The organism is [Limnothrix rosea] IAM M-220, from assembly GCF_001904615.1.
In the GTDB taxonomy this organism is placed as follows: domain Bacteria; phylum Cyanobacteriota; class Cyanobacteriia; order Cyanobacteriales; family MRBY01; genus MRBY01.
On the sequence record NZ_MRBY01000012.1, the window covers coordinates 1 to 57,671 of the forward strand.

At 45.3% G+C, this 57,671-nt stretch carries 48 protein-coding genes (1 of these 48 running past the window's edge); 25 read left to right on the forward strand and 23 right to left on the reverse strand.

From position 1 onward, the window contains the following. Positions 1-14 precede the first annotated feature (14 nt). Complete coding sequence (locus NIES208_RS06945; RefSeq protein WP_075891115.1) at positions 15-302, reverse strand: hypothetical protein; 288 nt, start codon at positions 300-302, stop codon at positions 15-17. A 353-nt stretch (positions 303-655) separates the two neighbouring features. Between NIES208_RS06945 and NIES208_RS06950 the strand changes: the two genes are divergently transcribed. From NIES208_RS06950 to NIES208_RS06960, 3 genes are all read left to right on the forward strand, one after another. Continuing rightward, on the forward strand, positions 656-1,855 hold the full coding sequence (locus NIES208_RS06950) for a homocysteine biosynthesis protein (RefSeq protein ID WP_075891117.1): 1,200 nt from the start codon (positions 656-658) through the stop codon (positions 1,853-1,855). 181 nt (positions 1,856-2,036) lie between these two features. Beyond that, positions 2,037-3,308 (forward strand): glutamate-5-semialdehyde dehydrogenase, encoded by a 1,272-nt coding sequence (locus tag NIES208_RS06955; RefSeq protein WP_075891119.1) that lies wholly within the window; start codon positions 2,037-2,039, stop codon positions 3,306-3,308. Positions 3,309-3,340: 32 nt separating this feature from the next. Further along, entirely contained in the window at positions 3,341-5,107 is a 1,767-nt protein-coding gene (locus NIES208_RS06960; protein ID WP_075891121.1) for an N-acetylmuramoyl-L-alanine amidase, read from the forward strand. 465 nt (positions 5,108-5,572) lie between these two features. Here the strand turns inward: NIES208_RS06960 and NIES208_RS06965 are convergent, their stop codons facing one another. From NIES208_RS06965 to smc, 3 genes are all read right to left on the reverse strand, one after another. Next, positions 5,573-7,903 carry a TolC family protein gene (locus NIES208_RS06965; RefSeq protein ID WP_225875267.1) on the reverse strand — a complete coding sequence of 777 codons (2,331 nt, stop codon included), beginning with the start codon at positions 7,901-7,903 and terminating at the stop codon, positions 5,573-5,575. A gap of 244 nt (positions 7,904-8,147) precedes the next feature. Beyond that, a complete protein-coding gene (locus NIES208_RS06970; protein ID WP_075891125.1) occupies positions 8,148-8,540 on the reverse strand; it encodes a BamJ family beta-barrel-assembly machinery protein in 393 nt (130 codons plus the stop codon). 537 nt (positions 8,541-9,077) lie between these two features. Beyond that, positions 9,078-12,707, reverse strand: coding sequence for a chromosome segregation protein SMC (smc, locus tag NIES208_RS06980; RefSeq protein ID WP_075891129.1), 3,630 nt, complete (start codon positions 12,705-12,707; stop codon positions 9,078-9,080). A gap of 113 nt (positions 12,708-12,820) precedes the next feature. On the opposite strand from smc, the gene NIES208_RS06985 reads away from it, so the two are divergent. Together NIES208_RS06985 and NIES208_RS06990 are read left to right on the forward strand one after the other, a co-directional pair. Continuing rightward, a complete protein-coding gene (locus NIES208_RS06985) occupies positions 12,821-13,555 on the forward strand; it encodes a hypothetical protein (RefSeq protein ID WP_075891131.1) in 735 nt (244 codons plus the stop codon). Further along, positions 13,555-13,965 (forward strand): type II toxin-antitoxin system VapC family toxin, encoded by a 411-nt coding sequence (locus NIES208_RS06990; RefSeq protein ID WP_075891133.1) that lies wholly within the window; start codon positions 13,555-13,557, stop codon positions 13,963-13,965. The genes NIES208_RS06985 and NIES208_RS06990 overlap by 1 nt, the downstream gene beginning before the upstream one ends. Positions 13,966-14,348: 383 nt before the next feature. Here NIES208_RS06990 and NIES208_RS06995 read toward each other — a convergent pair whose 3' ends face one another. Then, positions 14,349-15,644, reverse strand: coding sequence for a hypothetical protein (locus tag NIES208_RS06995; protein WP_075891135.1), 1,296 nt, complete (start codon positions 15,642-15,644; stop codon positions 14,349-14,351). A 468-nt stretch (positions 15,645-16,112) separates the two neighbouring features. Here NIES208_RS06995 and NIES208_RS07000 point away from each other — a divergent pair, with 468 nt between their 5' ends. Continuing rightward, complete coding sequence (locus NIES208_RS07000; RefSeq protein WP_075891137.1) at positions 16,113-17,456, forward strand: UDP-N-acetylmuramoyl-tripeptide--D-alanyl-D-alanine ligase; 1,344 nt, start codon at positions 16,113-16,115, stop codon at positions 17,454-17,456. On the opposite strand, the gene NIES208_RS07005 is transcribed toward NIES208_RS07000, so the two are convergent. Both NIES208_RS07005 and NIES208_RS18910 read right to left on the reverse strand, forming a co-directional pair. Beyond that, complete coding sequence (locus NIES208_RS07005) at positions 17,453-18,376, reverse strand: type II secretion system F family protein (RefSeq protein ID WP_075891139.1); 924 nt, start codon at positions 18,374-18,376, stop codon at positions 17,453-17,455. The two genes, NIES208_RS07000 and NIES208_RS07005, sit on opposite strands and share 4 nt — an antisense overlap. After that, positions 18,369-18,542: a hypothetical protein gene (locus tag NIES208_RS18910; protein ID WP_171971734.1), complete on the reverse strand. Its 174-nt coding sequence runs from the start codon at positions 18,540-18,542 to the stop codon at positions 18,369-18,371. The genes NIES208_RS07005 and NIES208_RS18910 overlap by 8 nt, the downstream gene beginning before the upstream one ends. On the opposite strand from NIES208_RS18910, the gene NIES208_RS07010 reads away from it, so the two are divergent. Next, positions 18,541-19,113, forward strand: a complete 573-nt coding sequence (locus NIES208_RS07010; protein WP_216349375.1) for a thylakoid membrane photosystem I accumulation factor — start codon at positions 18,541-18,543, stop codon at positions 19,111-19,113. The genes NIES208_RS18910 and NIES208_RS07010 overlap by 2 nt on opposite strands. Positions 19,114-19,799: 686 nt before the next feature. Here NIES208_RS07010 and NIES208_RS07020 read toward each other — a convergent pair. Then, on the reverse strand, positions 19,800-20,555 hold the full coding sequence (locus tag NIES208_RS07020; RefSeq protein WP_075891145.1) for a phycobilisome rod-core linker polypeptide: 756 nt from the start codon (positions 20,553-20,555) through the stop codon (positions 19,800-19,802). 273 nt (positions 20,556-20,828) lie between these two features. Then, complete coding sequence (locus NIES208_RS07025; RefSeq protein WP_075891147.1) at positions 20,829-22,577, reverse strand: EAL domain-containing response regulator; 1,749 nt, start codon at positions 22,575-22,577, stop codon at positions 20,829-20,831. A gap of 300 nt (positions 22,578-22,877) precedes the next feature. Here NIES208_RS07025 and NIES208_RS07030 point away from each other — a divergent pair, with 300 nt between their 5' ends. Both NIES208_RS07030 and NIES208_RS07035 read left to right on the forward strand, forming a co-directional pair. Beyond that, positions 22,878-24,062, forward strand: a complete 1,185-nt coding sequence (locus NIES208_RS07030) for a hypothetical protein (RefSeq protein ID WP_075891149.1) — start codon at positions 22,878-22,880, stop codon at positions 24,060-24,062. A 57-nt stretch (positions 24,063-24,119) separates the two neighbouring features. Next, positions 24,120-24,719, forward strand: coding sequence for a PspA/IM30 family protein (locus tag NIES208_RS07035; RefSeq protein WP_075891151.1), 600 nt, complete (start codon positions 24,120-24,122; stop codon positions 24,717-24,719). Positions 24,720-25,115: 396 nt separating this feature from the next. On the opposite strand, the gene NIES208_RS07040 is transcribed toward NIES208_RS07035, so the two are convergent. From NIES208_RS07040 to NIES208_RS07050, 3 genes are all read right to left on the reverse strand, one after another. Beyond that, complete coding sequence (locus tag NIES208_RS07040; protein ID WP_075891153.1) at positions 25,116-25,727, reverse strand: hypothetical protein; 612 nt, start codon at positions 25,725-25,727, stop codon at positions 25,116-25,118. Positions 25,728-25,854: 127 nt separating this feature from the next. Continuing rightward, positions 25,855-26,145 carry a hypothetical protein gene (locus NIES208_RS07045; RefSeq protein WP_216349376.1) on the reverse strand — a complete coding sequence of 97 codons (291 nt, stop codon included), beginning with the start codon at positions 26,143-26,145 and terminating at the stop codon, positions 25,855-25,857. Between the two features lie 152 nt (positions 26,146-26,297). Continuing rightward, positions 26,298-27,149 carry a hypothetical protein gene (locus NIES208_RS07050; protein WP_075891155.1) on the reverse strand — a complete coding sequence of 284 codons (852 nt, stop codon included), beginning with the start codon at positions 27,147-27,149 and terminating at the stop codon, positions 26,298-26,300. A 261-nt stretch (positions 27,150-27,410) separates the two neighbouring features. On the opposite strand from NIES208_RS07050, the gene NIES208_RS07055 reads away from it, so the two are divergent. Both NIES208_RS07055 and psb34 read left to right on the forward strand, forming a co-directional pair. After that, positions 27,411-28,202 (forward strand): ABC transporter permease, encoded by a 792-nt coding sequence (locus NIES208_RS07055; RefSeq protein ID WP_075891157.1) that lies wholly within the window; start codon positions 27,411-27,413, stop codon positions 28,200-28,202. Between the two features lie 109 nt (positions 28,203-28,311). Beyond that, positions 28,312-28,488 (forward strand): photosystem II assembly protein Psb34, encoded by a 177-nt coding sequence (gene psb34 / locus NIES208_RS18545; protein WP_139325007.1) that lies wholly within the window; start codon positions 28,312-28,314, stop codon positions 28,486-28,488. A gap of 431 nt (positions 28,489-28,919) precedes the next feature. On the opposite strand, the gene NIES208_RS18915 is transcribed toward psb34, so the two are convergent. Further along, positions 28,920-29,081 carry a hypothetical protein gene (locus NIES208_RS18915; protein WP_171971735.1) on the reverse strand — a complete coding sequence of 54 codons (162 nt, stop codon included), beginning with the start codon at positions 29,079-29,081 and terminating at the stop codon, positions 28,920-28,922. A gap of 411 nt (positions 29,082-29,492) precedes the next feature. Here NIES208_RS18915 and hemF point away from each other — a divergent pair, with 411 nt between their 5' ends. Together hemF and NIES208_RS07065 are read left to right on the forward strand one after the other, a co-directional pair. Then, a complete protein-coding gene (gene hemF / locus NIES208_RS07060) occupies positions 29,493-30,527 on the forward strand; it encodes an oxygen-dependent coproporphyrinogen oxidase (protein WP_075891159.1) in 1,035 nt (344 codons plus the stop codon). 208 nt (positions 30,528-30,735) lie between these two features. Continuing rightward, a complete protein-coding gene (locus tag NIES208_RS07065) occupies positions 30,736-31,140 on the forward strand; it encodes an STAS domain-containing protein (RefSeq protein ID WP_075891161.1) in 405 nt (134 codons plus the stop codon). 95 nt (positions 31,141-31,235) lie between these two features. Here NIES208_RS07065 and NIES208_RS07070 read toward each other — a convergent pair whose 3' ends face one another. Continuing rightward, positions 31,236-32,693, reverse strand: coding sequence for a diguanylate cyclase domain-containing protein (locus tag NIES208_RS07070; protein ID WP_075891163.1), 1,458 nt, complete (start codon positions 32,691-32,693; stop codon positions 31,236-31,238). Between the two features lie 275 nt (positions 32,694-32,968). Between NIES208_RS07070 and NIES208_RS07075 the strand changes: the two genes are divergently transcribed. From NIES208_RS07075 to NIES208_RS07095, 5 genes are all read left to right on the forward strand, one after another. Next, the gene (locus NIES208_RS07075) at positions 32,969-33,232 is read left to right on the forward strand and encodes a hypothetical protein (protein ID WP_075891165.1); all 264 of its coding nucleotides are present in this window, start codon (positions 32,969-32,971) and stop codon (positions 33,230-33,232) included. A gap of 544 nt (positions 33,233-33,776) precedes the next feature. Continuing rightward, entirely contained in the window at positions 33,777-35,930 is a 2,154-nt protein-coding gene (locus tag NIES208_RS07080) for an HAD-IIB family hydrolase (RefSeq protein WP_075891167.1), read from the forward strand. Positions 35,931-35,935: 5 nt separating this feature from the next. Then, positions 35,936-36,775, forward strand: a complete 840-nt coding sequence (locus tag NIES208_RS07085; protein WP_075891169.1) for an HAD-IIB family hydrolase — start codon at positions 35,936-35,938, stop codon at positions 36,773-36,775. A 45-nt stretch (positions 36,776-36,820) separates the two neighbouring features. Next, entirely contained in the window at positions 36,821-37,702 is an 882-nt protein-coding gene (locus NIES208_RS07090; RefSeq protein ID WP_075891171.1) for a carbohydrate kinase family protein, read from the forward strand. 173 nt (positions 37,703-37,875) lie between these two features. Further along, entirely contained in the window at positions 37,876-39,867 is a 1,992-nt protein-coding gene (locus NIES208_RS07095; protein WP_075891173.1) for an alpha-amylase family glycosyl hydrolase, read from the forward strand. A 48-nt stretch (positions 39,868-39,915) separates the two neighbouring features. Here the strand turns inward: NIES208_RS07095 and NIES208_RS07100 are convergent, their stop codons facing one another. Further along, positions 39,916-40,662 (reverse strand): TIGR01548 family HAD-type hydrolase, encoded by a 747-nt coding sequence (locus NIES208_RS07100; protein WP_075891175.1) that lies wholly within the window; start codon positions 40,660-40,662, stop codon positions 39,916-39,918. Between the two features lie 454 nt (positions 40,663-41,116). Between NIES208_RS07100 and NIES208_RS19635 the strand changes: the two genes are divergently transcribed. After that, positions 41,117-42,532 carry a ShlB/FhaC/HecB family hemolysin secretion/activation protein gene (locus NIES208_RS19635; RefSeq protein ID WP_075891177.1) on the forward strand — a complete coding sequence of 472 codons (1,416 nt, stop codon included), beginning with the start codon at positions 41,117-41,119 and terminating at the stop codon, positions 42,530-42,532. Positions 42,533-42,569: 37 nt separating this feature from the next. Continuing rightward, complete coding sequence (locus NIES208_RS19640; protein WP_282956348.1) at positions 42,570-43,343, forward strand: ShlB/FhaC/HecB family hemolysin secretion/activation protein; 774 nt, start codon at positions 42,570-42,572, stop codon at positions 43,341-43,343. 139 nt (positions 43,344-43,482) lie between these two features. Here the strand turns inward: NIES208_RS19640 and hisIE are convergent, their stop codons facing one another. The 4 genes from hisIE to NIES208_RS07130 form a co-directional block, all read right to left on the reverse strand. Next, on the reverse strand, positions 43,483-44,115 hold the full coding sequence (gene hisIE / locus NIES208_RS07115; RefSeq protein WP_075891181.1) for a bifunctional phosphoribosyl-AMP cyclohydrolase/phosphoribosyl-ATP diphosphatase HisIE: 633 nt from the start codon (positions 44,113-44,115) through the stop codon (positions 43,483-43,485). A gap of 154 nt (positions 44,116-44,269) precedes the next feature. After that, entirely contained in the window at positions 44,270-44,536 is a 267-nt protein-coding gene (rpmA, locus tag NIES208_RS07120) for a 50S ribosomal protein L27 (protein ID WP_075891183.1), read from the reverse strand. Between the two features lie 73 nt (positions 44,537-44,609). Next, positions 44,610-44,960: a 50S ribosomal protein L21 gene (rplU, locus tag NIES208_RS07125; protein WP_075891185.1), complete on the reverse strand. Its 351-nt coding sequence runs from the start codon at positions 44,958-44,960 to the stop codon at positions 44,610-44,612. A 175-nt stretch (positions 44,961-45,135) separates the two neighbouring features. Then, positions 45,136-46,065 carry an L-lactate dehydrogenase gene (locus NIES208_RS07130; RefSeq protein WP_075891187.1) on the reverse strand — a complete coding sequence of 310 codons (930 nt, stop codon included), beginning with the start codon at positions 46,063-46,065 and terminating at the stop codon, positions 45,136-45,138. Positions 46,066-46,298: 233 nt separating this feature from the next. Between NIES208_RS07130 and NIES208_RS07135 the strand changes: the two genes are divergently transcribed. Further along, positions 46,299-48,698, forward strand: coding sequence for a DUF3769 domain-containing protein (locus NIES208_RS07135; protein WP_225875268.1), 2,400 nt, complete (start codon positions 46,299-46,301; stop codon positions 48,696-48,698). Positions 48,699-48,779: 81 nt separating this feature from the next. On the opposite strand, the gene gcvH is transcribed toward NIES208_RS07135, so the two are convergent. After that, complete coding sequence (gene gcvH / locus NIES208_RS07140; RefSeq protein ID WP_075891189.1) at positions 48,780-49,178, reverse strand: glycine cleavage system protein GcvH; 399 nt, start codon at positions 49,176-49,178, stop codon at positions 48,780-48,782. 186 nt (positions 49,179-49,364) lie between these two features. Here gcvH and NIES208_RS07145 point away from each other — a divergent pair, with 186 nt between their 5' ends. Next, complete coding sequence (locus tag NIES208_RS07145) at positions 49,365-49,574, forward strand: hypothetical protein (protein ID WP_075891191.1); 210 nt, start codon at positions 49,365-49,367, stop codon at positions 49,572-49,574. A 173-nt stretch (positions 49,575-49,747) separates the two neighbouring features. After that, positions 49,748-52,807 carry an efflux RND transporter permease subunit gene (locus NIES208_RS07150; RefSeq protein WP_075891193.1) on the forward strand — a complete coding sequence of 1,020 codons (3,060 nt, stop codon included), beginning with the start codon at positions 49,748-49,750 and terminating at the stop codon, positions 52,805-52,807. Between the two features lie 300 nt (positions 52,808-53,107). Here NIES208_RS07150 and psbH read toward each other — a convergent pair whose 3' ends face one another. Next, a complete protein-coding gene (gene psbH / locus NIES208_RS07155; RefSeq protein ID WP_075891195.1) occupies positions 53,108-53,311 on the reverse strand; it encodes a photosystem II reaction center phosphoprotein PsbH in 204 nt (67 codons plus the stop codon). 80 nt (positions 53,312-53,391) lie between these two features. On the opposite strand from psbH, the gene psbN reads away from it, so the two are divergent. Next, a complete protein-coding gene (gene psbN, locus NIES208_RS07160) occupies positions 53,392-53,523 on the forward strand; it encodes a photosystem II reaction center protein PsbN (RefSeq protein WP_075891197.1) in 132 nt (43 codons plus the stop codon). A gap of 179 nt (positions 53,524-53,702) precedes the next feature. On the opposite strand, the gene NIES208_RS07165 is transcribed toward psbN, so the two are convergent. Both NIES208_RS07165 and guaA read right to left on the reverse strand, forming a co-directional pair. Beyond that, positions 53,703-54,848 (reverse strand): cupin-like domain-containing protein, encoded by a 1,146-nt coding sequence (locus NIES208_RS07165; RefSeq protein ID WP_075891199.1) that lies wholly within the window; start codon positions 54,846-54,848, stop codon positions 53,703-53,705. Positions 54,849-55,365: 517 nt separating this feature from the next. Then, a complete protein-coding gene (gene guaA / locus NIES208_RS07170; RefSeq protein WP_459382886.1) occupies positions 55,366-56,979 on the reverse strand; it encodes a glutamine-hydrolyzing GMP synthase in 1,614 nt (537 codons plus the stop codon). 286 nt (positions 56,980-57,265) lie between these two features. Here guaA and moaA point away from each other — a divergent pair, with 286 nt between their 5' ends. Beyond that, on the forward strand, positions 57,266-57,671 hold the start of the coding sequence (gene moaA, locus NIES208_RS07175) for a GTP 3',8-cyclase MoaA (protein ID WP_075891201.1). 584 nt of this gene lie beyond the right edge of the window; 406 of the gene's 990 nt are visible here — the first part of the coding sequence; its start codon is at positions 57,266-57,268; its stop codon lies off the right edge, out of view.

Sequence of the window (57,671 nt, forward strand, 5' to 3'; positions counted from 1 at the left end):
AAGATGAAACGATATCAAGCTGGCTTAGACAATAATTTTTTGCTGAAGATCCTTGCTGATTCGGGCATATTTTGACCTCTTTTTTTGATGCGATTACCCTGCTTTCGCAATTTTTTATTATCTTCCTGAAAACGAAAGCGGGTGATGTACCCATAGACCGCAATGAATGTTAATGGGATAAAGGCAAATAAAGCTGTTTCCTTAGCCTCTGCAGTACACTCCGAAGCAAAATCAGTGAGAGAACTTCCCACTGCCAAAAAACAAAATATTAATAATCCCTCTAACCATTTATTTAATTTCATAACTAATTTTTAGTGGCTTGATTTGATCATTATTTATCAGTCCAATTGTTCCCGCAATCTTTGTGATGACTGTTTTTCCTGTTATGACTTCTTTGAGTTCGAGTATTTCTAGACCCGCATTTTGGGCATTTTGGAGTAATGATTTCATTAGATGATGCATTGGCGCACTCTTCTTTCTCACCATCAAATCCTGACCACGGGACTGAAACAGTAACACCCCGCTTCAATGTCAACAAGATGGCGTTCTTTCCAACCAACAAATCCCGATCGCCGGACTGAAATACGATCGCCGTTGTATTGAGTGATAGCTGAACTTTCCTCTAGGATAAAAAGTAGATATCTTTAGGATTGCCATGCGAACCATTGCTGCTATTAACGAAAAAATCCTCGCGAAACAAGCTGTGGTTTGGACAGTCGAAGAAGTAAAGGCAAAGGTCGCGGAGTGGGGGATCAAAAAAATTGCGGCGACGGTGGATGTCGTGACCACAGGCACCTTTGAGCCGATGGAATCCTCTGGGGCAATGCTCAATCTTGGTCATACTGATCCGCCGATCAAAATTCGTAAATGCTGGCTGGATGGTGTGCCTGCCTATCCGGGTTTGGGGGCGGTGGATATCTATCTTGGGGCAACGATGCCAGAAGATTTAAGTGAACAGGAAATGAGCGTTAGCGAACTGGGCGATCGCCCCACACCCCAGCGCGGTGGCGGCCATGTGATTGAAAATTTAATCGCGGGCAAATCTGTCCATTTACATGCCATCGGTCAGGTAACAGACTGCTATCCCCGCAGCAGCTGGGACAACAACATTACTAAAGATCAAATTAATCAGTTTTATTTGTTTAATCCCCGTAACCTTTATCAAAATTTTATTGTGGGCGTAAATGGTGGCGATCGCCCGTTACATACCTACCTCGGTCCTTTGCAGCCGCGCCTAGGAAATGCCGTCTATGCCTGCTCCGGCGCAATGTCTCCACTATTAAATGACCCCGATTTAAACCTGATTGGTATTGGCACTAAAATTTTTTTAGGAGGAGGAATCGGTTATGTCGCTTGGGAGGGAACGCAGCATTTTCCGCTCCAAAAACGATTACCGAACGGTACGCCCCTCGGCCCTGCGGCAACCTTAGCCCTCATCGGCGATGCGAAACAAATGGATACCCGCTGGATTCGTGGTTGTTATTTCACAAAATATGGCCCTTCGTTAATGTTGGGAGTGGGTGTACCATTACCTGTCCTAGACGAAGCCGTGATTGCCCGCTGTGCTGTACAGGATAAGGAAATTGTGGCACCTGTGATGGATTTCTCGATTCCCCGCCGGGTGCGCCCAACCTTTGGGTTAGTCAGCTATGGACAATTAAAAACAGGGCGCTTAACCATTGATGGTCGTACAGTAAAAGTTGCCCCGGTCACAAGTTTGTATTTATCGGGTCAGGTTGCCCAAACCCTGAAACAGTGGATTGAGGCGGGAGATTTCACGCTTACTGAGGCTGTAGCTCCAATTACTGGCGATCGCCCCTTCTTGGCTCAGGAACAATGGCAACAAAAAATCTAATACTAATTTTGTTGCAAAATCGGTCATCCGGTACAGCATCACTACAATAGTAGAAACGAACTAGACACTAGAGGGCTATTTGTGACCTCATCCCTTGCGATTCCTAGATTCAATCAGTATGATTTGATGAGATTTTTTGTCAAACCCTGGGCAAGGCGGGGAAATTGGGTCACGAAATATTATGACTGACACAGCACCAGACGCGGGTAGTGATCCGATTATTGCGGCATTGCAACGTGCTTATGCCGCATCTTTTGAGTTGGAATTGTCAAAGGGTAGTGAACGCAACCGGGGCATTGTGGCGATCGCCGATGCCATTGAAGCACAAATTCCAGCGATTTTAGAAGCAAATACCCTTGACCTTGAAGCAAGTCGAGAAATGGCTGTTTCGGAGCTTATTCTTGATTGGTTAAAGCTGACACCAGAACGTTTAACAGAAACCGTTGAACTATTACGCCAGCTCGTAGATCTGACCGATCCGCTGCAACGGGTGAGTAATGCACCTTATCAACTGAGTGCCTACCAGAGTTATTACCAGAGGATGCCCCTCGGTGTCATTAGTTTGATCCATGAGGCTTTTCCAGAACTGGGGGCGATCGCCGCTGGACTATGCCTGAAAACCGGTAATAGTCTGATGATTCGTGGGTGTGGCGACGGGAGCAACTCCAATCAGCTGATTTCTCAGATTATGCAAATTGCTCTAGCCGATGCTGGCTTCCCCGCCGGTTGTGTCGAATCCGTGTCCTCTGAGCAGGGTTGCACCGTCCAGAAACTCGTGACCCAAGACCGTTACCTAAATTTGGTCATTCCCTATGGTCGCCCAAGCCTGATCCAACAGGTGGTACAACAGGCCACAGCGCCCGTTCTGCGCACCACCATGGGCAACTGCTATATGTATTTATCTCCCACGGGAGACCATGACCTCGCCCACTGGATTATCACCGATAGTCATCGCTACGAGCCGGATGCGGTTAATGCCGTCGAAAAAGTTTTGATTAGTCCCGACCAAAAGCCCTCCAGCCTTATTGGTTTATTTAAGTCTCTGCAAGATGGAGGGTTTCGCCTCAAGGGGGATACCGAACTTGTTAAGGAATTTCCGGAGCACCTCGACCCCACGCGCGGCACAGAATGGCGGTCTTCCTATCTTGATCGTGTTGTCGCTTTCCGGATAGTGGATGACCTCTCGGCGGCGATCGCCCTCATTAACCGTTCCTCTGGCGGTCATGCAGACTGCATTGTGACAGAATCCTATCAAGAGAGTCGGCAATTTGCGACGGAGATTGATAGCGCTTTAGTCTATGTAAATTCTTCGCCCCGTTTTTCCCGCCATCCCCAAGGCAGTGATTCGGTATTTCTGGGAATGTCCAATCAAAAAGGAAACCATCGCGGTTTAATCGGTTTAGAAAGCTTTACGACAGTGAAGCAAGTTGTCCAAGGAGATGGCAGAATTTAAGGCGATCGCCATTCGTCTTTGGAGCCAATCTTTTGCTTAAGTCTGCTGCTGTTGGTCTGTTTACTAGCCTTTCTCTCGCTACGCCTGTTCTTGCCCAAAATATCCGTACCAGCGATCGCCTCCACCTGAGCTATCCCCCGACTAACCACCAAACCACCGCAGAACAAATCTTTTTCATTGGCTCCGCCCCAAATAACGGCACAGTCACAGTGAACGGACAAAACATTAACCGCAGCCCCCTCGGACATTTTGCCCCTAGTGTGCCCCTCCAAGTCGGCAGCAACGAGTTTACCCTAGAGTTTCGCAACGCCAATGGTCAAACCTCTCAGATCCGCCGTACCATCACCCGCTTAGCGAATACCCCAACCGTTTCCAATAGCCTCGAAAACCTCTATCCTGCCGTCGATATTGCCCGCCAACCGGGAGAATTAATTTGCTTCCAAGCCCAAGCCCCTGAAGCCGCCCAAGTGTCAGTGCGCCTTGCCAACCAAAGCATTCCCCTACAGCCCCAAGCCTCCATTAGTCTCCCGCCCAATTCTGCGGTGCTGACCCTAACGAATGATGCCTTGGTAACGGGCTTTTCTGGTCAACATCAAGGGTGTCATTCCTTTGGGCAAATCGGCAATCTAGGCAAACCGACTTACACCATGACCCTCAATGGCGCAACCAGTACCACCACCAGTGTCGGAACCCTCGAAATACTTGATGCCCAAAATCCTGAGGCGATCGCCGTCACCTCCTTCGCTGGCGTTGCCCGTACCGGCGCGAGCACCAACTTTTCGCGTCTAACGCCCTTGCCCCAAGGAACCCAAGCTAGCGTCACCGGCAAAGAAGGGGAATGGTTGCGTTTAGACTACGGTGCATGGCTTAAAGCCGCCGAAACAACGACTCTCAATACCACTGTGCCGCCTCGCTCAATCATTAGAAGTGTGCGCTCCCAAACCTTTGTCGATAGAACAGACGTGATTTTTCCGCTACAAACCCCTGTTCCCGTCACCGTCCAACAAAGCGACGACACCTTTACCCTCATTTTGCATAACACCACCGCCCAAACGGATACCATTTATCTGTCCCAAAGTCCCGTCATTCGTCGCCTCGACTGGTATCAACCGGAGCCTGATCTGATTCGTTATGATTTTCGTCTCAAGCAAGGGCAGCAATGGGGCTACGAGCTGAATTATGCAGGCACAAATTTAGTTTTATCTTTGCGTCACCCACCGCAACTATCGGCAAATTCTTTGGCTGGTTCCACCATTTGGCTGGATCCCGGACATGGCGGCACAGAGTTCGGCGCAGCAGGCTCTACTGGCTATCCTGAAAAAGCAATTAATCTGGTTATTTCCAACAAAATCAAACAGGCTCTCGAAGCAAAAGGGGCGATGGTTTCCATGAGCCGCACTGAGGATGTCAATGTCTCGTTAGGCGATCGCCAAAAAATGATTCGTGAACAAAAACCCACTGTCGCTCTTTCGATTCATTACAATGCCCTACCTGATGCTGGTGATGCGGAAAATACGGCTGGAATTGGCATGTTTTGGTATAACGCCCATGCCCATGATTTGGCGCAGTTTCTCCATGACGAGCTAGTGCAAAATTTAAACCGTCCATCCTATGGGGTTTTCTGGAATAATCTTGCTTTGACCCGTCCCCATGAGGCTCCCAGCGTTTTGCTCGAACTGGGTTTTATGATTAATCCCACCGAATTTGAATGGATTACCGACCCGGCGGCACAGGATCAACTGGCCGGGGCGATCGCCGACGCTGTAGAAAATTGGCTCATGATAAAGACAAAAAGATAAGAGTGAAGACACGGGGACGCTGGGACAAGGTGAGAGGAAGACGAAAAGAGCATTTGTTTATGAACAAGGCTAGAAAAATTTTCAGCACATTCACCCTTTCTCCCAATCTGATTTCATTGCAAGTGTCCCGTGGCGTAAGCAAAACACTCACCCCTTCCCCGAGTCACCCGCTCTCCGTCTCTATCTAATTTGCGGGTATAACCTCAATTTCCTCACCGACACTGACCTCACGCTTAAGCTGAGCAGTAGAAGATTGGCTCGTGATGAAGACAAAAAGATAAGAGTGAAGACACGGGGATGCTGGGACAAGGTGAGAGGAAGACGAAAAGAGCATTTGTTTATGAACAAGGCTAGAAAAATTTTCAGCACATTCACCCTTTCTCCCAATCTGATTTCATTGCACGTGTCCCGTGGCGTAAGCAAAACACTCACCCCTTCCCCGAGTCACCCGCTCTCCGTCTCTATCTAATTTGCGGGTATAACCTCAATTTCTTCACCGACACTGACCTCACGCTTAAGCTGGGCATAGGAGCGGTTGTAGTCCGTAATTGCTTGCTCCAGATTATTTTGAGCCGTTGTTAATTCAGTTTGAGCAGAAATGACATCGGTTTGAGTGCCGACTCCTGCCCTAAAACGAAGTCTCGCTAGGCGTAAACTTTCATCTGCGAGATCGACAGCAACGGAAGCCGTTTGGATGTTGCGCTCGCTCGCCTCTAGATTAAAATACGCCGTTTCTACCGCAAGGCGAATCTGATCACTGCGATTTAAAAAACGGTTCTCGGCGATCGCCTGATCCACCTCCTCTTGGTCAGCACGGGCATTGGCTGCACCACCATCAAACAAATTCCAACGCACCCTTGCACCAACGGAGAAACCATCAGCAGTATCAAGGTCATCATCGTAAATTTCGAGGAGGTCATAGTTGGCAAAGACACTAACCTGAGGGCGAATATTTGCCAGGGCAATTTCCTTTTGGTAACCATCAATTTCCCGCTGTAGGAGTTGTTGGCGTAGCTCTTCCCGTTGTTGCAGCGCTAATAAAATGCTCTCCTCTAGGGACAGTTCCCAACGTCCTGCAAGGTCGATCTCATCGGCAGCGCGAGGGTCAGCATTACTCGGTAAATTTAACAGTTGTGCCAGTTGGCGGCGGACAGTGTTTTGGCTGGCATAGGCGCGGGTCAGTCTTTGCTGGGCATTGGCCACTTCTACCTGGGCACGCAACACATCAAATTTTGTGCCGAGACCTGCTTCCTCTAATTGTTCAGCATCACGCAAACTCCGTGACGCTTCAACCACTGCACTTTCTTCAATGGCAGTTTGGGCACTGGCACTTTGTAGGTCGTAGTAGGTTGTGGTCGCGATTAAACGGGTTTCTTTGGCAATGCGCTCGACATCTAGCTCGGTAATTTTTAATTGGGTACTGGCGGCATCAATTTGCCCGGAGCGCCTGCCCCCTGTGTAAATGTCATAGCTGAGTTCTAAACGGCTATTGAGGGATGTGCTTGCCTCAGACTCGTCATTGCCAATGCGTTCGGCCTGTAGCTCTGCGCCAGCTGTTTCGGAGCGGACTAAATCAGTCTGACTCGTTAAGGTGGGGTATTCGGCGGCGATCGCCTCCCGGAGAGAAAATTTTGCCCGCTCGTAGGTGAGCTGTGCTTCACGCAAATCTTGGTTAGCCGCTAAAGCTCGTTCGACTGTTTCCGCTAATGTCAAATTTAAGATTTCGCTAGCAAGAACCTGTCCTGCTTCCGTTGGTGGGATGAGTAAGTCATCATCAATGGGTGACAGTAGCCGTTGTAATTCTTCGTTGATGCGAAATTCTTCGGGGATTTCACTGACGCTGGGAATGCGACGGGGGGTCTCAGCCATTTGCTCCGGCTCTTCGGGGGCAGCAACCGTTTCGGCTGGTGCTATTTCGCGAGGTAACGTGGGGACTGTGTCCTCTGTTCCTTGGGCAATGAAAGTCACTTCAGTTTCCGGCTGGGGCTGCGCTACGGCAACGGTTTTAGACTCGGCTGTCATTACCTTCTGGGGGGCGATCGCCGGAGAAAATTCACCGAGATGTTTAAAGGTTTCAGGTTGAGTTGTCCGCTCAGGAAGGACTGCAACCTTCGTCATAACGTTAGCGGGCATCAAACTCCCCTCGTTGGGTAACGGTTTTAAGAGGGAAATTCTTTGGGTAACAGGCTGGGATTTGAGGGCAAGGGTGGCAGAGACTAAACTATTTGGCTCCAATACTTCTACTTGTATGGCTGAATCTTGCGCTGTTGCTTGGGCTGGTACTGGATTGGCGATCGCCTCAGATGTGTCTACTGGCACCCGGGTGAGGAGAGTTTTTGAAGTAATGGCGGGGGGCTGTTGCTGGATACTCCCTTGGGGGAATGCCGCTGCTAATTCAATTTGAGGTGCGCTCAAACTACCAATATTTGCGAGGAGTTCTGGAGCGATAACCACAGACTGGTCGGATTTTATGGGGCGAAAATCATTGAGATTTAGGGCGACAAGGTTTTTCTCTGTATCTTTCGCGTTATGGCTGACAGCCGGCTCGCCGATTTCTAAAAGATCTATTGGCTGCTGCGTAAATTCTGCGGCGGACACTGGCATAACAACAGTTGCCGGTGTTTCTTGGGCGATCGCCAAACCGCCTGATCCAAAAATAACAACGCTGCTAGTACTAATGGTAAGAAAATGACGGTAGGCAAGCATGTATTTCTGCAGGGGGTCAGGGAACTGGGGTGAAGCGATTTCACTAGGTAACAGATGCCGAGAAATGTTAAACAGAGAAACTAATGTCATAGTGTAGGCTAAAAACTCAAAACTTTAACTAGCATCAGAAAACACTACCAAGGAAATCTTAGTCAGAGTGTAACGAGATTTTTTAGGAATTAGGTTAAAGTTTTAGTCAAGTTTTGCGCAATTAGTGGGAAATAAATGCAAAGTTCGCGAAATCTTCTACTGTGCATAGCACCATGGCGATCGCCACGGATATCACCGATCTCCAATACTTTTTGACTTCTGCCAAAGCTTAAATTAGCCAAAATTATTTCACTTTAATGAGCTCCACCTCAAAAATGAGCAGAGCATTAGAGGGAATCACACCCGGGTAGCCATACTCTCCATAGCCTAATTCTGGGGCAATATAGAGTTCCCATTTTGAACCTTCTTCCATGAGCTGGAGCGCCTCAGTCCAGCCTTTAATAACGCCATTAACCGGAAATTCCGCCGGAGCGCCTCGCTTGTAGCTAGAGTCAAATTCGCTGCCGTCGAGTAAACGCCCAGCATAGTGAACGCAGACAACATCCGTAGCGGCGGGAGATGCGCCTGTGCCCTCAATAAGGACTTTGTATTGGAGGCCAGAATCCGTTGTAACGACACCTTCTTTCGTCTCATTTGTGGCTAGAAATTCGATGCTTTCCTGTAGGTTATCGGTCATGGTTGCTCTTAATAAAAAAAGTAAGTTGTGGCGGCGAAGTCTGATGTCTATAGTCGTAGTCGGCAAGATCGGCAGGGATTTAACATGTTTAAACGCCCACAGGATCAAGCTTTCAAGCTTATTAGATATCTTAACCTTGATGGCTTTGACTATCGGTTATGGGGACAGAAACTTTGCCAAGAGGTTATTCTACAGGACGAAAACTACCTAGGAGATTAAAGTTAAACTTGTTCGATAACGCATTAAGTAAAGGGAGAAGCTGAACAAAATACATTCTGCACCAGAGATAATTAACGTGAGTTTTGCTTAAGCATGCTCGGAAGTACGACGCGGTGAATGGGAGAGCGAGAGATCGGGAGATATTTCTATGCAAACAATCCTACTAGCTTTCAAAAAATGCAAATTTTCGTTGCTTCCCCGTGTCTTTCCCTCTCCGTGTCTCCTTTTCTCTAAAGAATTTTGGCTACATTCTTATCCATAACTGACGTTAATTAGGCGATCGCCCCGGCCCCGACCAACTATGGCAGCTTGGTAAAACTACAATTCGATCCCCAGCACCTGAGTATAAGCGCCGCGAGCTTGGGTGACACCGATCGTTCTCTGGGAAGCCTCGATCATAGGACGACGCAAACTTACCACCAAAAATTGTGCCCCTTCCGCCTGTTTTTTTACCATTTTCGATAGGCGCTCTACATTGGCTCCATCGAGGAACATATCCACCTCATCAAAGGCATAGAAAGGCGACGGGCGATATTTTTGCAGCGAAAAGATAAAAGACAAAGCCGTCAAAGATTTTTCTCCACCGGACATCGAACTCAACCGTTGAACAGGCTTCCCTTTCGGGTGAGCAACAAGGTTCAAACCGCCAGCAAAAGGGTCTTCCGCATTATCCAGTTGGAGATAGCCATCACCATCGGATAGGCTTGCAAAAATCACCTTAAAGTTTTCGTTGACCGCATCAAAGGCTTTTTTGAATTCTTGAAAACGACGGGTAGTAAAACGCTCAATTCTCGCGAGAACTTCCATGCGTTCCTCTTGGAGAGTATCTAGTTTCTGGGAAAATTCGCCGAGCCGTTCTTGGGTTTTTTCGTATTCTTTAAGCGCCAGCATGTTGACGGGTTCTAGCTCTTCAATTTTCCTTTGGGTACGGCGAATGGTGCGTTGGAGTTTTTCGACTTGCTCGGTAATGGCGGTCAGTGCCTGTTTGAGATCGTCGGGAATTTCCGCTAGCTCCAGAAAAGATTCATCGAGATCTGCTGGTAATTCGGCTTCGTGCTCTTGAATTTGCTGCTGGAGGTGTTCCAGGGATGCGGTGCGTTCTGTTTGGGTTTCTTTGAGTTTTTCGAGTTTCCAGTGGGCTTCCTGTTGGGATTTTTGTAGTTGCTTAAGGGATAATTCCTTGGCATCTCGCTGCTTTTTCGCATCACCCATTTGTTCGGATAATTCGGCTAATAATGTCTCTGTCGAGGTGATTTCGGTTGTGACTTGATCGAGTTGGGTTTGGATAATCTCGATTTGCCCAGTCACTTCTTCCCGTTGCTCACTAATTTCTTGTAAGCGGGTTTCGTCGGTATTAAGTTTGTCGGTGAGACGGGCAATTTGGGAACTGAGATTGGTGATTTTTGTGTTGGCTGCGGCGAGGGCTTGCAGGCGATCTTGCAATGCTGCTTCTTGGGTTTTGATGGTCTTTTGGATGGTTTGCCATGCGCTGTGGGTTCCTGATTCTTCGAGTTGGGCGAGTTGCCCTTGTAAGGTGGTTAATTTTGTTTCGAGTTCGGGCAAGTTTGCGTCGAGTGCTTGGAGGCGATCGCCTTCTTTTTGTAAGTCTGCACGATTCATCTCAAGGGACTTTTGCAACTGTTGGGCAATGGGTCGGAGGCGACTTAATTCTCGTTCGATTTGTTCGACCCGCAACCGTTGTTCCCGTTCTTTCTGACGGGTTTCATTGAGCTGACTGGATAATTCTTTAACGCGGTCTTCTTTCTCTAAAAACGTATTTTCGGTGTAGCGCAGCAAATCATTAATCTCTTCGAGGCGATCGCGCAGGGCTGTGACCTCCGCCGATTCCCCCATCGCCATACTGCCAAAATGCAACGTTGAGCGTTTTGAGACACTACCACCCGTCATCGCCCCAGAGGTTTCAAGCAGTTCGCCATCAAGGGTGACAATGCGGGTTTTGCCCATAAAACTGCGGGCTTGGTTCAGACTTTGGAATACGGCGGTACTGCCAAAAACATACCGAAAAACGTCTTCGTAGCGCGGATCGCACTGGATTAAATTCACCGCAAAATCCACAAACCCCTGGGCATAGCGCGGAATGCTATTGGTCTGAAGTTTTGGGGCACGCACTTTATTTAACGGCAAAAAAGTGGCTCGTCCAGCCCGCTGATTTTTTAGGAGATTAATCCCGGCTGATGCGGTGAGGTCATCTTCGACGATCACAAAACCGAGGCGGCCACCTGCTGCAATTTCGAGGGCAAGCTGATAATTTTTCTCTACCTGACCCAGCTGCGCCACTAAGCCATGGACACCGGGTAATTTGGCATTCAGGATCGCCTTCGTCGCGAAGGTTCCTTGGGCTTCCTGTTGCGCTTGGGAACGGGCTTCTAATTTATCTAACTGCCGCTGTTTATCTCGTAATTCTCGTTCGAGGCGATCGCCAGTTTCTTTTTCTAGCCGCAGATTCTCTTCCGCATTGGCAAACTTCTGTGCCAGACTTTGGATATCCGTTTGCGTTTGGGTCAGTTGCGCTTGGTATTGTTCGAGGTCGGTTTCCTTTTGGGCAATTTCGATGTTGGTTTCGGCAAGCTGTTTCCCTTGCTCTGCAATCTTTTGGTCGAGCTGACTCGTCCGTTCCCGTAATTGCGCCTGCTCCGTGCGTTGGGGCGTTAAGGTGCGTTGCAAATCCTGCACCTGTCGCGATAGTCCCGCCTGTTCTTGCACCCATGCCTCCGAAGAACTAGCCAACTCATCTGCTTGTATACGGCTCTGCTCCACTGTTTCTAAAGCTTTTTGACGTTCTGCCTCAAGTTTGGGTAGCGTCTCTTCCTGCAACGTTAGTTTCTCTTCTTCTAACCGCAACAATGTTTGTTGATTGGATTGGATTTCCCCTAAAAGCTGGGTCTGAATGGACTGCGATCGCCCCTGTTGGGTTGTGAGTTCACCTCGACGCTGTTCCCATTGACTACGCTTCGCCTTTTGCGTTGCGAGCTTCGACGCGACCGAAAGTTGCTCATCCTCACCGAGGGCTTTTACCTTGGCATTAAGGGTTTCTAATTCTTTATTTGTCTCGAAAATTTCCGTATCAAGATTATTAATCCGTTGATTTAGTTCCGCCCGTTCCCTTGCCCCCGACGCGATATCCGACTGTAATTTCTGCTCCTGAATTTGCAGCGATCGCCAAACCAATAAAACTTCCCGTTGCTGTTGTCGCGCCAGGTCAATTTTTAGCCGCTGGTACTTTTCCGCCTTAACCCGGTCATCCGCCAACTTTTCGAGAGTACGTTCTAATTCAGTGCGAATAATATTGCACTTATCTTCCCGTTCCTTCACCTCATTGAGAGTCGAACGAGTCTGGTCAATTTTGCGGTCAAATTCCGCGACTCCCGCCAACTCATCAATAATTTCCCGCCGCTCCCGCGAGTTCATCGTGATAATGCGTGTCACATCACCCTGAAGCACCACGTTATAACCTTCAGGATAAATACGCAGACGATTTAACTGCTCATGGAGCTGCCCTGCCGTGCAAACTTCACCATTAATCAAATACGTCGAAGAATAACTCCCACTTTTTGTGACCCGTAGCTTCCGCGTCACTGTCCAATCTGTGCTGCGAAATTGGCTTAAAAGTTCCTGTAATTCAGACTCATCTTTTTCTTCTGCGTCGTATTGCTGCGCCAAATCCCCAAGGTCAAACGTTACCGAAACCGTCGTTTCCGCTGCACCTTTTCCAGAAGCCTGCTTGGTATTAATCAAATCCGGCAGACGTTCTGCCCGCATCCCCCGCGAACTCGCCAAACCCAAACAAAATAAAATGCCATCAAGAATATTGGACTTGCCCGACCCATTCGGCCCTGAAACGACAGTAAAACCCGGCAACAGAGGAACTGCAACCGTGCCACCAAAGGATTTGAAGTGGGTCAGCTCAATTTGCTTGATATGCACCATAGGCGCAAGGGAAATCTGTAGAGATAGGACGGACTAAAATTTTAGCGTTAGAGCGTTAGCATAGAACAAATATTCTCAAAAATCATCTTGTTTTTAAACCAAGTATTAAGACAATGATTACAGCTCAAGAGAAAATACAGGTTCTTTCACTTCCAATGGATGATCCTGAAAGCATAGACAAACTGTATGAAATTCTATTTATATATATTGGTAAAATTCAAAATGCTGACCAAGGGATTTTTAGCAGTTACCAAGCACCTCGGTTTCACTTTCTACTACAACAGCTATTTTTACTCTTAGAATCACAAAATTCAACATCGTTTATAAAGAAATTTAAAGTAAAGCTCAATATGAGAGCCAGAGGTATAGATAAAATTCTCAATGATATATTTCTGGCTTATAAAAAACGATTAACTAGACAAAACAAATTTCGAGATTCTGAAGCAGTTAACTTATTAAATAAATTAGAAATAGAACTGGAATCAATTTATCCCAAAATCAAAGAAGACTATGAAAACTTTCACCCGATCCGGCAGCTCGGAGCATTGCCGTCGTCACACAAGAATAGGATCAGTCAGCTGATTCAACACGTAGTGAGCTTAATCGAGATAGATAATAACTTAAGGCCTAGAAAGAAAGCTGCAGCCATGAAGTATTTAGAAAAAGCCTTACAAGAATTCGATGCAGTAGACATGGAAGAAGAATTAGGAGGCGATCGCCTCAGTACAGAAGAAAAAATGGCGATTGTGGAACGTTTGTATGGTTGCGCTGCAACTGATGAATCTGCACCAATGGATGAAGAGGTTGATCAAATCTTGTTTGAAGGACTGATGGAGAAATATAAATAGTGAAAGTTTTGTTTGATACTAATGTCATCCTTGACTTTTTTATGAAACGTCAGCCTTTTAACGAGAATGCAAAAATATTGTTTGATGCGATCGCCAACGATAAGATAGAAGCTTTTGTTTCTGCCACATCAGTTAAAGATATCTATTCTTTAATGTCCGTAAAAACTAAAGATAAAGAAGGAGCACTAGAAGCTGTCAAAGAATTACTGAAGATTATGACAATTTGTGATGTAAATAAACGTACTTTAGAAAAAGCAATTGAACTTGGATATAAAGATTTTGAAGATGCCATTCAAGTTGCAGCGGCTGCACCAGTGGATCTTCAATTAATTGTTACTCGAAATCTAAAAGACTTTAAAAACTCTCCAATTCCCGCGGTGACTCCTGAAATCTTGATTGCCCAAATTTAAGCTTTTATGATTTTAAGACTGATTGCTCGATAAATTCTTCAAAGGTTTTTGCGGCGATCGCCCCATTTATCGCCCCATTTATCGCCTCAGAAAGTTCTAAATTTAGAGAATGCTTTTCAAGTTGGGCTTCGTAAAAACCAACAGATTTGCCAAAACGCCGCTAAAAAATTTCGCTGAGTACCGTTTTTAAATAATTTGTTTGTCGTAATTGTTGATCTCGAAGATCTTTTTCTTGCTGGCTAATGAATTCTAAAAGTTGCTGGAGGGATCACGCTAAAATCCCTAACTCATCGGGGCGATCGCCGAAATTGTGGCCGCAACATGAGCCGGATCTACAGCCATAAACAGTCAATAAAATATCTTAAAACCCCTAGAGAGGCAACTTACATAATTTGCTTCAAGAAAGAAACATCCGCATCCCCAAAATGCACACTTAAGGCAATATGCAAATTTTCCAATGATTTAACTAACCAAGGAACACCATCTTTCGAATGGGACTCATAATGGCTAAACAAAATCGAAAAACGCCGCTCTAAATGAGGTTTTGCCTTACCACACATGAGAACCAACTTCAAAAGTAAAGCAACCGTTGCCGTAGGCCCCAAATTTGTGATCATATCCACGAAGATATAGTGCTCAGGATTTTGCGGGCTATCAACCACCAAAAAATTAAGCAATTGACTAGTCGTCCGCATCATTAACAATTCATTGGGGCGATGGTCATCATAGCGGGGCAAGATGGTTTGTAATTTCTGGTAAAGCCGCTTATTAAACTGCAAATCACCATATTTTCGATCAACACTTGAAACCAAATACCCAAAAAGCTCATTTTTAAACTCGTGATAGGACACCACTTCCGAGCTGCGCCGTAAAAAATGCCGCGATAAATCTCGATAGCTATGACCCCTTTCCGGCTTCCCGACAAATCTTTTTAAGGCCGTGCCAAGCTCCCTTTCCGTGAGCAAGGTCGGGTTGTGGACACCATGGAGCATACGACGCGCCTGCTTCATCGATTGCGTGCGCCGCGCTAGCTGAGCAAGACGAACTTGGTAAGTCACGTACTTGGATAAATCAAGTTCAAAGGAGCGCTGAATTCGTTCTTGGACTTGCCGTACGGTTTGTTGGTGCTCAATGCTACTGTCTTCGCTGAGCAAACAATGCTCATAAAGGTAAGGATAGCGACGAATGAGCTGACCTACGGGGATATTGTCATCACTCCAAGTGAAATCTTTCCCCCCAATCTCGATCACCCGCGACAGACGTTGTAGTGTCAAATATTGCTCTGTCTTAATAAAGTCGGCAACAAGCTGTCGGAGTCGACGGGAAAAGCGAGAAGTCGAGAGATTCGGTGGCGGTACAGATTTAAATAAATCCACCAGTTTGGGAATGGCTTTTTGGAGCTGTGGGTGGATCTGCCAACGGTTAATGAGAATGTGGCAACAGCGATTCAAAATATACTTAAAATCTTCGTCAATGGCCGGATCATTGAGAACTTCATGGAGGGCTTGTTTGAGTTCTTCGTTGGGGGCATCGCGGCCTTCTAGGAGGAATTGTTGAAATTGAGGGAGTAATTCTTCCGGTGTTTGTGTTTGAACGGAGTAGAGTAAATAGTCATACAGCTTCTGCTCGGCATAGGTTGTATGCCTTAGAGGGGATACTAGAGGAGAAGCTTTAGTCACGCTGTTTCTTTTTTGGGTAGGGTTAATGGAACAGAAAAGGGAAAAGGGAATAATTTAATCTGGCAGTTAAAAAACTGATGTACCCGAAACAATTATAGAAAGGCGGAGGGGTGAGTCGGTGGGTGGAGTATTTCTATTTTAAGTAAGTCTTTTTTTTGTGAAATATTGGTTTTGTCAAAAATTTTAGAGTTGTTGTGGGGGTTTAGGGATGAGATTATCTTATTATCCTACCTTTATCCTAGGGTTGATACTGCGAAAATACCGTAAGAATTTAGTGAAGATTGTCTGGGCGATCGCCGTTTTTTTCTGTCGTGTAAATGAGAGTGTTTTCGTTTTTTTATGATGGTTGTTTGCTTTGTCCATGGCTGGGGCTAGGGTAAGTTGTGGTTGATCGGGAGAAAGATTGGGTTAACTGGTGGGACAAAATGACATAAGATGCCTGAAAGTTGCGCTTGATTTTCGGTGGTTATGGGTATTTCGTTAGATTTATCGCTGTTAACAGAAATTTTGGGGCAAAATCTCCAGCGATCGCCTGTTAATTTTGCTAATGGCACAGTACGAAGTATTTCGACGGATACAAGGGAAATTTGTGCCGGGGATCTGTTTGTGGCTTTGGTGGGTGAACGTTTTGATGGTCATGACTATGTGACACAGGCAGGGGCAGCTGGGGCGATCGCCGTGATTACGAGCCGAGAGGTTGAGACGACTTTACCGCAATGGATCGTGGCGGACACGGTACGGGCCTACCAAGATCTTGGCCATTGGTGGCGTAAGCAGGTTGATATTCCGATCATTGGCATTACGGGCTCGGTGGGGAAGACCAGTACGAAGGAATTGATTGCGGGAGTTTTGGCGACCCAAGGGAATGTGCTCAAAACGGAAGCGAATTTTAATAATGAAATCGGTGTGCCCAAAACGCTGCTCAATCTTACAAAAGACCATGATTTTGCCGTCATTGAAATGGCGATGCGTGGTAAAGGGGAAATTGCTCGCTTAGCTGAGATTGCTATGCCGACAATTGGCATTATTACAAATGTTGGCACGGCACACATTGGTCGGCTTGGGTCTCGGCAGGCGATCGCCGCCGCGAAGTGTGAACTACTGGAATTTATGCCGGATACGAGTGTGGCAATTCTCAATGGTGATGATGAGCGGTTAATGGCGACAGCTAAAACGGTGTGGTCGGGGCACACTCTAACCTATGGTTTGGCCAAGGGTGAGTTACGGGGCGAATATGATGATGCGGGGACGTTAACGGTCGCAGATCACATCTTTTCTCTGCCTTTAGCGGGGAAACATCATGCCTTAAATTATTTGGCTGCATTGGGTGTGATGCAGGTTTTAAACTTGGGTTGGGCGCAGCTCGAACAGGGGATTTCCTTAGCGATGCCGAAGGGACGCTCCCAGCAAATCCAGTTACCCAACGATATTGTTTTGTTCGATGAAACCTACAATGCTGGTGTGGAATCGATGTTGGCGGCTCTAGAGCTATTAAAAAGTGCGAAGGGCGATCGCCATATTGCCGTGCTCGGAACCATGAAAGAGTTAGGGGCATTTGCGCCAGAGCTCCACCAACAAGTGGGCGCAAAAGTTGAGGAGCTACGGCTTGATCAATTGTTTGTCTTAGCCGACGAACCGGTAGCGGAGGCGATCGCCACGGCAGCACCCAACATTTCCAGTCAATGTTTTACCGACCATACTGCCCTCATTACGGCCTTAACATCCGAGCTAAAACCCGGCGATCGCATCCTGTTTAAAGCCTCAAACTCCGTCGGTCTCAATCGCGTTGTAAAGGCTCTACAGGAAAATTAATTGGGTAAATTTAGCACCAATAAATCCAGCATTTGGGAACCCGCAAAAAAGACAAACAAGCCAAAACTTACCAAACTAATCAACATCACCTGTAAATTAAGAACTTGAATCGCGCGACGTAGATCCCGTTGGTAGTAGTACCGAATTTGTTCAAAACTTTTTGATAATGTCCCTGCCGCCTCGCCAGTACGAATCATCTGTACAACCATCGGTGAACAATAGGGCTGCACGGTGTCTGATAGTTCCTTACCGCGACGCACCTGTGGTTCAACGCGTCGCATCATTTGGTTGATCACTGGGTCAGGAAAATCGCGTTTCAGCCAATCTAAAGCTGAGCCGAGGGAGATGCCGCAATCTAGGGGCAGCTGCAAATAGCTGAGGTTAATCATGGTCTGGAAAGCAAATAATCTTTTAAAAGGCGGCACATAGCGGAGGCGATCGCCGAGAGGCGGCCAGTGGATTGCACCATAAATAAAGCCGACTAAAACGAGCGCCACACCAGTGGCCACTAACCAAAAACTTAAACTCGTGACCACACCACCGAGCAATAAAAAAAAGACCATTGTCCATGACCACACCATGCGAAAAAGTCGTAGCACCATGCCACGAATTAAACGACGACGGGCCACTATTTCCGTCAAGGTTTTCGCTAAATCCTCACAGGCGATCGCCAAAGCACCACTTTTTTCAGCCAGGCCAACCACAGCCATCACCCAAGGCGAAAATTCCTGACCTAAAGACTTAAACGCCGCCGCCAAACTTGCACCACGCTCCAATTGGAAGCCCACCTGTTGCCAACGGAGCTGTCCCTTCCCTTTAGTCTTCATCGATGCGAGTCCCACAGCCTGACCGATCCCCACACCAGCCTTGAGCATCGCTGCTAGCTCCTGAAAAAAAATTGCCTGTTGCTGCTCATTCATAACTGCCGTTAAAGCCCAAAATCGCTCGATAGTGACGGTTTCTTGCCCACCGATAAGTATTTCTTCTTAGGTTTTTTGGCGATCGCCCTACCCATGCTCCTAGGCTAATGCGATAATTGATTTTCGTGACGACCTTTAGTAAAGATTTTTGAGTCAAAAAATCCATGATGTCAGCCCGGCGATCTATTTTTATGCGTCTTTTCCTTAGCTTCTGCATTGTCTTAGTCACAATGCTCTCGACCTGTATCTCCCCGGCTTGGGCTGGTCTGAACGACGATCGTTACGACGGCAATATCTTTGTGCTTTACGCCGGTAACGGTTCCCTAGTTCCTCCCCGACTGAGCCTCAAGGAAACCCGCGATCGCCAATTACCCGCCCTGATTGTGTTCTACGTTGACGACAACAGCGACAGTAAGCGTTTTGCCCCCATCGTCTCCGAAATTCAGTCTTACTACGAAAAAGTAATTAGCATTATCCCCGTGGCAGTCGATTCGATTCCCATCAAACAAAGCTACAGCAAAGACGAAGTTGGCTATTACTACTCCGGCAAAATTCCCCAAACAGTCATCCTCGACCAGAACGGTAAAGTTTTATTTGACGAAGTCGGCCAAGCAGACTTTAACGACATCGACAACACTTTTCGTAAGCTCTTTGATCTCCCACTACGTGAAGGCAAAAACCTCCTTAAACCGAGTCGAGCTTTCAACGAATACAACTCTGGCTACGAACCCCAATAGTTTATCTTTGCCTAACCCAACCTAAAAAAATAATCAAAATCAAGTCAGCTCTTCAGGGCTGATTTTTTTTGGGATAACGAGATAAAATCACCGTAGTTTTGCCCAGAATGTTGAGGCGATCGCCAACACATAAACATTGCGCATCAAAATCAAATACCCCCCTTTTAAGAACAGAACAATCTCAAAACCACGAAACCCCACCATAGAATCAATTAATAACCCATAAATTGACGATTCTTGACTGATGATTCCCTTGTTTAAAATAATTCTGTTTCCCGATTTATCCCCCTTTCAAAGAGCGAAGACAAAACCAGACAGAACCCCAGTCAATCTAGACAAAATCCAATTAATCCCAGCAATCATCAAGGCTCAAAAAAGACATAGCCTTGCCTCCCATAATCACTTAGAGGCAAATTTTCCGCGAACTGCGACCACCTCTCAGAAGCCCTGAGCTTCCCCAAACAAAACAGAACAAAACAAAATAGTCACCCACTCTTTATTCAGAATCACGACACCTTTGACCCCATAATTTTTCTCAAAACTAATTGCCCATAAAAATTACCGCCATCAAAGACTAAAGACAAACTAATCAGCATATCAATAGTATTTAAGGCGGTAAAAAAAGCCGAGAAACTAAAGTGTTTTTCTTAACTTAGATTTCGTTAAACATAACAAAAACCTTCGCATTAGCTCTTGCGGTAAGGAACAGAAGCCAAGCTAATATTCGCAGTAGAAATTTGCACACTCACCGTAGGAATCTTCGCACTACGAGCCATGTTCATATACATTGGCAACGAAGGATCGCCCGCTTTAGGCATAGCCTCAGGAGCACGGAAGCGACGGACAGCATTCTGCCAAACAACCCGTGGGAATCCAATCTGAGCACGATAGTAAGCATCGTAGCGAGGAGACTTAATGTTGAAAGGAGTTTCACCTTTGTCACGGCTAGCCAAAGTCCGACGACGTTGGTAAGGCACAGTATCATAACCAAAATTATCTAGGTACTCATCAGTGCCTAATAATTCATCAATGAAACCAGCAACACCCTTAGTGCCGATCACGATAGACCAAGCAATCTTCTCGCGCTCACTGTATACATCCCGTCCAAGGACACGTTGTACACACTGCTCAACGAAGCGATAGTTATTATTTTTAGAATAAAAACTGTTTAGGTAGGTTTCAGAGAGTAATAGCCCACGAATGAAGTCACGGACAGTAATCTGGCCGTTCCGTAGCTGAGACTCTAAAAACTTCTCACGATCCGCCTTAAAAGCGTGGAAGAAAATTTGACGATATGCAGCATCGATCAACACGTCCCAGTCAGAATTACTAATGACATTTTCTGTGGTGAAAATAAAAGCCTGCTCATCGCCTCTGGGGTCATATCCCGCTACCCGGCCATTTTGGCTAGAAGGGGCATATTGTAATAATGGAATTGTCAAATCAGACCTCCGCTATATCAGAAGACTTTGAAAAAAGAATATTTCTTACTGATTAGCATAGAGGAGTAAAGGACTTTGCCTGAGAAAGATTAACAAATATTACAAAAAATAACACTTGCCACTTCAGTCTCTGTCTATTCCTAAAGCACAAATTCCCAAAAAGCCTATTTTTAGAGACCTTTAGCTACTAATAAACCAAATCTTGTTTTTATGAGAGTCAGGATAATTGGCTACATTTTAAAGCAATTTGATTCAACAAAATACGTCAACAAATTAGTAACTAACGGTGTCAAAATTTTGGAAAATATTTTTTTCTAATATCTCTGCTGACACCGGTCGACCAAGAAAGTAGCCCTGAACAATGTCACAACCATAGTCATTGAGTACTGCTAATTCTGAATTATTTTCAACACCTTCCGCAATGACGGTGAAACCTAGGGCATGGGACATTTCTATCAGGCCTTTGGTAATGGCTGCATTAACTTTGCTTTTATGGAGATTATTTACAAAACAGCGATCAATTTTAAGAATATCCCACGGAAACAGTCGTGTGTAATTAAACGAAGAGTAACCTGTCCCGAAATCGTCGATCGCAACTTTAATGCCGACCTGTTGGAGTTGCCTTAACTTGTCACTTAAGACGTGAAAATCCTCAATCAAAATAGACTCTGTAATTTCAATATCAAGATCTTCTGGATTGAAGTCCTCTTCTGCCAAAATCTGAAGAATGTCATGGCAAATGTATTCGTAATTTAGTTGGTATCCTGAAAGGTTGATGGCTAGGCGAAGATCGGCTTGGTAGGTTTTTTGCCAATAACGTACTTCTGAGGCTGCCATGCGTAAACTCCAGTAGCCGATTGATTGGATTAAACCGGTTTCTTCGGCGATGGGAATAAAGTCCGCTGGTGAAATCTGACCGAGGTCTGGGTGATGCCACCGTAGTAGGGCTTCAAAGCCTGAAACTTTTCCGGTAACGAGGTCAATTTGTGGTTGATAGAAAACATCGAGCTGATCTCGTTTTAAAGCGTAGTGTAGTTCTGTTTCTAGGACAGCGCGCTTTTGACTATTGATGTATTTTTCGCCTTCGGCAAAGAAGCATTTTTCGGCACTAAATTTGGCTGAGTTACTCAGGGTAGAGCGGGCGACTTGGATCAGCTCATCGAGGTCATGGCCGGAGCGGGGATAGAAGCTAATGCATAGGCGAGCGTCGAGAAAAATTTCCTGATCGTCAATGATGTAGGGGGTTTGAAATGATTTGACAATGGCTTGGGTCAACTGACTAGCGTACTGTTGTTTGTCTACTGGGTTGTGTAGGAGTGCAAATTCGTTATCGCTAATGAGTGCGAGTTCGCCATTTTCCCCTAGGAGTTCGCTAATTCTTACAAAGACTTGGCTAAGTAGTTGGTTGTACTGTTCGTAGTTGAAAATTTGTTTGGCTGTGTCGTTTCGTTCTAGCTGAATCAGACAGAAGGGCAGGTGAAATGTGCTGCGGGGCTGGTGGATTTGTTGATTGTCTAAACGGTTTACGAAGAAGTTGAATTGGTTTAAAAGGTGATAAAGGTTATTAAGTCCGGTAATGGCATCTTGAGCTTGTTTGCGGGTGGGGGAGTCTTCTAGGCGTTGAATGTAGTCTTCGTAATGGGCGGTGATGGCTGCTTTTTTCTTGAGTTGTGATTGGATTGTCTCTAGGAGATCGTGGCGACTAAAGGGCTTGGTAATATAGTCGTCTGCGCCGAGGTGCATGCCGCGACGGATGTCTTGTCTTGCGTCTTTTGCGGTGAGGAAAATAAAGGGGATTGTGCGTGTTTGGGGGTTTTGTTTGAGGAGCTCTAAAACTTCGTAGCCATTCATTTTTGGCATCATAACGTCGCACAGTATTAGGTCTGGTTTGAGGTCTAGGGCGATCGCCACTCCTTCTTGACCATTGCACGCTGTGGTGACGGCAAACTGTTCTCGTCTAAGGACTGCTGCAGTACTAAGACGTACCACTTCTGTATCTTCAATGAGTAAGATGTTAGGCATTATCTAGGCATGACAGCATTAGGGGGAAAATCGACGTCATTTTTAATACTATGACTACCATCTGGACATTTTAATTAAATGCGCCTTGGTGAAGAATGACAGGGATGAACATGTTGCAGTGTTTATGTTAACAATCATTTAAGCTCGGTGCTTCGGGGAGAAACATTCTCATATATTCGGTGCTATCCTTTAAAAATCAATGTTTAATAATCAATGTTTAACAATTTTATGCGGTTTTTTTCAACCGTAATTACAACAGTAATCAAGTAAGTCGTAAAAAATAAAAAAGGAGTCCTTCGAATGAGCCAGACTGTTTCAACGATCTCGAATAACCCATCTTTAGAAACTGCTCTGGGTAGTTTGGAACTTGATCTGGATTCTGAATTGAGAAGGTATCGTCGTCAGATCGTCACGGCGGGCGATCGCCCTGAAATGGTTGACTCCCATGCTAATCTTGCGGGGAACAAACTCAAAGCGCCACAACCTGACGTGATTGATGTCGTTTCGGAAGTAGAAACTGCATCGTCCAATTCTAGTTTTAGTCATATTTCTCTCCCAACACCTGAAAATCCGAGCTCCTATTCTCCTGAGGTGTTGCAAGCGCTGGAATCTTTACAAGAGCAAGGTGGCGGCGAGCAGTCTGCTAACGAAGAGCTTTTAAATTTAGAAAATCGTGATGTTCTGCCGCAAGACTATTTAGATTCTTCGGAAGAGCTACTGAAAACCCTAGAGCGGGATGGGGAAACTCCAGAAAGTGCTGCGAAGGATGTTCAGTGGACTCCCCTCCGAGCCAGTCTGGTGGGAGCGGGCATTGTCGGTTTGACTTTGCTACTTTTTGCAATTTTATTTCCTAATGTTTTGTTTCCTTCTGCTTCCCAAGATGTTGCAGATTTAGAGGCAACGGATGCTTCGACTGGTGAGGTCAGTCCAGCCCTTGCACCGACAACGGTAAATTTGGCCTCGGAAGAGTTTTTGGACCTCAGTCTTGATAATCTCAGTGTGGTTGACCCGAATGAAGCGGTGGCGATCGCCCCAACAGCGGAATCGACAAACCCCAATCCAAATACTGAGGCTACTCCTGTGCCCCAGCCAACTCCCATACCGGAACCCCTTGTCCCTCCCACTGGACGGGAGGATCTCGCCTCTGCTCTATTGCCCCCTTCGTTACGTCCGCAGCCCCTCACTCCATTTCCTGTTACCCCCCAAGTTGCCGCGACCCAACCGACTACGGCAACGCCGTTAGTTACTCCTGATGGTCTGAAGATTGATTATTACTATGTCATTTTCCGTAATACCAGTTCGCCAGCTTTGACGAAGGCACAAACCCAAGTAAGCGACGCTTTTATACGGACTTTTCCCACCGGGCGAGCGATTCAACTCGCCGAAGTGTCCACTGCTGGAGCGGCAGAATCCCTTGTGCAGAAATTTAGGAGTGCCCAAATTGCCGCAGAAATTTACCATCACCAACTCACGCCAGCGCCATAAACTAAATGCTCTCAAAAAATACGTTAGATTGAATTTAGAGGGCTAAAGGTTGGAATAATGGGCTTCTTCGGAAATTTTCGACAAGGTGTATATCGGCTGTTTCGGGATGAAGAAAATCCGGAAATTATCCTTGAGCAAACCCTCTGGGAAATGGAGCAAAAGTTAATTCAAATGCGGCGTAGCGTAGCCCAGGCTGTTGCTAGTTCTAAACGGGTTGATCGTCAGCGGCAACAGGCGATTATTTTGGTGCAACGGTGGCAAAATCGGGCGCAAATGGCTTTGGCCTACGGCGACGAACTGCTGAGTAAAGAGGCGATCGCCCGCAGTCATAGCTATCAAACAGTCGCCACGAATCTAACAAAGCAAGGACAAGAGCAAAAAATATTTATTGAAGATGTCCGGGAAAATTTGCGCGATCTAGAAACAAAAATCAATCAGATAAAAATGCAAAAAGAAATGTACATTTCCCGCATTCGATCTGCGCTAGCTCAACAGCAATTGCACCGTCTCAGGGCTGAAATGGAAGCCGGTATACTAGAGCCGGCGATCGCCAACCTTGAAGCATCAATGTGGTCTTTAGAAGCAGAAAATGATCTCCATGATTCCCTTGAAGCCAAATTTCTCGCCCTTGAAAAACGTGCTAACTTAGCCGAGTAATAGGATAATTGAGACTTCTAGCAGCTAAACAGAATGGGTTTGCCCGGTTTTTAATAGGCACAAAAAAACCTCTCATTTCCGAGAGGTGCAGGCTAAATTAGCTGATAACAATACTGGGATAGTTATTTCGACTAAATCTGAGAAAGTTAATCCTTTAAATTTCCATGGAATAAAGATTTTAGAAAATCGACCTATTGTACTTTCTTTTATAGTCATTTCGAATAAGGTCTAGAGACTCTCTTCTGTCCTTCCTTGGGGCAGTTTTTCCTATGGGGAAAGAGTTGCAGAAAGCTATGCCACTGACACTAATTTTCCCTTAGACTTTAGCGAACAAAAGAATTCTATTTCTGATTCGAAACTACTATAACTGGAAATAACCACCGGTTTTCTCAGCAATTAATTACGGTGGGGAATAGCGTATCCGACACCAAATACCACACCAATATCGGTATTATCATCGGCAAAGCCAACATTTACCCCAAGATTCCCGACCCAATTTTTCGCAAAACGATAGTCCATGCCACCGGTCACAAGAAAATCAGCATCTTCATCGCTACCAGTATCAAAAGCGACACCACCGCCGATGTAGGGCGTAAATGAATTTTCGACAAAGGGGTCACGGCCACGCAGCGTAAAATCATAGGTAATGGGCACAGTAATGACTGCATCGTCACCGAAAGAAACGCCGGGACGGACAGAGATATTGTTCGTAATCGCCACTTTACTAATGACGGCAAAGCCACCATCTGCAACGCCTTTGTCTTCGTCACTGAGACCAATATTCGCACCGATACCAACGTAGCTGTATTTTTCAGATGCGCTAGTTTCTGGGTAGCGTTCGCGACCTTGGGCGATCGTGATTGGTTCAGTGGAAATGGTTGTGGCTTGGTTCTGGTGGGTTGCTGCGGGGATAGAAAATTCGCCCACTTGCTGGGCTTGAGCTGGGGATGCATTGACTGTCGCTAGGGCGATCGCCACAACTGGCATCAAGTATGTAATGTTTTTCATCGACGAATCGGCTCCTCTAAACACAAAATATTCGTTCTCTTGTTTTTGACGCAAAGAGATCCATTTCTGTGCCAATTGTAAGAGTTTACTTTGCTATTGGGATTTTTTACTAACGGGCTGTGGTCGATTAGCTCAGCTTTTCACGACTCCACTGCTGACCATGGCGATCGCCGTAAAAAGTCAAAATATCTGTAATGATTTGGAGTTTTTCTGCGGTAAATGTTTCTGGATAACGAATAATCATCGCGCCAATTTGACTTTGATGATAATCAAATGCGGGCGATCGCTGGGGTTCGAGTTCAACCTCTAGCCCGACAATCTGTCTAAGATGGGCTGCCACTTCGCGGTAAACAGCCAGAGATAACCCTTTTAAAATAAGTTTTTCGGCGATCGTTTCAGGGAGGGTCTTTTGCATCATTACGGAAAGCAGAACACAATGACTCCCAATTCTACCCCTAAAGCAGAAGCCGCCCCAGAAACCGAAGGCGACCCGCTATCAATATTATTAATGTATTAAATTATTAATACCATTCGAGCTTTAGGAACAGACAACCAACCTAGCTGAATACATTAACCCTCAGAAGCCTCAACCTCTGACCCAGTGGACTGGCTACCACTCCGATCAGCGAGTAACACATCTTCAATCTCTTTATAAACCTCAATCCCTAATTGCTCAAGAACAACAACGGGAGAATTGCGGCGGAAATCAACCCGCTTCACCTTAACTTGACCGTCAGCAATAAAATCACCCACTTGAACATAGCGGCTAAACTCTTCATTGGGTGCCTTAACCATAATGTTGTCTACACCGTTGAGCTGAATAATGCCTGTTACCTGCGTTTCCTCTGCAAGTTGCGCGATCGGTGCTGCCGGTAAAACAGGGGAAAAATCCAAAGTTGAAGAAACCGAGCTACCGGTAGGATCTGCACCAAGACTCACTAATGACGCATTATTATTTCCATTACCAACGTTTCCGCTAGCGTTAGCGTTACTATTCGTTGGCGCAGGTGCGGGTTGAGGAGTAACACGAGGAACCGATGGCACGTTTTGGGGAGGGGTAACTGGCTCTGGCGGCGGCTCTGGTGCAAAGACGACCGTTGGGCTAAATGCGATGTCCGCAAAAGGATCTGTGCGGCCTTCAGCCGTTGCATTACGACGAGCATCAGGATCGGTGGAAGGAATAAATACAGGATTTAGACTAATGCCGGTGAGGATATCTGATGGCTGTCCCTCATCTTCGGCTTCTGCGGTAGGCGCAGGATCGGGAGTGGATGCAGGCGCTGTTGCTGCTGGAGGCGCGGCTTGCTCCGTTGCAGGCTGTCCGGAGGTGTCTGTCGGGGTCTCTTCATCCCCACCGGAAGAACAGCTGCCCACAACAATAGTCAGGGCAAGGGCAGGTAAGAGTAAATAAAGTTTACGCATGGCGGGGAAACCTCGACATTCACGATGCTGGGTGGACTGCTAACAAAATAATAGGAGAAATGAACCAAGAAAAGTATTTCTTGCTGTAGATGCAGGGTTAATACAAGGACAATGTTGCCATCTAAATCAATAATACCTTGATTTTTTTGAGAAACTAACAGTCATAGTTGACTAAATGTTGCAAGTTTTTGCTTTGAAGCGTCCTACGGGCTAAGAATTTCACTTGGATTATTAACTTTCTTTTTTCTTTTACTAAATCTCATGCTGCGATCGCCTTTCCGAAAAATCACCACATTACTAAGCGTTTACTACGCCTATATGGTGGAATACCGAGCTGAACTTTTTTTCTGGGTGCTCTCCGGGTCGCTACCGATGATTTTGCTGGGGGTCTGGACAGAAGCTGCCAATTCTGTAGAGCTGCAACTGTCAGCTTTGGACTTTGCCCGGTATTTTATTGCCGTATTTGCGATTCGCCAATTTACGCTGGTCTGGGTAATTTGGGATTTCGAAAAGGAAGTTTCAGAAGGTAAGCTGTCATTTGCTCTGCTACAGCCGATTGATCCTGCATGGCGACATTTAGCTGGCCATATGTCGGAGCGACTGGCTCGTCTACCTTTTATTGCCGTGCTTGTTTTTGTGTTTTTTGTTGTTTATCCCGATGTCCGCTGGGTGCCTTCCTTTGGGCAGGTTTTACTATGTCTCTTCACGACGGCGATCGCCTTCGGTATGCGTTTTTTAATGCAGTACACCTTTGCCATGGCAGCCTTTTGGGTCGAGAAAGCCAGTGCCATTGAGCAAACATGGTTTTTGTTTTACATTTTTCTATCGGGCTATATTGCCCCCCTCGAAACCTTTCCGCCATTAATGCGTGAAATTGCCTTACTCACCCCTTTTCCCTATGTTATTTATTTTCCTGCTGCGATCATCATGGGATTACCTGTACGTTTGTGGGAAGGCCTTGTGGTGATGGCGGTATGGAGTCTGATTTTCTTTGTCCTGAACCGCTATTTTTGGCGTAAAGGCCTAAAGCATTATGCCGGCATGGGAGCCTGAGAATCTTGAACTTTTATTGAGTTCTATCGATGAATATAAAGTAAATTCCTAAAATTGTCTCAATAAAAAAGCATCAAAATCTTATTTTAAAAAAAAGGAATCTTACTAAATGGCTTATCAAATCGAAGATGAAGACGGCAAGCTCAATAATTTTGCCGTAGAACCCACAATGTATAAAGCAGAACCAAAAACTGGTGATGCGCAAAAAAATACTGCCATAATCGGCATTATTGGCGCTGTACTAGTCGTTGCCCTGATTGCTGTAACGTTTGTTATCTCAAGCTAAAGTTTTATACTCGCTAACCTCAATCCAGACACCGCCTATGGAAGTCAGGGCTACTATGGAATTGTCATCACTCGCTTACATTATGAGGATTTGACCATGACAAATGGCCTGTTAGTGATTGAGGTTATTGGCGTTGTTGCTGTGTCCTGTGCTGTATTGGCTCCAATTCTTTGCTGGGTTCTCCCCCATCATTTTTATGCCTCTTAGATTCTTTTTTAGGCTTAAAGCAATTTAGAAAAATGCAGCTTTTTTCAATTTAAATTTTTTCAATTTAAAAAGGAGTGATGTTTATCGCTCCTTTTGTTCGGTTGACTATTTTTTCGCAAACGGCAATCTCTGCATTGAATGTCGGCAAAGATATGTATATTGTCATTTTGTTCCTAAGGAAAGCCAGTTGACAAGGAACTTTTTAGAACGAACTTTTTGGGTTCTTATTTACTGGCGATCGCCTCTCGAATCCAAGACCGAAATAGCTTACCTTCTTTATCCGTAAACCAGTGGGCGACAAGACGAGTCTCCGTCGCTTGATTTCCCAAAAAAACAGGACAAGACAGCTGTTTTTGTGGTGTCGAAACATGACTTTGGGTTGTCATTGCTTGTAACCCTCCTTGGCGGATTCCGTATTAAGGCAAGGTAAACGGCTTAATGATTCCTTAACCTAGTTTTATTCTATTAACTCATTGCCTAAAACAAAAATACTAGGGTGCAAAGTTTACAAAACTCCGGTGGCCATATTGAGAAATGTTAAAGATGCTGTCGGGGCGATCGCCCAAGCCGCCATGATCACCACTCCTTAACAATCCGTTACGAACTTCATCAAACAACACAATTCGAGAGTGGAAAATGCTCCAATTCGAGTTAGTCTGAATAATGTTTCGCCCTAAATTTTTCCGAAAAAGTCCTTGCCACGTAAAGGGTTCAGGATGTTTAGGACAGAAAACAATTGAGAGTATTTTTACCAACTCCTCCCATTAACAATATTTCTTTAAAAGTTCTCAAGCGATATGGCAGCCCTGCAGACAGATAAGAAGACATTGATCGACCAACCCGTTCCCCCCAGCGATTCCAAAGCGCGTGTGAGCGCCTTTATGAAAGGAATTCAAGACACAATTTGTGCTGGACTCGAAACTGCTGATGGGGCAGGGAAATTCAAAGAAGATGCTTGGGAGCGAGAAGAAGGAGGCGGTGGCCGTTCCCGGGTGATGACCGAAGGAAATATCCTTGAGCAGGGCGGTGTGAATTTCTCTGAGGTTTGGGGCGAACAGTTGCCTCCCTCTATCTTGAAGCAATGTCCCGAAGCGGCAGGTCATAATTTTTATGCGACGGGCACTTCTATGGTTTTGCATCCCCGTAGTCCTTTTATTCCCACGGTGCACCTAAATTATCGTTATTTTGAGGCGGGTCCTGTTTGGTGGTTTGGTGGTGGTGCAGATTTAACGCCTTACTACCCCTTCGCTGAAGATGCGGCTCATTTTCACCGAACCTATAAAGCGGCTTGCGATCGCCACCATCCCGAATATTACAACGTCTTTAAGCGCTGGTGTGACGAGTACTTCTATCTCAAGCACCGTAACGAAACCCGGGGTGTGGGTGGTTTGTTCTTTGATTATCAAAATGGTGTGGGTGAACTTTATAAAGGCCCCTTAGCCAATAAAGCTGCCGCAGAGCATAGTCGTCAGCTCAATGAATTGCCCCCAAGAAGTTGGGAAGAAATCTTTGCTTTCGTCCAAGATTGTGGCGGTGCTTTCTTGGATGCCTATGTGCCGATCATTGAGCGCCGTAAAGATATTGAATATGGTGACCATGAGCGCCAGTTTCAGTTGTATCGCCGAGGCCGCTATGTTGAGTTCAACCTCGTTTATGACCGTGGCACAATTTTTGGTTTACAGACCAATGGGCGCACAGAGTCGATTTTGATGTCTCTCCCTCCCCTCGTTCGCTGGCAGTATAACTACAGCCCTGAACCGGGTAGTCGTGAAGCGGAACTTTATGAGCGTTTTCTGAAGCCCCAAGATTGGGCGAATTGGCAGGAATCCTAAATTATTAGGTTACTGGCCATCAAAAAACTGGGGAATATTACTAGGCTTGGTGGCGGTTATGGGCGATCGCCCAGCCAATAATTAGTGTATTTCTCAGTAAATATGCGCAAATTTGCTGCGGATCGGCAACGAAGCAAATAATATTGAGTATGATGAGACATGAATTTATAAGCTGCTCTTATCTGCACTTAGCAATTGGGAGGTCTGTGTGATTCCGATCGAACAAGCAACGCATACTGCATCAGACGGAACAACAATTATTGTTTTGACTCCAAGTGGACGGCTTGATATCAGAACAGCATGGCAATTTCGCCTAGAGCTACAACAATGTATTTCCAAGCTGAGTCCCCATGTCGTGATTAACCTTAGCCAGGTGAGTTTTGTCGACAGTTCGGGTCTAACGGCCCTTGTCGCTGGCATGCGTGATGCTGATAAAAATCAAGGTAGTTTCCGAATTTGCGAAGTTCATCCTGAATCTCGTCTAGTTTTTGAAGTCACCATGATGGACTCTGTTTTTGAGATTTACGAGACGCAAAAAGAAGCGCTGGAAACAGTTCCCCGCGGTCGTCAGGCAACGGCTTCTGGCGGCAATGAGTCTAAGGCTGCAATGTAAAATATGCGGGTTACTATTTTAAAATTCAAGAGCGAGTAGAGGGTCTGTTTATGTTGGTGAACGAGACATCTACTCTATGGCATCAGGGTCAGGTTTTAGCGGTCTGCAACTGAAAGCATTTCTCCGAGATTAATACGGTTACCGCCTGAGGCGATCGCCTGTTGTAAAGCCTTACGGGTTGATTTCACTAAATCTGTTGGCAACATGGCTAGGGTTGGCACAATGGAGTTGATGCCAATGCTAATAGTCACATATTCATTGATGGGAGACTGGAGATGATTAATTTTGAGCTTGGGAATACTGGAGAGGATTTGATCGGCGAGGAATAACGCGCCATCTAGGTCGGTATTGGGTAAAATTATGCCAAATTCTTCTGGGCTACATCGAGCGACTAAATCGGCAGGTCGTTGACAGACAAGGGCGATCGCCCAGGATACTTGTTGCAGACATTTTTGTGCGAGTTCTTCGCCATAAACTTCGTAGTAAAGATCAAAATGATCAATCTTGCACCACATCACCGTTAGCGGTAAATCTTCGCGGGCAAGGCGTTGCCATTCTTTTTCTAAAACTTGCTCAAAACGGCGGGCGTTGGGAATCAGAGTCAGTTCATCGGTGGTATTGCTAGCTTCGATCTTCTGTTTGCTGCTAGTCAGTTGTTGATCGAGCTCGTATTGATGGATGGCGATCGCCATTTGATTACTCAGAACTTCAATAAATTCAATTTCTTCAGCGAGCCATTCCCGTTGTTGATAACAGCTATGGAGCAATAACACTCCCCAAAGATGTTCTTGGACAATAATCGGAAAACTCAGACAGGTTTTTACCTGAAGCTGTTGCAAGAGGGTGTTAATTTTACGGACTGATTCGTTCTTTGTTGTTTCTACATGGTTGCATTGCAATTGACTATAAAAATTCCAGACCCAAGGATTATTTTGAAAATAAGTGTAGTAATCTTTATAGCCTGCATCGTAGGCCCTCACCGACCATTCAAAGCGCATTCCCTCCGGTGCTTTTCCGTCTAACTGATAAATGATTGCCCTTTCTACAGCAAAAACCTGACCAATATGGTTGACAACATTGCGTAGAATTTCCTTTGGCGATCGCTTTTGAATCGTTTGCGATACCAACATTGTCAACAGCTCTTGTCTTTTTTTGACAACGAAAGCAGCACCATGATGATCAAATTGGAGACCTGCCGAGCCACGAAACTGCCAAATGCGCCCAAGAACTAACTGTTCAAGACGGATAGGCTTGCTTGAAACCTCAAAACTACGGCCATCAATAGTATGTAAAAGCTCTTGAGTTTCTAGTAGAGGCTGGGTTTCAGTATCATGCACCTCATGGATAAACTCTTCTTCGTCCCGAAACAAACTACCGATGTAACTTATTTGGCTCTCATAGGACATCTCATAACGCACTTCACGAGGAATCCGAAAAGCTTGAACAAACGCATCGTTAATTAATATCTGCCCTTGGCGATCAAGACTTACCAATACTCCCCAATCAAAGGAGTCGATAAATGCCTGAATCATAGTCTGTTCTTTATCTTTCATGGATAACGAGATGCCCAAAAACTAAAAGGTTATGTCCTCGGATCCTGAGAATGCTTGCATTATGTCAATTAACATCGCATCGCGAAGTATAGACTGATTCACCGAGTTAGTGCTGTCTTCTACGACCATTTTGGCTAACGATCCGTATGTTTAGGGAATGATTTCACAATTTGTTTTAAGTTACTTATCTTATTGCTAGCAGGGGTTTATTCTACAGAGGTTGGAGGTATATTAACGCGGCAAAAAAACACTTTTGATAATGGCGTAATTAAGCTATGGGCGCTCCCCTGTTGGTAGGACGGTTTGGCCCTAGTGAACGGGATCCCAACGCCGACTTGGGCAAAATACTGCTGGGTTCGACCAGTATGCTCACCGTGGCGATCGCCTCCCTCCAGACCTTCCCAAACTACAATACCCTTCCAGAGAAACACCTATCCCCAACGACAAAACCACCAGCAACTAAACCAGAAATCGCAGAAAAAACCATTGTCCTAACACAAGACAAAAATCAACAGACATTATTGAAAAAGCCCCCATAAAGTGGACAAGCATTACCGATGAATATCCGCAAATCCCCAGCAAAATCCAGAGTAAATATTTTTTAAAACATCTTAAATATCAGTTTTTTTACCTTAAAAAATCAAAGAAACCCATATATAAACAGAAGAATCCAAAACAATACCAAGCAAAAAAACCATAACCTTTTATTCTTTTTGAATTACATCCCGACCAATACATTACAGATACTACTTGATAGAAAATAGCCTGACCCTATTTTTTATTTCTCAATATCTACTTATTTCTAAATATCTATTTGTTGAAGAAGATTGTTTTTCTTAAAAAATGACAAAGCAACAAAAGAGAACAAGGTAATACTAAAAAAAATCTGAAGATTTTTGTCCTTTCCATCGAAAGAGACAGGATGTTTTTTAAGATTATGCTAGGAGATTATTGACCCATCTAACGGGGCTGCTAGTGCGTTATCATAAACAATATTCGCACAGACTGAGACGCAATTGGAAGACCCCATAAACCCTTTTCCGATAGTGCTTTTCGTTGATTTCAGGTGACATTAAAACATCTATGGCTAATCAAGAAAAATATATTTTATTAATCAGTATTCACGGCCTTATTCGGAGTACTGAACTTGAACTAGGGCGAGACTCAGATACTGGTGGTCAGACCAAATATGTCGTTGAGCTAGCAGAAGCCCTATCCACCTCGCCAGTGATTGGAAAAGTCGACCTGATGACGAAGCTCATTGACGACGAGACAGTAAGCAAAGATTATGCCCAGCCCCTTGAAGCCATTAACAACAAAGCTCACATTGTTCGTATTTCCTGCGGCTGTGACGACTATCTTCGTAAAGAAGACCTCTGGGATTATTTGGACAACTTTGCTGATAATGCCCTCACCTATCTAAAAGCCCAAGACCGTCTTCCAGATATCATCCATACCCACTACGCCGATGCTGGATATGTGGGAGTTCGTCTTTCCAACCAACTTGAAATACCCCTTGTCCATACAGGCCATTCTTTAGGACGTAGTAAGCGTAAACGTTTGCTTGCGAGCGGCATAAATAGAGAAACCATCGAAGCTCGCTACAATATCACCCGTCGTATTAATGCCGAAGAAAATACCCTCGCCTCAGCCCAGCGCGTGATTACCAGTACGAATCAAGAAATCATTGAACAATATGCCCAATACGATTTCTACACACCGGATCGGATGCGCATTGTACCGCCGGGAACTGATTTAGAGAGATTTCACCCAGCTGATGGTACAGAGTGGGAACATCCTTTATTTCATCGCCTCAGATCTTTTCTTCGGGAACCCAATAAACCCATTGTTTTAGCTTTATCACGCCTTGATCAACGCAAAAATATTCGAGTTTTAATTGAAACCTTTGGGGAATCGCCAGAATTACAAGAAAAAGCAAATCTTGTGATTTTTTCTGGTACACGTGAAGACATTCGTAACCTTGAGGCAAATGCCCAAACTATTTTTATTGATTTGCTCTTGGCTATTGACCGCTATAACCTCTATGGTAAGGTTGCCTATCCTAAACATTTAACCTTTGAAGAAATCAGTGGAATTTATCGTCTTGCGGCTCTTTCAAAGGGGGTCTTTATCAATCCGGCCCTCACAGAACCTTTTGGTTTGACTTTAATTGAGGCTGCGGCCAGTGGATTGCCAATTGTTGCGACGAAAGATGGTGGTCCTGTTGATATTATTAGAAATTGTCAAAATGGCTATCTGATTGATCCGCTAGATACAAAGGATATTGCTGCTCAGCTACTAAAAATTTTAGGTGAGAGTGAGCAGTGGCAAAAGTTTGCTCAAAATGGCTTGGAGAATATCAAGAAATACTATACTTGGGAATCTCATATAGAGAGCTATCTAGAAGTATTGCAGCCTTTATTTGAAAGAAAGGTTGATGCTAAATTAGAGTCTGTTGCACCTCGTAATAAGCTTTTCCATACTGGTGCAATTATTACGACACTTGATCAAAATTTATTGGGTTCTTCTGACTCTTTAGAAGAGTTGGTTGAGGTTTTAGAGAATAACCAAAAGAATATTAGTTTTTGTATTGCTACTGGCCGTCGATTAGAGTCGGCGCTAAAGGCAATTCGTGGCCTCGGTATTCCTCAGCCTGATGTTTTGATTACGGGTTTGGGTACTGAGATGTACTATGGTAAAAGTCTAACGAAAGATGAGGCTTGGCAAACTCATATTGACTATCGCTGGAATCGTAAGCGAATTGTTAAGCTATTGTCTACAATGGTGGGTTTAAATATTCAAAGTCAAGAGAGTCAAACGGCTTATAAGATTAGTTATTTTTATGATCCAGAGCTTGCGCCGTCTATTGATCAAATTAAGCGTTTACTGTTACAAAATGAGCAGAATGTAAATCTTTTTGTTTCTTTTGGTCAATATTTGGATATTACGCCAATTAGGGCTTCAAAGGGCTATGCATTGCGCTGGTTTGCAGAGCGTTGGGGTATTCCTCTGGAGCGTATTTTGGCAGTTGGTGGTTCTGGTGCTGATGAAGATATGATGCTTGGTAATACGCTGTCTGTTGTTGTGGCAAATCGCCATCAGGAGGAGCTATCGGATTTGGCAAAGGTTGAGCCTATTTATTTCTCGGAGCAACAGTTTGCTGCTGGGATTTTAGATGGTATTGAGCATTTTAATTTTCTCGAATTGTGTGATGTGGCGAAGCTGGAAGTGGGTTAGGTGTGATGGATAAATTATTACTTTGTACGGATCTTGATCGTACTTTGATTCCTAATGGTCAACAGCCGGAGTCGCCGAGGGCGAGGGATTATTTTGCCAAAGTGGTGAGTCAGCCCCATGTGTGTTTGGCTTATGTGACGGGTCGTCATTTGGCGCTTATTGAAGGGGCGATCGCCGAGTATGGGTTACCGCAGCCAGATTTTATTGTGGCGGATGTGGGGACTAGTATTTATCAAGCGGATGGAGAGGGGCAATGGCGGCGATCGCCGGAGTGGGATGGTGAGTTGGCGGCAGATTGGCAGCAAAGAACGGCTCAGGATTTAGCGCCATTGGCGACAAAAATTGCTGATTGTCGTTTACAGGAATCAGCAAAGCAAGGTTTACATAAACTGAGTTGTTACATCAATTTGGATGCATCGATTCAGTCGATTATTTCCCAAGTAAAAAATGAATTTGAGATGGCAAAAATCAGGGCGAATTTCATCTGGAGTATTGATGAACAGGCAGATATTGGCTTGTTAGATATTTTGCCCCATCGTGCCAATAAATACGAAGCGATTACTTTTTTGATGAAGAATCACGACTTTTATCTATACAATACGATTTTCTCTGGGGATAGTGGTAATGATCGTGATGTGCTGATTAGTCCTATTAAATCTATCGTCGTCGCCAATGCTCCCCGTGATTTAAAGCAACAACTGCTGACTGATATTCAATCTTTTAAGCGTAAGGATACTCTATATTTTGCGATGGGTGAGTTTGTCGGGCTGAATGGAAATTATAGTGCAGGTATTGTCGAAGGGATTTGTCATTATTTCCCAGAGTATGTATCACTAATTTGTTAGGCGATCGCCCGTTCCAGAAAATTGAGATGACATAGCAGGTAGTCAATGAATCATCAACCCAGCATAATCTTCGGTGAAGTGCTTTGGGACTGTTTCCCTGACGGTAACAAAGTTTTAGGGGGAGCACCATTTAATGTGGCTTGGCATTTACAAGCTTTTGGCCAAGCACCGATACTAATTTCCCGGATCGGTGATGACTCAGCAGGGCAAAAAATTTTGCAGGCAATGGGGGATTGGGGCATGACCCTAGACGGTGTACAAGTTGACCCAAAGTTAGGGACTGGAATTGTCACTGTTAGGCTAAAAGATGGACAGCCCAGCTATGATATTGAACATCCAAAGGCATACGATCATATCGATAGTTATTTATTTCCAGATTTTCCGACGAAATCATTGCTATATCATGGCTCTTTAGCCATTCGAAATGATATATCAAAGCAAGCTTTAGCCACTTTGAAAACATCGATTTCGGGAACAGTTTTTTTTGATGTTAATTTCCGTGATCCTTGGTGGACGGCGGAGACGATTCAACACTTTTTATCAGAAACGACTTGGCTGAAGCTTAATGACGAAGAATTGCCGGCTCTCGTCCCTAATTTACAGGATAGAGATGAGCAAATAGCGACTTTATTTGAGCAAAGAAATACGGAATATATTCTGCTGACTGAAGGGGCTGCTGGGGCAACTCTCATCCCTCGACAGGGCGATCGCCTCAACATCAAACCGGATAAAACGACGACTGTTGTGGATACTGTCGGTGCTGGAGACGCTTTTTGTAGCATCTTATTGCTGGGGATCTCCTTAAACTGGCCTTTGGCACAAACCTTAGAAAGGGCACAAACCTTTGCTAGCGCCATCGTTGGCATTCAAGGGGCAACCACCACCGATAAGAATTTTTACCAACTCTTTCAAGATGCATGGTTTTAGCTTTGCAATCATCAATTTTCTGGAACGATCAATTTATACTTAATGACGAAAGGCCAAGCGGTATAAACAGTCAGTTAGTCGTTCGAGCTCCCATTACCCCAGCAAATCACCTCGAACCATTCCCCGCTACCTTTTCACCTACTACTCGGCTCGCAACATAAGGCAGTTTTTTCATGTACGAACAGTTGTCCCATTCAATTTTGAATGAAATTCTCGACCACCTCGAACCAGAATTAAAAGACCAAGAACTCAACCACTTTTATACTCGTCTCGGAGCCAATTTCTATAGTCTTTTTTCCCTCTTTCAAAAACTTTACGGTCGCCGCCATGACTTTAAAGAACAATTAGAAAAATTAGTCGCCGTAATGGCTCGACAATACATTCGGCGATCGCCAGAATTACGAGCCGTTGATCTAGCCCGAGAAAAAGACTTTAATTGGTTTCTCAACTCGACATGGGTCGGTATGCCATTGTACGTTGATGGCTTTGCCGATGACTTACCAGACCTGCAAACCAAACTAGATTACTTTACAGAACTAGGCATTAATTTAGTCCACCTAATGCCGATCCTAGAATGTCCACAAAACGCTAGTGACGGTGGCTACGCTGTTAGCAACTATCGCAAAATCAATCAAAAAGTAGGTGATTTAGAAGATCTCCTAAACCTCGCCCAAAAGATGCGTCAAAGGGAGATTTTACTAGCCCTAGATATTGTCGTTAATCATACTTCCGACGAACATGAATGGGCAGAAAAAGCCCGTCAAGGCGATGAAACCTATCAGAAATATTATTATATGTTTGATAGTCGGGATATTCCCGATATGTTTGAGAAAAGCTTGCCAGAAGTCTTCCCCGAAACATCTCCCGGAAATTTCACTTGGGACGACAAACTAAATAAATGGGTAATGACTGTTTTTAACAGCTATCAATGGGATTTAAACTATCAAAATCCCGCTGTCTTAATTGAGATGGTAGATATTATTTTATTTTGGGGCAACCAAGGTATTGATATTTTACGCCTAGATGCCGTTGCTTTTCTTTGGAAAAAATTAGGTAGTTATAGTCAAAATGAAGAAGAAGCCCATATTATTTTGCAAATCTTTAAAGACTGTTGTCAAATTACGTCACCGGGTGTCATTTTCATTGCTGAGGCGATCGTTGCACCGATGGAAATTGTGAGATATTTCGGTGAAGATGCCATTCAAGCAAAGGAATGTGAAATTGCCTATAACGCAACTTTTATGGCCTTACTTTGGGATGCTGTTGCCACAAAAAACACACGATTATTAGTACAAGGTTTAAAGAATATTCCCGAAAAACTACAACGAGCCACTTGGTTAAATTACATTCGTTGTCACGATGATATTGGCCTAGGCTTTACCGATGCAGATATTGCCCAAGCGGGCTATGAGCCGCGATCCCACCGGGAATTTTTGATTAAATATTTCACTGGACAATTTGAAGGGACTGACGCTAGGGGTTTATTGTTTGGACAAAATCCGAAAAATAATGATGCCAGACTGTCGGGAACTTTAACTTCTTTGATTGGCTTAGAGACAGCTTGTGAACAACAGGATCATGAAAAAATTCAGCTTTGTGTTCAACATATTTTATTGCTACACAGTATGATCTGTTCTTTTGGCGGCATTCCGTTAATTTATTATGGCGACGAAATTGGTACGTTTAATGATTATTCCTATGTGGGTAATTTGAGTAAGGCAAATGATACGCGTTGGGCACATCGCCCAAAAATCAATTGGCAAAAGGCGGAATTGCGCAAGGTCAAGGGTACGATTGAATATCAAATTTTTACAGCTTTACAACGCATGATTCAGGTGAGGAAAAAGACAAAGTCTTTTGCTGATTTTAATAATCGTGTCATGCTAAATATAAATAATGAGCATATTTTTGCCTTCGTTCGTACGCAAACAAAACGACAAAATAATGTTTTAGTTGTCGGTAATTTTTCAGCGACTTACCAATATTTGGATTTAGATACTTTTGATTGTTATCCGTTTGATTGTAGTCAACGGGATTTGCTGACTAATCTTTACTCTGGTAAGCCACCGGAAATTTTTGATCGCCAATTGGTTCTGCCACCGTTTGCTTTTTATTGGCTGATTGAAGATGAAAGACCAAGTTTTGATGGGGCTATTATTAATTAATGAATTAACGAATGAATCAACAAATTCTCTTTTGTTTTAAAGTTTGCTTTAAAGTAATGTACTAAGAATTTCTGGGGTAAGTTCTTTGGTTCCCGGAAGAACAATATCTGCGCCAACGTCTTGTAGATTTGATGCATACATATATTCTTTGTCATCGCCGGTTTGGGCGTGGGGAGGAATCACGCCGATCGCCCGCCATTGTCTTGTGGGTTCTTGCTCGGCGGCATTGCTAATAACTTTCATATCAGCCGCTGTATCTCCTACATAGGCTACGGGTAGTCCGGGGGTGTCTGGTGGCTCTAGTTGGGCGATCGCCGCAAAGAGTCCCGTGGGGTCAGGTTTTTCTGGCGCATCTTCCATGGCGATCAAAATCGGATCTGTTAAACCAAGACGCTTTTTGAGGACAAACTCTGCTGAACGCCGCATCGCACCGCTAAAAAAACCCCAGCCTAAGCCATGGGCCGAAAGTTGCTCAAAATACTCTGGAGTCACAAGTAAAGGCTCTTCTGTGATGTAGCCATCAAAGTTTTTACCGCGATATTTATCCTGAAAGAACTGCACCAGCTCGTCATAGTCCACCGCAATATCCTCATCCCAGCGTTTAATCAATTCCTGCGATGCTTTCCAATCGTTATTCCAGAGGCCTTCAGCTTTGAGACTGTCAATCTCCCCCATAGAAGGGCGATATGCTCCTTTTGTATAGTGCTCCACGGTATCAGCGAGGGCACGACGGTAAGACCGACCTTCATCGCGTACGACACCATCAATATCAAAAATAACTAAACCTTTTAACATGGCTTATATCTCCACTGATATCAGTTTAAATTGCAATAAAATCAGAATATAGATTACTAAATGTCAGCCTATCTCTTCATCCTTCTTACATCAATTGCAGTGCTTTTTTAGATTTTATTAACAATTTTGATAGTATTGCTTGAATATTTTCAGCAATGCAGCAGCCATGAATTTAGTGTCTTAATTTGCTCACTTTAAGGTATGAAATCATATTCTCCCTTGAATCTATAGCCAATTTTGTAGCGGCTTAAAATATATTTCAATACCGTAAAAATACGCAATTTGATTAAAAGAATGCCCTGAAATAGGCCATTGTCTGCTGAATGACTGGATAATTTTGGACAAAAAGCTGACGGAATTAACTTTCATTCTTTTTTGCTACCGGGCTAAAAAGTTATGGTTAACTTGTAGGTGAATTTGTCTGCCCACTCGCTTGTTACTCAACGATACGATTATGATTTGGCGTTTTCTTGTCCGTCGCTCCCAAACCTGTTCGCTGGCTTTAAAGCGTTTATTGATCGGTGTCGTCGTCTTGACTGCTGCTGGTATCGCCAGTGAGCAAACGGCTCAGGCTGTTGCTTCTGAAATGTTGCGCTTGGAGCAAGGGACACATGGGCCTTTAGAGGATGAGCTTGCGGCTCTTCACATTCAAGCCAAGCTGGGTCAATTAACGCAACCACAAGTGGTTCAACTGGCACAAAGGGAAATAATATCTGCGGATATGTTGCCGCAACCTGTGGCGATCGCCCCAGAGGTGGTCTCCCCGGTGCAACCAGAATTTTCTGAAATTACTCTACCGACACATTTGTCTGATGAACTTAGTGTTGCCATTGAAGCCATCGAAATGCCGGTGGAGCAAGAAAATAATTTAGCGCCTGTCGCAGTTGAGCTATCGGACGAATTGACGCTCTTTGCTGATGCTGCTGCTGTCGAGGAGCAAGTTAAAACGCAAATTATGGCGATCGCCGCCCCACAAATAACCACACTCCTCGCACAAAATCCCAACTCGAATACCGAGCCCTTACCGGAAGTTGAACCTTTACCGGCGGCACCCAGCCCGACCCAAACCATTGAGGAGCCTACGCCCACTCCTGCTGTCACCCCAACCAACGGCGATCGCGTCATTACCGTTAACCAAATTCAAGTGACGGGCAGTACTGTTTTTGGAGAGGAAGATTTTGAGCCAATCTTAGGCGAGATTACCAGCGCTAATGTCAGTTTGGATGAGCTTAACCAAGCAGCTGATCGTATTACACAGCTTTATCTTGAGCAAGGTTATATTACTTCCCGGGCAATTGTGGTGGAAGATTCCCTAGCCACTGACATAATTGAGCTGCGGGTGATCGAAGGTAACGTTGACGCGATTAATCTCCGTGGTAATGAGCATATTAACGATAGCTATCTCCTCAGTCGTTTACGTTTAGGCACAAAGCAGCCCCTCAATACGAGTAATCTTGAAGACCAACTGCGACTGCTAAAACTGAACCCGATTATTGACAATATTGAAGCCACCCTCAAGGCTGGAGCAGGGATTGGAGAAAGTGATCTAGATATTATGATCACCGAGGCGAATACGGTTTCTTTGAATCTCGGCGTTGATAATTTTTCTCCTGCTAGCGTCGGTTCAGAGCGCATTACGGCCAATTATGCTCAACAGAATCTCACTGGGGGCGGCGATCGCCTCGGCGTTGGCTATATTCGTACCACCCGCGGTGGCGCAGAAAGCCTAGACGTAAACTACACCCGACCAATCAACGCCAAAGACGGGACAATTACTTTGCGGGGTGTGTGGAGTAGTAACCAAGTTATTCAAGAACCCTTTGACATTATGTTCCTCTATGGGCTAATCAATAAAAGCTCAGTGGAGTAGTAACCAAGTTATTCAAGAACCCTTTGACATTCTAAATATTCGCGGCGAATCAGAACGGTACGAATTGTCCTACCGTCAGCCCATTATCCGCAATCCCCGTGAAGAATTTGCTTTAGGGCTAGGCTTCACCTACCAAGACGGTTTAACTTTCCTAGGCGACGAGCTATTCGGCTTCAATATCGGTACGGAAGATGGCAAAAGTACAACCAGCGTCCTTAAATTTTCCCAAGAATACATTAAACGCCAACCAGCGGGGGCTTGGTCCCTGCGCTCCCAATTCAGTATTGGTACAGGTTTGTTTGACGCGACAACTAATGATGCCCCCATTCCCGACGGTCATTTTTGGAGCTGGCTCGGACAAATTCAGCGGGTCAAGCTCTTGAATCCCAATAATCTATTAGTTATCCAAGCAGATCTACAACTGACACCCGACACATTACTGCCTTCCCAACAATTTGTGATCGGTGGTGGTCAATCGTTACGGGGCTTCCGGCAAAATGCCCGTTCGGCTGATAATGGTTTCCGTTTTTCTGTAGAAGATCGCATTACCCTTGCTCGTGACGAATCTGGGGATGCGGTTTTTCAGCTCGCACCTTTTTTTGATATGGGGACTGTTTGGAATAGTGATAATAATCCCAATGTACTGGCAGACCAAAAATTTTTGGCGGGTATTGGTTTAGGGGCTTGGTGGCAAATTGAAAAGGGTTTCACGGTGCGTTTTGACTATGCTCTGCCGCTAGTTAATCTCGATGATCGCGGTGATAACTGGCAGGATGATGGCTTGTATTTCAACGTGAATTATCTTTTCTAAAAACTATCTTTTCTAAAAACTATCTTTTCTAAAAACTATCTTTTCTAAAAACTAAAATTGGTGGGTTCTGTTTGATGAAAATTTTTTAGTGTCGTGACATGGTCAATAGCTTACTTCACCCACCCTATAGTTTGAGTGATTAACGACGGCGGCTGTCGAGCTTTTTATAAACATCTCGCAAATCGACGTTATGGTGGGCGATCGCCACGAGGGCATGATAGAAAAGATCGGCTACTTCTCCGGCAATTTCGTCCTTCTCATCGTCTTTGCAGGCCATGACCACTTCGGCGGCTTCTTCGCCAATTTTTTTGAGAATTTTATTATCGCCCGCAGCGAAAAGACTATTGGTATAGGAACCTTCTTTTGGATGATCGCGGCGATCGCGGATAACATTAAAGACCTCAGAAAGGGTATCCGCAGCAGGGGCAGATTTCTCAGAATTCACTTGGTGAAAACAGCTACGTTCGCCTGTGTGGCAAGCAATATCACCAATCTGTTCAATGCTCATTAAAATTGCATCACTATCGCAGTCGTAGCGCAGGGCTTTGACATTTTGAAAGTGACCGGACGTTGCGCCTTTATGCCACAGCTCTTGGCGGGAGCGGCTCCAATACCAAGCTTGCCCTGACTCCATGGTTTTTGTGAGGGATTCACGGTTCATCCAAGCCATCATTAAAACCGTGCCATCGAGATAATCTTGGGCGATCGCCGGCACAAGCCCCTGTTCATTAAAACGAACCTTATCAAGTGGAATTGCGCCAACTAAACTCATGCCTTAGATCTCCTAGCTATTAGAACAAAAAAATTTAACAAATAAACAAAAAAGAAAGCCCAAGTTTTTGAGCTTTCCTAGTATAGACGGCAGGGATTATTTCCCCAACCAGTATTTCTTTCAAACGTATCTTTGAAACTTACGCACTTGCAATCTATGCAGTCGCGTCAGCCGGGTAAACACTAACCTTACGGCGGCCACGCTTGTAGTGTTCAAACTTGACAACACCATCAACAAGGGCGAAGAGGGTATCGTCGCCACCACGACCAACGTTGTTACCGGGGTGAACCTTGGTGCCACGCTGACGGATTAAAATGCTGCCAGTCGTAACAGTTTCGCCACCATAGCGTTTTACGCCGAGGCGTTGGGCGCGCGAGTCGCGACCGTTACGAGTACTACCTGTACCTTTCTTATGTGCCATTACTAATGCTCCTAAATACTGAACGTCGTAAAAATAATTTTAACGGTTAGTTGCGAAGAAAAACGGTGAGAAATTAAGCTTCTGCGGGCTTTTCTGCAACGACTGTGCCACCGACTTTGATCGAATCAATCATAAAACGAGTGAAATATTGGCGATGACCACGCTTTTTTCGGGTCTTTTTCTTGGGAAGCATTTTGTAGACGATTACTTTTTTCGCCCGACGTTGATCCACAACTGTGCCTTCAACGGTTGCGCCGTCAATGAAGGGTTGACCAACGGTGACACCGTTGTCGTCGCTCACGAGAAGTACTTTGTCGATGGTGTAGTTGTCGTCAACTTCGGCATCAATTTTCTCGATGTCATAGAAACGACCGGGTTCAACGCGGATTTGCTTGCCGCCAGTCTCAATAATTGCGTAACTCATTTGAATATTATTTTGTATGGGTTGCCGTACAGGTAGTAATTCTTCGTTTTTGCAAATGGGAAAAATTACATTTTATGTGTCACCTGATCCGAGCAGGATATTGCAGACACAATCATCAATAATAGTTTTTCTGTTTAGCTTCGTCAACTAAGATCCTTGTTTGTGCTGCGTGGGTCTAGGGATCAAGGGAGGCGATCGCCTTTTTGATCACAGCAGCGGAATGATCGAGGGCGGCTTTTTCGATCTCATTGACAGCGGGCTCAATGACGCGTTCGGCACCGTTGATACTGACAATTGTCGGTAGGGAAATGGCTAAATCTCGATATCCGAAAACTCCTTCTTGGACTCTAGATACGGTCAAAATACGGCGATCGCCCCGGAGGATCCATTTTACTAAGGTGGCGGTGACTAGGCCGATGGCATGGTTTGTAACGCCTTTTCTCTGGATAATTTCGTAGGCGGCCGTGCGGACTTCTGTCGCAACGCGTTTCTCTTGCTCTGCTGTCCAGTTTGGCCAAGTTTTAAGGCTGATGCCGCCGAGGGTGGCACTAGACCAAAGTACCACTTCCGAATCGCCATGTTCACCTGCTACTTGGGCGTGGATCGAGCGGGGCTCAAGGTTTAGTTCTCGTCCTAAAATTTGCCGGAGTCTTGCGGTGTCGAGCATTGTGCCTGTGCCGACCACCTTTGCTGGCGGTAGTCCGGAGGCCTGCTGGAAGACATAGGTCAAAACGTCGACAGGATTACTGACAATGATCACGGTGCCTTGATAGTCCACAAATTCTGAGGCGATCGCCCGCATAACGGCGGCATTATCCCGGAGTAAATCGAGGCGGGATTCCGTGGGAGAGCCATTACGTCCCGCTGTAATAATGACGGCATCGGTCTGCTGAAGCGCGGGTAGGTTATCAACTTGCTGCACTGTCGCCGTGGGATAAAACGACGAACCATGGGCTAAATCCATCGCCTCACCTAGGGCACGCTCTGAATTTTTATCGTGAAGTAATAATTTGCGGGTGACACCGGACGTTAACAGGGAAATGGCCACACTTGCGCCAACGGAACCTGTCCCGACGATACCGACGGATGTTTCAGAAAAAGCCATAGTCTACACCATTGAAGATATCTACTCTGCATAGTAGCGATCTTTGTTTAAGAAGGGTTTGTGTATCTGGTCTATTTTGGGTCTGGGAAACAAATGCCGAAATAGCGGTAGTGGCTTTCGCGGGTAATGTGCCTGAGCGGTTTGCTTATAATTCTGATTTTTTTTAAGTTTCGGGAAAAAACTTGTAGCTGTGGGAATAACGATTAGGATAGGTTTTGTATTAATTTGCCCTAATGAGTTCTGCCATGTCTGCGATCGCCGCTTTTTGTGCATTAAATTGTGCCGTTACTCCTTTGCCGGCAAATGCTGCCATGCAGCCACAAATCATGGCTCAAATTCCCACAAACGTCGGACCGCAAGCGAGATTGCCAGAACAAGGTTTAAATGGTGTTCAAAGGGATACTACACAACCTCTATTTTCCCAAAAGCACTCAGCAGCAGAGTTGTCTCCTTTAGGTGTGGCAGGCGATCGCCAAGGGAGCGAAGAGTCCGCCAGTAATGCTGTTATACCACCACCACCAGTCGCCCAAATCCCGACCGATGTAGAACCCCAAGAGATAGACACAGATCAACCTACTTTGGAGCCGGTTTTTGAACCCCTAGACATCGAAGCAGTAGAACAGCCTAGGACAGCACCGATTTTTAACGGTGTGCAAATCGAGGATCGCACGAGTGAGGAGCAGCAGCAATTTTCATTAGAAGAGCCCACAACGCCAGCATCGGAAGAAACAGAGGCCGAACTACGGGTGCTCGAAGTGATCGGCGATCGCCAAGAATTCGATGAACTAACCAATATCGTCACAGCAGTAGGAAATGTGGTCGTTCGCTTTAATGAATCAGTCCTCACCTCAGATCGACTACAAATTAATCTCAACTCAAAATTGGCGATCGCGGAAGGAAATGTAGCATTACAGCGAGGCCAACAACTACTTCGAGGCGATCGGTTTGATTATTTCTTTGTCCAGAACCGTGGCTTTATTCGTGAAGCCCAAGGCGAAGTGTCCCAAAGAGATTTAAGCCAAGATCTCAGCGCCGAGCCAACCACCTTTGTGTCCGACCCCTCAAACCCAGCGCTACTACTGAACGAAAGACTACTACTAGAACAACCCATCACAAATGTCAGAGGCAGCGGCGATGGTTTAAATATCTTACTGGGTAGCGATCGCAACATTAATAGTCAGACATTATTTAATCGCGAATCCGGGACAGTCAGTCGAGTCCGCTACTATGCCGAAGAAATGGAATTTTTCGAAGATCGGTGGGAAGCCAAAAACCTGCGACTGACCAACGATCCCTTTAACCCACCAGAGCTACAAGTTATTGCCTCCACCGCCACCTACCAAGACATCGATGAGTTTACGAGCGAGTTAGTGACGACAGATACCCGCCTTGTGATTGACGACAAGGTTTCATTACCGATTTTTCCCCGGACTTACCGCTTTGACAGCTCCGATGACGAAGGTATTTTTAGCCTTGTGTCAATTGGTTTTGACGATGAAGATCGCGGTGGTTTTTTTATTCAGCGACGATTTACACTCTTTAAAAATCAGCAAGGACGTTGGACTGTTACACCACAATACCTTGTCCAAAAAGCCCTATTTCCAGAAGCCGGATTTGGCGGCAATGAAGCAGAGTCCAGCATCCTCTCCCCCGATGTCTTTGGCCTAACCACAAAATTTAATTACAACTTTAATCAACGTGTTTTTGCCGTCGCCCGCGCCTCCCTTCCCAACCTAAACTTTGATGATTTAGAAGATAACCTCAAGGTGAATTTTCGGTTTGAGCAGCGCCTCGGCAACCTCGCAAATCCCTTTCGCCTCAGCCAAGAGTTTAATTACCGCGATCGCCTCTTTAATGGTTCTCTCGGATTCCAGCGAGTACAGAGAAGCCTCGGACTTGTTCTGCGATCGCCGCTATATCGCCTAGGAAATTCAGGATTTAGCCTCAACTATCAAACGAGCTTACAAAATATCACCGCAACCACTGACCGTCGCGAGTTACTGGGAGAGGATTCTCCTCGAAGGGGCGAAGTTAACTTAACCCGTTATCAAGCCTCTGTCAGCCTGAACCATACATTACCAATTTGGCAAGGAAAAGAACTACCTGCCACACAAGAAGCAGGTTTGCGCTTTACGCCGAGACCAGTCATTCCCTATGTTTTTCTGAGAACAGGCGTTCGTGGAATTTCTTCCCTTTACAGTAGTGGTAACCAACAAGTTTTAGGTAGTGCTCGTATTGGTTTGCAGGGGCAATTTGGCAATTTTTCCCGCGATTTCTTTGATTACACAGGTTTTAATATTGACTATTCCATCACAACAAGAGGCGCAATATCGCCCTTCTTATTTGATCGTTCTGCGGATATCAGAATTCTCTCCTTTGGCCTTACTCAGCAAATTTATGGGCCGATCCGGGCTGGTTTTCAAACTAGACTAAATCTAGACCGGAATGAAGCTATTAGCACAGATTATTTTCTCGAATATAGTCGCCGAACCCACTCACTTCTAATCCGCTATAACCCCGTCCTAGAAATTGGTTCATTTAATTTTAAAATTAACGACTTTAACTGGAATGGCTCTACAGATCCCTTCGTCAATCAGGAGATTCGCCCCATTATTGATGGCGTTATTCCTTAAATAACTCAGACTCTAATCTCTAAAGATGTCGTAGCCAGAGAAGAGTCAATCGGGGTAATAGAAATAGAAAATAAGACTTGATCAATCTTCACCGGCAACTTGGAGTCTATATTCTTCCGCCGTCATTGTCTCAGCTAGCATGTCGTCATCGAGATTATCGACTCGAACCTTAAGAAACCAACCTTCTTCGTAGGGGTCTTCGGCGATCGCCTCTGGACTATCGATGACCATTTGGTTGCGGTCAATGACAGTACCTGAGATCGGAGCATAAAGATCCTCAACGGCTTTCACGGATTCGATAGAACCAAAGGTTTCCCCAACCTCAAGGGCATCCCCTTCTTCTGGTAGCTCAAGGAAAACAATGTCGCCTAGTTCATCAATGGCAAATGCGCTAAGTCCGATGGTGGCAATTTCTCCGTCAAGTCGAATGTACTCGTGACTATCGAGATAGCGAAGATCATCTGGGTATTCAAGTTCCATAGTCATTTCCCAAAAATGAAAGATATTCCGGGTTCAAACGAGAATGAATGGTTTTTATCCAGTCTGTGACCCCTTCGGCTACTCTATTCCGGAATTTTGCCAAGATCAAGACCTATTTGGAAAATTGTTACTTATTGCTGATCTTACTGGGAAAATGTGGGGAAAAAAGCCTAGGCATTTCCCCTTATGGAGTGGGTGGAGGCTGGTGAAATAGTGCTGCCTCTAGACGATCGCTTTGGTCTGCTGGTCTATAAATATACGGAAATGAGGCAATTCGGCGATTTAAATCACTTTCTGGTGGCCTTTCAAGCTATGCTCCATTTGCCAACTCATATACTGCGTCATCACCCGACTGGCTTTCCAGATAGTCCCCAAGGGTTTTTGATTTGGAAATAGTTGGGATCATGATCATTGTGTTCTCGCACCAGCTTGCGTCTCATTCTATCTACTGGTTGAGCTCAGGGCTTGATTCCCCAAGATTCTCTGAGCAAATTATCTTGATAAAACCTAAAGAAAAGGCGATCGCCCTACAATAGAGCTTGTAATAAATCGCAACATTCACCGCTGCCATGTCCTTCCATGTCTCCGCTTGGTCGATTAAAAATCCAGTGCCGACCCTCGTAGCATTTATCATCATGACCATTGTGGGGATTTACTCTTTCCTCAATTTGGGCATCGATAATACGCCCAATATTGATGTGTCAGCGGTAATCGTCAATGTGGCGCAACCCGGTGCTGCGCCGGAAGAAATCGAAACGGAAATCACCAAAAAAATTGAAGATGCGGTGGCGAGTTTGGCCGATATTGATCAGCTCACCTCCACCGTTACCGATGGCAGTTCCCAAACAGTGGTGGGTTTTGAGTTGGGGACAGACACCGACCAAGCCACGAATGATGTACGGAATGCGATCGCCGAGATTCGGTCTTCGTTGCCCCAGGATATTACCGACCCAGTCGTCCGAAAACTGGATTTTGCGGGCGGTGCGGTAATGACCTATGCCTTGTCGTCGGATCAGCGCAGTGTGGAAGAATTGAGCGATTTGATTGACCGCAAAATTAGTCGAGAATTAGTCAACGTCAAGGGTGTTGCGGAGATTAAGCGATTAGGGGGCGTTGACCGAGAAATTCGTGTGGATCTTGATCCAGAATTACTTCAGGGTCTGGGTATCACCGCATCCCAAGTGAATACCCAAATTGCCCAATTTAATGTGAATCGCCCCGGTGGACGGGTGGAGCTGGGGGGCAATGAGCAAAATGTTCGTACCCTCGGTAGCGCTGAAAATATTCGCGAGCTTCAGCAATATCCGATTTTGTTACCTAATGGCGATCGTGTTGCTTTAGCAGCCCTAGGTCGTGTCGAGGATAGTTTCCGGGAACCCCGTGTGGCTGCGACTTTGGATGGACAAGCTGTGGTCGCATTTTCTGTGTTGCGGAGTCCCGGTAGTACTGTGGTTGGGGTTGATCAAGGCATTCGGAAGGCGATCGCCGAACTGGAAAAAACATTATCAGAAGACCTCAATTTCCAACTCATTTTCACCCGTGCCAACGAAATCCAAGCATCATATGATGGCACCGTTTTAGCCCTCGTTGCCGGTTGTCTTTTAACCGTGTTGACGGTGGGAATTTTCCTCAAGGATTGGCGTGCAACTCTGATCACAGCAACCGCTTTGCCCCTCTCCATTGTGCCGACATTTTTTGTGATGCAGTGGCTCGATTACACCCTGAATGGCATGACCCTGCTGGCGTTAGCCCTGGCGATCGGTAACTTAGTAGACGATGCAATTTGTATGATCGAAAATATCGACCAACATTTGCAAATGGGGAAACGACCCTTCCAAGCAGCCGTTGATGGGGCGATGGAAATTGGTTTAGCCGTTGTGGCCACCACTGCAACCATTGTGGCGGTCTTTTTACCTGTGGCATTTATGGGGGGTGTACCGGGGCAATTTTTCCAACCCTTTGGTGTAACGGTTGCCGTTTCAACAATGTTCTCAACCCTCGTGGCGACTACCATGACCCCGATGTTGAGCGCCTATCTCCTCAAATCAAAACTAGATGGCTTTAAAGCTGATAAGCAACCCGGTACGTACCGCAATATTCTGACTTGGGCTTTGCGTCACCGCATCACGACTTTGCTAATTGCCCTAGCCTTTTTTATCGGCAGTCTTCAGCTTGTGCCATTTATTCCCAAAGGTTTATTTAGCAGTAGTGATACGGGCATTAGCACAGTAACCTTTGATTTGCCCCCCGGCTCGACCCTCGAAGATAGTAAAAAAGTGATGGCCTATGTGGGCGATCGCCTCGACGAGAATCCCGCCGTAAAAAGTGTTTTAGCAACGGCAGAAAATGTTAATAGCGGTTTAATTTACGTCAATTTAATCGATCAAGCAGAACGTATTTCCCAAAAAGAATTTGAACGAGAGATGCGCCAAGAATTTCGTAAAATTCCCGGAGCTAGAGTCGCATTCCGCAGTAACGGCGCAGGTGGTGGCTCCAAGGATTTAACCATTGTTCTCAAGAGCGAAGATTCGGAAACCCTCCTGCAAACCGCTCAAACCCTTGAAAAAGAAATGGCCACCATTCCCGGCTTAGTGGAAATTGGATCTAGTGCCAGCCTTGTTAAACCAGAACTAATCATTCGCCCCGATCCCCAGCGAGCAGCAGACTTGGGGGTTTCCGTTTCTGCCATTTCCCAGACCGCCTCCCTTGCCTTGATTGGTGATACCGAGTTTAATTTGCCGAAATTTAATTTGAGCGATCGCCAAATCCCCATTCGTGTGCAGCTCGACCCAGAAAAGCGACAAGATATCGATACCCTGAAAAATTTGTTAGTTCCCAGCAGCACCGGAGAATTAGTCCCCCTTGCCGCCGTCGCCGATTTGAAATTGGGGAGTGGTTCCGCCCAGATTGACCGCTTTAACCGCTTCCGTCAGGTGGAAGTGGGTGCAAACCTTGAAGGTGTCGCCCTAGGGGATGCTTTCGTGAAAGTGAACGCCTTACCTGTCATGAGTCCATTACCCCCATCCGTCACCCTCGAACCTTCCGGCGATGCAGAAATTATGCGGGATATCTTTAGCCGCTTCCTTACGGCTCTAGGTGCAGCCATCATGTGTATCTACGCCATTTTGGTATTGCTCTACAACAACTTTTTGTATCCTCTCGGCATTCTGTCGGCACTACCGTTATCAGTTGGTGGCGCGCTAATTGGTCTGATGATTGCCCAAAAGGAACTAGGCTTATTTGCCCTCATCGGTATTGTTCTGCTGATGGGCTTGGTGACGAAAAATGCCATTCTGCTGGTTGATTTTTCCCTAGCGGGTATGAGGGAAGGTAAAACCCTTAAAAATGCTTTGCTAGATGCTGGCGTTTCCCGTTTACGTCCCATTTGTATGACATCCCTTTCTACCATTGCCGGCATGACTCCCATTGCCCTAGAGCTTGGCGCTGATGGCGCAACTCGCAGTCCCATGGCGATCGCCGTGATCGGAGGCTTTAGTACCTCGACGGTTCTCACTTTAATTGTTGTGCCCGTCCTCTTTACCTACATCTATAACGTCACCCAATTCCTGTTAAAACCTTTTCGCGCTGCCCAATCTGATCCTCAGCCCATCGAAACCAGTCAGGTATAGCTCCCCTCCAGTTTCCCCCATGACCAATTCAACAATTTCTAGGAAAAGGGGACTTTAAAATAAGAAGACGCGGGCATATTGCCATGAACAGTTGACAGATATCAGAGACGCGGGGATGTTGCCATTGTGCTTACCTAGCTCTCAGTAAAATTTTTGAGCTGGAGAAATCTCCCCTGCGTCGTGTCACCATTTCAGACTTTGCTTAACCAAACTCAGGTTAAATCGCCCATGTAAAGACAAAAAAAATCTGGGGAGACCCCAGACCAAAGAATATTTTATGAAGATTGCAAAATAAATGCTTTAGAGACCAAGGGCGGTCCAATCGACTTCAAAGCCGTCGAGAATCAAAGAAGAGTTGTAAATCTGGAGGATGATTAAAAGGAATACCAAAAATAAAGCCATGAATACGCCCATCAAGGGAGTTGTGCCCCAACCAGGGGCGACTTTACCGTATTCAGAATTCAGAGGCTTGAGAATGTCTCCCAATCGAGTACGCTGTGCCATAGGATTCAGATATCGTAAAGGATTTTTGTAATGTTCCGTAATATTATAGAGGAAGAGTACTCATAATCTGAGATATAAACATGGATTCTGCAACAGTTCTTAGCATCGGTATTGCTGCTGTCGTGATCGCTGTAACAGGTTTTTCTGTTTACACAGCCTTTGGCCCACCTTCTGTGGAGCTTGAGGATCCCTTTGAGGATCATGAAGACTAAGGGTCATTCCTCGGAATGGTGATTTAGTTTTTTGTTCACGATTTTTTTAGTAAAGTGATACGACAATATTTTTATTTGAGATAGTCGAAATACTTGGGCAGTCCTACGGGGCTGTTTTTTTTGGCTAAGGGGCTGGGCGATCGCCGCTCCCATGGGCAGAGTCTAAAAAAACAATAGGTTTAGGACAAGTTACGAAAACAAAGTTGAGCGCTGTTTGTTATGGCGCGACACTGCTGCCACCATAGCGCAGGAACAAAAAGGGCTTGTCCAGCGGTGAGAGTCAGCTCATAAAATTTTGCCTCAGCACATCGCGGGTAACGTTGCTTGTTGTAGTTGGCTAAGTCGATGGGGCTTGTCCAATTATCGTTGCTGTAAAGAAATTCGCTTTGCCAAGGAGCCGCCAGAGACCAGTGGCTTTCACCCCAAACTTGTACCATCAATAAATCTTCGAGTTTTGCCTGTAGGGGAAATGGCGAAAATGTTGGCTGTAGCCACAGAAATGCTTGATTGGAGTCTGGCTCGTCGCAGTTTAGATAATGGAGGAGGAGGGGATAGGCTTGATAACAATCGGCGATCGCCTCTGCGCCCAGTTCGATCAGGTCAAAGTTGAGATACACCTGCGGCTCGGTTGTGCATAAATAGTCCCCCAGACTGGTAATCGTTGTGGCATTTGTTTTTGTCGCCGTTGCAGGGGCTGAGAGTTCAGGAAAATCGAAGCTTATAACCGGATGCTCAGGAAAAGCTTGGGCAAGGGTAGTCTGGGTATACCAAGGGCGATCGCCGCCTAGATTTTTCAGGATCACAGGACGATTAACGCGTAGATAATTCTGTTCAAATACCGCTTTGGAAAGCTGCCCATAAACATCAAGTGTTTCAGGTGAAGCTTGTTCTTTTTCTCGGTATAGTTCCGCAATTAATTCATATTGTTGTAGCGATCGCCACCGGGGTTGTATATAACTAAAACTCACTTCTTGGGGCAAAGAAAAAACAATATTATGAGCAGTTTCTTGGGTCATCCCCTGCCCCATTAAAATCTCCACCAAACTTTGATCTGAGACACCCCGTAACTTATTTTCAACGAGCCATATTTGCCAACTTTCATCGAGGGTATAAAGTGCCGGGATCGGTAGGGTAGCCGGTGCTTGGGGCGTAGATATTGTACCCTCGGCGTTTGACATCGTTTTATCATCGTCATCAGATGATTTGATACCAAGAATTCCAAGGGCAATCGTAACTTTTTCCTGAGCTGAAGTTTCTGGATCGCTCAATCGCTGCTGGAGAAAATCCAAAGCATTTTTTTGTAGTTCTTTCAGGTCTTTTGCCATTTAGAAATCACTATTTTTAATAAACTTTAAACTTTAAACTTTAAAACATAATTTTGGGTCGTAAAAATAAATTTCAAATATAAAAAATTAATCCAATAGCATGTGAAATTCTTTGCCTATGTTCACCAGCCCATCGCAGTTTAGGCGATCGCCAATAGAACAACCTTAGAATAACGTCAGTTATGGATAAGAATGTAGTCAAAATTCTTTAGAGAAAAGGAGACACGGAGAAGGAGAGACACGGAGAAGGAGAGACACGGGGAAGGAGAGACACGGGGAAGCAAGGACAATTTGCATTTTTTGAAAGCTAGAATTGTTTGCATAGAAACATCTCCCGATCTCTCGCTCTCTCATTCACCGCATCGTACTTCCGAGCATTCTTAAACAAAACTCACATTAGAATAATTGAGTGCCATCAATGATTCACTAAAATTTATCCTGCCAAGCACCCACAAAAAAAGCGGAACAGAAAGTCCCGCCGTTTAAGTGAAATTAAAATTAATTCAATGTGAGATTTCTATTCCCACTCAATAGTTCCGGGGGGTTTAGAAGTGATATCATACACGACGCGATTCACCCCTTTCACCTCATTAACGATGCGATTAGAAATCGTCTCAAGCAGCTCATAGGGCGGTCTTGCCCAATCAGCAGTCATACCATCTTCACTAGTGATCATCCGCAAAACAACGGGGTGAGCATAGGTGCGCTTATCGCCCATAACGCCAACACTACGGATCGGCAGCAAGACCGCGAAGGCTTGCCAAAAATCACTATAGATATTTTGCTTTTTGATTTCGTCCCGCACAACCCAGTCAGCATCCCGGAGAATATTGAGACGCTCAGAGGTCACTTCACCAATGATGCGAATCGCTAAACCGGGCCCCGGGAAGGGATGGCGGCGGATAATTTCATCGGGTAGGCCAATATTGGCTGCAACCTTACGCACTTCGTCTTTAAAAAGTTTACGAAGCGGCTCCACCAGTTTGAAGCGTAGGTCTTCAGGCAGACCACCAACATTATGGTGACTCTTAATTTTGACCGCGACGCGTTCACCCGTTTTGGGATCAACGTTAGTATCGGCAGATTCGATCACGTCAGGGTAAAGCGTTCCCTGAGCTAGGTAATCAAAGGGGCCTAGACGCTTAGACTCTTCTTCAAAAACAGCGATAAATTCGTGGCCAATCAGCTTACGTTTTTTCTCTGGGTCAGTCACGCCATGGAGCAAATTGATAAAGCGATCGCGGGCATTGATATATTCAACGGAGATATTAAATTGCTCATCAAAAATCTCCATCAACCGCTCCGGCTCGCCTTTGCGCATGAAGCCTTGGTCGATAAACATGCAGGTCAACTGATCCCCGATCGCCCGATTTAAGAGAAAAGCAAGGGTCGAAGAATCCACACCGCCGGATAGGGCTAATAAAACTTTCTGGTCACCAATGCGGGCACGAATTTCCCGGATGGCATCTTCCACAAAAGCTTCCGTTGTCCAAGTCGGCTCACACTCACAAATGTGATAAACAAAATTACGAATTAGCGCCATCCCATCTTTGGAATGGACAACTTCTGGGTGGAACTGTACACCATAAAGCTTACGTTGGTGGTCGGCGATCGCCGCACAGGGCGTATTGTCCGTGTGGGCAAGAATATCAAAACCATTAGGGAGATCAACACAAGAATCACCATGACTCATCCACATGGTTGACCCCTCGCCCACATTAGTCAGCAGATCCGTGGGGTCATCGATCTGGAGAGAAGCCTTACCATATTCCGCATGTTTAGCTCGTTCTACCGTACCGCCAAGCTGTTTCACCATTAGCTGCATACCATAGCAAACCCCCAGCACGGGAATACCAAGCTCCCAAATCTCTGGGTCGCAGGCAGGAGCATACTCGTCATATACCGAACTGGGTCCCCCGGAAAGAATAATGCCCCGGGGATTGAGCTGCCTTAGTTGCTCTGCAGTGGTGCGATAGGAAATCACTTCAGAATACACTTCTGTTTCGCGAATTCGGCGGGCAATCAACTCAGAATATTGAGAACCAAAGTCTAAAATTACAAGCATTTGTCGTTGCAAATTGTTGGCTTTAGAGTTTGTGTTTGTGGTTTTGTTGAGAGAAGTAGTGGTCACGTTCAGCAGAGATCCCTCGTGAAGTAGATAATGAAGTGCAAACAAATATAAAATTTTTGCATTCCGAACGGTTGCAACGCGATGAAGATGGGCTGCACCATAATGCTCGGTAAAGAAACTTGCTGAAAAAGTTTTAGAAAAAAAGGGTATTAAAAGAATTAAATATTCAGAACAAAATAACACACATTGTTTCTTTGCGAAAGTCTGATCTAAACAAGACAAAATATTTTTATTTTCTGTATCCTCAAAGTAGGTTTTTATTAATTCTTCGGGGTCAATCGCCGATATGAATAAGGTTGATTATCTGCGCATTAGCCTAATTGATCGTTGCAATTTTCGTTGTCGCTATTGTGTTCCAGATGACGCGGAGCTGCAGTATTTGCTTACGCCTGAACTGTTAACCAATGATGAGATCGTCACCTTGCTTCGTGAGGTTTTTATTCCCACGGGTTTTCGTAAATTTCGACTAACCGGTGGTGAACCCTTACTCCGTCCAAACCTTGTTGAGCTTGTTGCGGCGATCGCCCAATTGCCAGAAGTCGAAGATTTGTCGATGACGACCAATGCGTTTTTACTAGAAAACCTTGCCGCAGATTTGTATGAAGCCGGCCTAAACCGTCTCAATATCAGCCTTGATTCCCTTAACCAAGAAACCTTTGATCAAATTATTGGCAACTACGGTAAAAGCCGCT

What these genes read in the sequence shown, in the direction of transcription:
- NIES208_RS06945 (WP_075891115.1), bottom strand. Translation starts at nt 302, where the DNA reads ATGAAATTAAATAAATGGTTAGAGGGATTATTAATATTTTGTTTTTTG.
- NIES208_RS06950 (WP_075891117.1), top strand. Translation starts at nt 656, where the DNA reads ATGCGAACCATTGCTGCTATTAACGAAAAAATCCTCGCGAAACAAGCT.
- NIES208_RS06955 (WP_075891119.1), top strand. Translation starts at nt 2,037, where the DNA reads ATGACTGACACAGCACCAGACGCGGGTAGTGATCCGATTATTGCGGCA.
- NIES208_RS06965 (WP_225875267.1), bottom strand. Translation starts at nt 7,903, where the DNA reads ATGACATTAGTTTCTCTGTTTAACATTTCTCGGCATCTGTTACCTAGT.
- NIES208_RS06970 (WP_075891125.1), bottom strand. Translation starts at nt 8,540, where the DNA reads ATGACCGATAACCTACAGGAAAGCATCGAATTTCTAGCCACAAATGAG.
- smc (WP_075891129.1), bottom strand. Translation starts at nt 12,707, where the DNA reads ATGGTGCATATCAAGCAAATTGAGCTGACCCACTTCAAATCCTTTGGT.
- NIES208_RS06985 (WP_075891131.1), top strand. Translation starts at nt 12,821, where the DNA reads ATGATTACAGCTCAAGAGAAAATACAGGTTCTTTCACTTCCAATGGAT.
- NIES208_RS07000 (WP_075891137.1), top strand. Translation starts at nt 16,113, where the DNA reads ATGGGTATTTCGTTAGATTTATCGCTGTTAACAGAAATTTTGGGGCAA.
- NIES208_RS07005 (WP_075891139.1), bottom strand. Translation starts at nt 18,376, where the DNA reads ATGAATGAGCAGCAACAGGCAATTTTTTTTCAGGAGCTAGCAGCGATG.
- NIES208_RS07010 (WP_216349375.1), top strand. Translation starts at nt 18,541, where the DNA reads ATGATGTCAGCCCGGCGATCTATTTTTATGCGTCTTTTCCTTAGCTTC.
- NIES208_RS18910 (WP_171971734.1), bottom strand. Translation starts at nt 18,542, where the DNA reads ATGGATTTTTTGACTCAAAAATCTTTACTAAAGGTCGTCACGAAAATC.
- NIES208_RS07025 (WP_075891147.1), bottom strand. Translation starts at nt 22,577, where the DNA reads ATGCCTAACATCTTACTCATTGAAGATACAGAAGTGGTACGTCTTAGT.
- NIES208_RS07030 (WP_075891149.1), top strand. Translation starts at nt 22,878, where the DNA reads ATGAGCCAGACTGTTTCAACGATCTCGAATAACCCATCTTTAGAAACT.
- NIES208_RS07035 (WP_075891151.1), top strand. Translation starts at nt 24,120, where the DNA reads ATGGGCTTCTTCGGAAATTTTCGACAAGGTGTATATCGGCTGTTTCGG.
- NIES208_RS07040 (WP_075891153.1), bottom strand. Translation starts at nt 25,727, where the DNA reads ATGAAAAACATTACATACTTGATGCCAGTTGTGGCGATCGCCCTAGCG.
- NIES208_RS07045 (WP_216349376.1), bottom strand. Translation starts at nt 26,145, where the DNA reads ATGATGCAAAAGACCCTCCCTGAAACGATCGCCGAAAAACTTATTTTA.
- NIES208_RS07050 (WP_075891155.1), bottom strand. Translation starts at nt 27,149, where the DNA reads ATGCGTAAACTTTATTTACTCTTACCTGCCCTTGCCCTGACTATTGTT.
- NIES208_RS07055 (WP_075891157.1), top strand. Translation starts at nt 27,411, where the DNA reads ATGCTGCGATCGCCTTTCCGAAAAATCACCACATTACTAAGCGTTTAC.
- psb34 (WP_139325007.1), top strand. Translation starts at nt 28,312, where the DNA reads ATGGCTTATCAAATCGAAGATGAAGACGGCAAGCTCAATAATTTTGCC.
- NIES208_RS18915 (WP_171971735.1), bottom strand. Translation starts at nt 29,081, where the DNA reads ATGACAACCCAAAGTCATGTTTCGACACCACAAAAACAGCTGTCTTGT.
- hemF (WP_075891159.1), top strand. Translation starts at nt 29,493, where the DNA reads ATGGCAGCCCTGCAGACAGATAAGAAGACATTGATCGACCAACCCGTT.
- NIES208_RS07070 (WP_075891163.1), bottom strand. Translation starts at nt 32,693, where the DNA reads ATGAAAGATAAAGAACAGACTATGATTCAGGCATTTATCGACTCCTTT.
- NIES208_RS07075 (WP_075891165.1), top strand. Translation starts at nt 32,969, where the DNA reads ATGGGCGCTCCCCTGTTGGTAGGACGGTTTGGCCCTAGTGAACGGGAT.
- NIES208_RS07080 (WP_075891167.1), top strand. Translation starts at nt 33,777, where the DNA reads ATGGCTAATCAAGAAAAATATATTTTATTAATCAGTATTCACGGCCTT.
- NIES208_RS07085 (WP_075891169.1), top strand. Translation starts at nt 35,936, where the DNA reads ATGGATAAATTATTACTTTGTACGGATCTTGATCGTACTTTGATTCCT.
- NIES208_RS07090 (WP_075891171.1), top strand. Translation starts at nt 36,821, where the DNA reads ATGAATCATCAACCCAGCATAATCTTCGGTGAAGTGCTTTGGGACTGT.
- NIES208_RS07095 (WP_075891173.1), top strand. Translation starts at nt 37,876, where the DNA reads ATGTACGAACAGTTGTCCCATTCAATTTTGAATGAAATTCTCGACCAC.
- NIES208_RS07100 (WP_075891175.1), bottom strand. Translation starts at nt 40,662, where the DNA reads ATGTTAAAAGGTTTAGTTATTTTTGATATTGATGGTGTCGTACGCGAT.
- NIES208_RS19635 (WP_075891177.1), top strand. Translation starts at nt 41,117, where the DNA reads ATGATTTGGCGTTTTCTTGTCCGTCGCTCCCAAACCTGTTCGCTGGCT.
- hisIE (WP_075891181.1), bottom strand. Translation starts at nt 44,115, where the DNA reads ATGAGTTTAGTTGGCGCAATTCCACTTGATAAGGTTCGTTTTAATGAA.
- rpmA (WP_075891183.1), bottom strand. Translation starts at nt 44,536, where the DNA reads ATGGCACATAAGAAAGGTACAGGTAGTACTCGTAACGGTCGCGACTCG.
- rplU (WP_075891185.1), bottom strand. Translation starts at nt 44,960, where the DNA reads ATGAGTTACGCAATTATTGAGACTGGCGGCAAGCAAATCCGCGTTGAA.
- NIES208_RS07130 (WP_075891187.1), bottom strand. Translation starts at nt 46,065, where the DNA reads ATGGCTTTTTCTGAAACATCCGTCGGTATCGTCGGGACAGGTTCCGTT.
- NIES208_RS07135 (WP_225875268.1), top strand. Translation starts at nt 46,299, where the DNA reads ATGAGTTCTGCCATGTCTGCGATCGCCGCTTTTTGTGCATTAAATTGT.
- gcvH (WP_075891189.1), bottom strand. Translation starts at nt 49,178, where the DNA reads ATGGAACTTGAATACCCAGATGATCTTCGCTATCTCGATAGTCACGAG.
- NIES208_RS07145 (WP_075891191.1), top strand. Translation starts at nt 49,365, where the DNA reads ATGGAGTGGGTGGAGGCTGGTGAAATAGTGCTGCCTCTAGACGATCGC.
- NIES208_RS07150 (WP_075891193.1), top strand. Translation starts at nt 49,748, where the DNA reads ATGTCCTTCCATGTCTCCGCTTGGTCGATTAAAAATCCAGTGCCGACC.
- psbH (WP_075891195.1), bottom strand. Translation starts at nt 53,311, where the DNA reads ATGGCACAGCGTACTCGATTGGGAGACATTCTCAAGCCTCTGAATTCT.
- psbN (WP_075891197.1), top strand. Translation starts at nt 53,392, where the DNA reads ATGGATTCTGCAACAGTTCTTAGCATCGGTATTGCTGCTGTCGTGATC.
- NIES208_RS07165 (WP_075891199.1), bottom strand. Translation starts at nt 54,848, where the DNA reads ATGGCAAAAGACCTGAAAGAACTACAAAAAAATGCTTTGGATTTTCTC.